We start from the raw sequence: 57671 nt of genomic DNA, 5'->3' as shown, positions 1-57671 counted from the left end.
GCGCAGCGCGCGAAGAAGTCACCGCGTACGGCGATCACCACCGCAGCCGACCCCGACAGCTCGGCCAGCGCCGCCACGAACCGCCGCCGCGCCGTCTCGTCCCCGCAGGCGGTGAACACCTCCTCGAACTGGTCCACCACCACCAGCGTCGGCCCGGGCAGCCCGCGCCGGGCCGCGCCGGGGTCGGACTCGATGATCGCCCGCAGGCGTACGGGATCGGCCCCGCCGAGCGCGGCCAGCTCACGGGCCAGCGCCGCCGTCGGCTCTGAGCCGGGGGTCAGCACCACGCACCGGCCCACCTCGTCCTTGAGCGCGGGCAGCAGCCCGGCCCGCAGCAGCGACGTCTTCCCGCAGCCCGACGGCCCGGTGACGAGCAGCGGCCCGCCGGTCTCGAACGCCTGCCCCCCGAGCACCATCGGCGGCCGCGCCGCCCTGAGCGCCTGCCGGACCCGCGCGGCCAGCGACCGCGTCGCGTCCTCGCGCCCGGCGAACACCCCCGCCTGCTCCGGCCCGTACGCCACCAGCCCCCGGTAGGGGCTGTCGGGGTCGCCCGGCGCGCCCACCGGACGCTGCCGCACCCGGGGCGCCGCGTGGGCCGGGTTCGCGGCCAGCGGCGGCAGCTCACGCAGCTCGCCCGCCTCCCGCCGGGGGCGCGGGAACCCTGCGGCGGGCAGTGAGCGGGCCAGGCGGTGGTGGACGTGGTCGAGCGTGAACGCGGCCGGCCCCTCGGGGTCGCCCTCGTGCAGCAGCCGCAGCAGCCCGCCGCTGAGCGCGGTGTGCCGGACGCCGGGCAGCGCCCACGAGTTGGGATCGCGGCTCGACGAGGCCAGCACGTAGGCGCCGGGCCAGGCCAGCGGCTGATCCATCGCCTTGGCGGGCACCGGCCGCCCGCCGCCGCTGAAGCAGCAGTCGAGCACCACCACGGCCAGCTCGGCCCGCGACCCGGCGAGGATGCGCCGCACCAGCGCGTACGGCAGCGCCTGATAGCCCGCGGTGCCCTCGAAGAGGTCGACGGTCGCCCCGGTGGCGAGATAGAGCTCGTCACCGGGCCCGAACAGGGCATGCCCCACGAAGTGGAACATCAGCACATTCGTCGCCTCGCGCGCCGCCCGCTCCAGCGCCTCGCCCAGGTCGCCGGGCGTGGGCGGGTCGAGCAGCACGTCGAGCCGGTCGGGCGCCAGGCGCGCCCGCTCGACCAGGCAGCGGGCGACGTCGGTGAGGGTGGCGGCCACGGCGGGCGCCTGCGGCAGCCGGGACGCGGGCCGATGCGTGCCCGTGCCGGCCAGCAGCACCCGGGCCCCCGCGTCGGCCAGCAGCAACGGTGGACCGTTCCAACGGGAGTCGCGCACGAGCCGCGTCTTCTCGATCGTGGCTGCTGATTCGTCCTCGGTCATCCGGCGTTCCACCGCGCAAAGGCTCGTCGGGTTCGGCGTTCGTAGGATGCCAATGTACGCACGTCCGGGGCGGCCGTCGAGGGGCACGAACGGCCGCTCAGCCGCCGCTATCGCCGCATATTCGGGCAGATCATGGCGGCAATCGGGGTCACCAGTTGGCGGGCAGCCCAGGAGTCGTGGCGGGCAGCCGGCGGCCCTGCGGATGGATCACGTACGCGACGCCGCCGCTGCTCGAACTCCGCAGCCACACGTTCTCGAACGCGGCCCGCGGATAGACCCGCCGCACGGCCGCGTTGCTCGGCGAGGCCGGGTCGTTGGCGATCACGTCGCCGGTCTCCGTGAAGCCGACGACGACCATGAGGTGGCCGTCGGTGCCGTAGCCGGCGCCCGGCAGTTCCTCCTTGTTGAACGACTGCGAGGTGATCACCGGAACGCCGGCGCTGATCAGCAGCTCCAGCTCCGTCAGCGAGCGCAGCCGGGTGATGAACCCGTCGAGGCCGTAGCGGCCGGCGTAGGCGGTGTTGAACGGCCAGTTGCCGGTGCCCCTGTAGGCGTGGTCGTAGGTGAAGCGGGCGGCGTGGTCGACCTCGGGGTTCGGGTCGGAGTCCTTGACCCAGGCGGTGTCCTGCTCACTGGGCCAGGTGTCCCAGTAGCCCATGACCATCGTGGTCGAGGTCGGGCTGCACCACGCCTCGCCGCCGCCGTTCCACTCGGGGTAGTGGCCCTGGTGGATGTTCTGGGAGCGGCGCGGCACGGCCAGTTCCTCGCCCCACGCGCCGCCGCCTGGACTGACCGGCACGCTCGCGCGGAGCGGCACGTTGGAGCTCATCACGCCGGACGTCCGCACCCGCGGCGTCACGGAAGACCCCGGCCGCCGGTAGAGGGTCAGCCGGAGCTGGTAGGCGCTGAGCGGCTTGCCGGCCGCCGCGACCAGCGTGTCGACCGCCACCTTCCCGTCGGCGTCGGACTGGCCGGACACCGAGGTGCGCAGCACGTCGCCCTCCGCGTACGACCAGCGGCCCAGGGAGTACCACCGGGTCAGCCCCTCGGCGTTCCTGCCCCTCGCCTCGACCTGCAGCCAGCTTCCCGGTGGCACGTCGGCCGTCCACGACGCGATCAGCTCGGTGGCGGGGAAGCCGATGACCTGCTCGGGCCCGGTCCAGCGGGCGTACTCCCACGTCTTCGTGCCCAGCGCGTCGGTGTGGGAGACGGTGCCCACCGCCTCCCCGAACGCGAGCCCGCCCGCCGCCGTGGTGCCCTCGGCGGTGCCGGTGGTGAAGTCGGCCCGCTGGAACACCACGTCGGGCACCGTCGCGGCCGGTTTCGCCCCGGCCGGGGCGGCACAGGTCGTGACCAGGGCGAGAGTGGACAGGAACACGGTCAGCGCACGCATGGACCCACCTTGCTCTGAAGGCGCTCGGTGGGGCCGACAGTATGCGCAGCGGGTGTGCCGAGCATCGGCAGATCTACGTATCAGGCGAGAGTCTGGGTCAATTCGTTCCGGTCCGCGGTGCACACCAGGCGGCCGCGGGCGCCGTTCACGATCGGCATGTACGGCGGCACGTGCCCGCACTCGACCTCGGCCACGATCGGCACGCCGAGCCCGCCCAGCGCGTCCAGCACGGCCTCCTCCTGGCTCAGCGAGGGAAGGCCGGGCGCCGAGGTGCGGCCCACGATGACGGCGTTCGCGCCGGTGAAGAAGCCGGCCAGGCGCATGCCGTGCAGGTGGCGGCAGATCTCGCCCGCGTCGTGCTCGCACGCCTCGACGTAGACCAGCAGGCCCTCGTCACCGGCCGCCGCCGCGAAGGCGGGCACGTCGGCGTAGGGGGTGCCGGCGACGTCGGCGAGCGTCTCGATGCAGCCGCCGATCAGCCGGCCGGTCACCTCGAGGTCGCCGTCGCCGTCGAGCCGCCGCCACCGTCCTGGGGTGTCCAGCGTGAACGTGTCCACCTCGGGCGTCTCGACGTAGTCGTCGCGGCCGTGCGCGCGGTGGCGGCCGGGCGGGAGCTGGGTGAACGTCGTGCCAGGCGTCATCGTGACGATGTCGAGCCAGGTCAGCAGGCCCTCGGGGGCGCGGTAGGGGGTGTCCATCAGGTTGTTGCCGTGGACCGTGGCCACGCCGGTGAGAAGCGTCAGCGGGGTGATGATCGTGGACATGTCCGAATAGCCCACCACCCAGGTCGGCTCGGCGGCGCGCAGCGCGTCCCAGTCGAGCAGCGGCAGCAGGTCGATCGCGGTCTGGCCGCCCCACGGCGGCACCACGGCCCTGATCGTGGGGTCGGTGAGCAGGGTCATCAGCTCGCGGGCCCGGTCTTCCGCCGGGGCGCTGACGTGGCCTTGGTCGTACAGGCAGGAGCCCGTCACCACCTCGAACCCGCGCGACTCCACCGTGCGGATCGCCGCTTCGAGCCGGGCGCGCAGCACGTCGGGCACGCCGGAGGAGGGGGCGGTGACGGCGACGCGGTCGCCGGGACGCAGCGGGGCGGGGTAACGCGGATCCATGGCGGAGATCCTCGCACGATCGCCGCCCGGGTTCGTACCCCTTTTCGCGCATGATCCCCGGTGGGATCGTGACGAGACCTACGACAGGACGGGAGCGGCTCGATATGCGGAAATATGTGATCATGGGCGTGCAGGGCAGCGGAAAGGGCACCCAGAGCGCGATGCTCGCCGCCGACCTCGACCTCGTCCACATCAGCGTCGGTGACATCTTCCGCTGGCACGTCAAGCACCACACCAAGCTCGGCGCCCAGGTACGCCGCCTCGTCGCGGCGGGCGAGCTGGTCGGTGACGACCTGGTGGCGGACGTCGTCAAGGACCGCCTCGAACTCCACGACTGGAACTACGGCTTCATCGTGGACGGCTTCCCGCGCAACCGGCGGCAGGCCGAGTTCTTCCTGGAGAGCTACGACCTCGACGGCGTCATCCACCTCGACCTGCCCGACGACGAGGTGCGCAGGCGGGTGCTGGCCCGGCGGCTGTGCGCGCGGTGCGGCATGGACTACAACCTGATCGCCCACCGGCCCGAGGAGGAGGGGCGCTGCGACGTGTGCGGCGGCGAGCTGGTGACCAGGGCGGACGACACCCCCGATGCGCTCGCCAGGCGGCTCGCCGACTACCACGACAAGACGGGGCCGGTGCTTGAGCTGTTCCGCCGCAAGGAGTACGTGCTGACCATCGACGCCCGCGCCGACAAGCTCGCCGTCCAGCGGACCATCCGCACCCGCTTCAATCTGCCGCCCTACCAGGGCTGACCCCGTGAGGCAAAGAGTCGGTCACGGCGGCTCATCGTTGCGGTCGGACCGCCCCCGGGACCCGGCCGCCCCGGAGGAGGATCGCCACCGGGTCGAGACAGGCACGTCACGCGGGGGTACGACATGGGCAGGCCCGGGATCGCGGCGATCATCGCGCTCGCCGCGCTGGGCACCGCCGCCTGGGCGGCGACCATTCCACCCGCCGTCGAGACGCTTCCGGCGGCCGGCCCACCCGCCACCGAGACACTTTCCGCCGCCGGCCCACCCGCCATCCCGCGCTCTTCGCCCGGCGCGCCGCCGCTCACCGGCGGCCGGCCTCCCGCGGACCTCGGCGCGGACGCGGGTCTCGGGGCCGGCGCGGGGGCGTGGTTCGCGCCCGGCGGCGCCGCGCGCGGTCCAGGGTCCGGGCCGGCGCCGGGCAGCGCCGCCAAGAGCGCGATGGGGCCGTCCTGGCTCGTGGGGGCGCCGACGTACGGGCCGGAAGGGGACCCGGGCGGCCGGCGGGGCGGGCCGGAAGGGGAGCCGGGCGGCCGGCGGGGCGGGCCGGAAGGGGAGCCGGGCGGCCGGCGGGGCGGGCCGGCGGCGCCCAGGCCGAGCGGGACGGGGACGCCGCGCGTCCCCACGAACCTGCACGTCACCCAGGACCTCGCGCCTGACCCCGTGATCATCGGCGGCGAGGCGGTCTACCTCATGACCGTCACGAACGCCGGCGCGACGGACGCCGCCGACGTCATCGCCACCGCCGTGCTCGACCGCGACCTCACCCCCGGCCGCCTCCCGGACGGCTGCTCGCTCACCGGACGCACGGTCACCTGCGCCATGACGCTTCCTGCAGGGGAGAGCGTCGCGTTCGAGCTGCCGGTCAGCACCGATCCCGCCCTCCAGGACGGCACGAACCTGGTCAACCGCGCCCACGTCACCGCACCGGACGCGATCGCCGGCGAGGACGAGCTGACGACGCGCGCGCGGGCGGTCGCCGAGGTCGAGGTACGCCAGGAGGGCGCCCCGCGGGAGGTGGGCCACGGCGAGCGGATCCCGTACCGGCTGACGGTGACCAACCACGGCCCCTCACGGGCCGCGAACGTCTCCCTGCACAACCCGGCCGACGGCGACCGCGCGACGATCGCCGAGCGCCCGGCCGAGTGTCCGCCCAGCGGCTCCGCGTCCACCTGCCCGCTCGGCCCGCTCTCGCCGGGGGAGAGCAGGACGTACGCGTTCAGCCTGACCCCGCACGTGGCGGGCCCGCTGACGATCTGCGCGTCCGTCACGACGGGCGGCGGCGAGGAGAACACCGAGGACAACCACGCCTGCGCCGACACGGTCGTGACGGCGGCGGAACCGGCCCAGGCGAGCGTCGAGGAGCCGGAGGAGACCCCCGAGCCCACCCCCAGCGCCTCCCCGGACAAGGAGCGCAAGAACACCGGGCACGAGCCGGGCGAGCCCCGCCGCGAGCGCGTCCCCGAGCCACCGGCCGCCGCCGGAGACGTGCCGCCGCCCGCGCACCACGGCGATGAGACCCTGCCGCTGACCGGCGCGTCGATGTGGATGCTCGGCCTCGGCGTGGCGGTGCTGCTCGCGATCGGCCTGCTCGTCCGCTTCTTCTCCCACCAGGACAGGCGAACCCCCTGACCTGCACCTGCCCGGCCTCAGTCCAGGACGTCGCGGGTCCACGACCCGAGCACGAGCAGGGTCTTGGTGCCCGTGACGTTCCCGGCCCTGCGCAGCCGGTCGATGACCTGCTGGAGGTGGCCGAGGTCGCGCACCCGTACGTGGATCAGCGCGTCCGGGTCGCCCGCGATCGTGAACACGGCCTGCACCTCGGGCACGTCGGTGGCGGTGCGGATGATCTCGGCGACCGGGGTGGTGCCGGGGTAGCGCAGCTCGGTGAAGGCCTCGATGCCCCAGCCGAGCTTGGCGTAGTCGATCTGCACGGCGAAACCGGTGATCACGCCCAGCTCCTTGAGCCGGTCCACCCGCCGCTTGACCGCCGCCACCGACAGCCCGATACGCTCGGCCATCTCGGAGAACGTCCTGCGCCCGTCCTCGCGCAGCAGTCGCAGCACCTGGTGATCGATGTCGTCCACGTCAGGCACGGAGTACGCCCCCTTCATGCGCAAAGAACGCCGGCTGGCACGTCCATGAACTCATATTGTTTGCGTCTTCGGCCCGGTTTCTCGTCTAATACTTGCGCATATCATGCCCTGGTTGCTGTGCTGAGAAGCACGGCGCCCACGAGGCGAGCACGTAAGAAAGCCAGGAGGTTCGCATGAGCGTGAGCGAGACTCCCGCCCCCGTGTCGCTCGACGACAAGTACGCGGCGCAGGACGGCCGTGTGCTCATCTCGGGCATCCAGGCCCTGGTCCGCTTGACGCTGGAGCAGCGCCGCCTGGACGACGAGCGCGGGCTGGACACCCGGGCGTTCGTCAGCGGCTACCCGGGTTCGCCGCTGGCGGGCGTGGACCTGGAGATGGGCAGGGCGGCGACGTTCCTGGAGCCCGCCGGCGTGGTGGTCAAACCCGGGCTGAACGAGGAGCTGGCGGCCACGGCGGTGGCCGGCACGCAGCTGCTCGACCAGGTGCCGGGCCGCCGCCACGAGGGCGTGACGGGCTTCTGGTACGGCAAGAACCCCGGCCTCGACCGGGCCGCCGACGCCCTCAGGCACGCCAACGTGGCGGGCACGGCCCCGCTGGGCGGCGCGGTGGCCTGGATCGGCGACGACCCCGGCTGCAAGTCGTCCACGCTGCCCAGCTCGTGCGAGCCGATGTGCCAGAGCCTGTCGATGCCGCTGCTGGCGCCGGGCTCGGTGGCCGAGATCATCGAGTTCGGGCTGCACGCGGTGGCCATGTCGCGGGCGACGGGCCTGTGGGTCGGCCTGAAGATCGTCGCCGACATCGCCGACGCCTCCGCCACCGTCGACCTCGGTCCGCTGCGCGCCGGCATCCCCGAGCCGGGGCGCGCCTCCCGGGGGCCCGCGCCCATCCTGCTCGGCCCCGCCGCGCTCGACGCCGAGCACGACATGCTCACCCGCCGCCTCGACCTGGCCCGCGCCTACGCCCGCGAGCACGGGCTCAACCGGGTGACGGCCGGCGCCGGCAACACCACCCTGGGGGTGCTCGCGTCCGGCGCCACGTACGCGGTGGTCGAACGCGCCCTCGCCGACCTCGGCATCGACGAGGCCGCGATGGACGCGCACGGCCTGCGGCTGATCAGGATCGCGATGCCGTTCCCGCTCGACCCCGCCGAGCTGGCCGAGCTGACCTCGGGCCTCGGCCGGGTGCTGGTGGTCGAGGACAAGGTGCCGTTCCTGGAGGGCCACCTCAAGCAGGCCCTGTACGGCGGCGCGCACGTTCCCGAGATCGCCGGCCGCGACCTGCTCACCGCCAGGGGCACGCTGGGCGCCGACGACGTGGCCAAGGCGATCGCCACCTGCCTCGGCATCGAGCCGCCGCGCCGCGAGCGCCGCCGTGGGCTGCTGCCGGTGGTGGCGGCGCGCACGCCGTACTTCTGCTCGGGCTGCCCGCACAACACCTCCACCCGCACCGCCGACGGCACGCTGGTCGGCGTGGGCATCGGCTGCCACGCGATGATCGCGCTCGACGGTCACGGGCGCGGCACCCAGGTCGGCATCACGCAGATGGGCGGTGAGGGCGCGCAGTGGATCGGGCTGTCGCCGTTCACCGACGACCGGCACTTCGTGCAGAACCTCGGCGACGGCACCTACCACCACTCCGGGTCGCTGGCCATCAGGGCGGCGGTCGCGGCGGGGGTGCCGATGACGTACAAGCTGCTCTACAACGACGCGGTCGCCATGACCGGCGGGCAGCGGCCCGAGGGGCGGCTGGACGTGCCCGCGCTGACGCGGGAGCTGGCCCTTGAGGGTGTGCGGCGGGTGGTGATCACCACGCCGGAGCCCGAGACATACCGGGGGGTGCAGCTCGCGCCGATCGCCTCCGTACGGCACCGCGACGACCTGCCCGAGGTCGAGAAGGAACTGGCCGCGATCGGCGGGGTGACCGTGCTCATCCACGACGACCGCTGCGCCGCCGAGGAACGACGGCTGCGCAAGCGCGGCAAGCTACCCACGCCCGCCCAGAAGGTGCACATCAACGAGCGGGTCTGCGAGGGCTGCGGCGACTGCGGCGACGTCTCCACGTGCCTGTCCGTGCAGCCGGTCGAGACCGAGTACGGCCGCAAGACCCGCATCCACCAGGCGTCCTGCAACACCGACCTGAGCTGCCTCAAGGGCGACTGCCCTTCGTTCCTGCTGGTCGAGCCGGGCACCAAGGAGCCGAGGAAGGCGCCCGCGCCGCCCGTCACCCCGCCAGAGCCGGTCACCTCCCACGGCGACGAGACGCTCATCAGGATGCCCGGCATCGGCGGCACCGGCGTGGTCACCGTCTCGCAGATCCTGCAGATGGCCGCCCACCTCGACGGGCTGCACGCCACCGGCCTTGAGCAGACCGGGCTCGCGCAGAAGGGCGGGCCCGTGGTCAGCGACGTGCGCATCGGCAAGCGGCCGCCGGCCGGGCACGTCCGCGCCTCACGGGGCAGCGCCGACGTGCTCATCGGGTTCGACGTGCTGGGGGCGGCGGCCGACGCCACGCTGTCCGTGGCGGCGCCCGGGCGTACCGTCGCCGTGCTGAACACCTCCGTCGTACCCACCGCCGCCATGGTGACCGGCCGCGTCCCCGTCCCCGGCCACGCCGACGCGGTCGCCCGCGTCGCCTCCGCCACCCGCGCCCAGCACTGCGTGGACGCGCACGCGCTGTCGGAGGAGCTGTTCGGCGACCACATGCCGGCCAACCTGCTGCTGCTCGGCGCCGCGTACCAGCACGGCTGCCTGCCCGTCGGCGCCGAAGCGATCGAGCGGGCCATCACGCTCAACCGGGCCTCCGTCGAGCAGAACCTGGCCGCGTTCCGGTGGGGGCGGGCCGTCGCGCACGACCCCGACGCCGTACGCGGGGCCGTGCTGCCCGCGCCTCCCGAGCCGCCGACGTTCGAGGAGGTCGTGGCCGACCGCGTCGCCGACCTCACCGGCTACCAGAACGCCACCTACGCCCGTACGTACGCCGACGACGTCCGCAGCGTCGCCGCCCACGCTCTGGAGCGGGCCGGTGAGGAGGCCGGCGCCGCCATCGCCCTCGCCTACGCGCGCGGCCTGCACAAGCTGATGGCCTACAAGGACGAGTACGAGGTCGCCCGCCTCCATCTCGACCCGGCCGAGCAGGCGCGGCGCGAGCGCGAGTTCGGCACCGGCGCGAAGGTGTCGGTGCTCCTCCACCCGCCCGTCCTCCGCGCGATGGGCATGAAGCGCAAGATCAAGGTGGGGCGCTCCGCCGGGGTGCTCTTCCGCGGCCTGCGCGCCGCCAAGGTGCTGCGGGGGACCGCGTTCGACGTGTTCGGCAAGGCCGAGGTGCGGCGGGTGGAGCGGGCGCTGATCGACGAGTACCGCGGCCTCGTCCGCACCGCGCTCGACCGCCTCACCCCGGACAACGCCGCCGTCGTCGAGGAGCTGGCGGGCCTGCCCGACCTGATCCGCGGGTACGAGGACATCAAGCTCGCCCGGGTCGCCGAGTTCCGCGAACGCGCGCAGAAAGCGTTGGAGAACCTCTGAATCCTCAGGAGTCATCGTGACCGTCGAACGCCTGCTGCCGGACCAGGACGCCAGAGACCTCATCGAGCTGACCCGCGACATCGCCGACAAGGAGCTGGCCCGCCGGGTCGACGAGCACGAACGCTCCGAGACCTACCCCGAGGGCCTGTTCGCCACCTTGGGCGCGGCCGGGCTGCTCGGCCTGCCCTACCCGGAGGAGTACGGCGGGGGCGGGCAGCCGTACGAGGTGTATCTGCAGGTCATCGAGGAGCTGGCGATGCGCTGGGCGGCCGTCGCCGTCGCCACCAGCGTGCACACGCTGGCCTGCTACACCGTCTCCACCCACGGCACCCCCGAGCAGCGCGATCGGTGGCTGCCCCGCATGCTGGCGGGCGAGCTCGTCGGCGGCTACAGCCTGTCCGAGCCGCAGGCCGGCTCCGACGCCGGGGCGCTGACCTGCCGCGCCGAACGCGTCGCCGACGGCTACCGCATCACCGGCAACAAGGCGTGGATCACGCACGGGGGCATCGCCGACTTCTACGCCCTCTTCGCCCGTACCGGGTCCGGCTCGCGCGGCGTCTCCTGCTTCCTCGCCCCCGGCGCCGCCGACGGCCTCACCTTCGGCCGCCCGGAGGAGAAAATGGGGCTGCACGCCGTACCGACGACCAGCGCCCACTGGGACGGGGTGCTCGTGGACGCCGACCGCCTCATCGGCGAGGAGGGCCAGGGCCTCCAGATCGCCTTCAGCGCCCTCGACTCCGGCCGCCTGGGCATCGCCGCCTGCGCCACGGGCCTCGCCCAGGCCGCCCTGGACGAGGCGGTGGCGTACGCCAAGGAACGCCAGACCTTCGGCAAACGCATCATCGACCACCAGGGCCTCGGCTTCCTGCTGGCCGACATGGCCGCCGCCGTCGACACCGCCCGCGCCACGTACCTGGACGCCGCCCGCCGCCGCGACGCCGGCATGCCGTACAGCCGCCACGCCTCGATCGCCAAACTGGCCGCCACGGACGCCGCCATGAAGGTCACCACCGACGCCGTCCAGGTTTTCGGGGGGTACGGGTACACGCGGGAGTTCCGGGTGGAGAGATACATGCGCGAAGCGAAGATCATGCAGATCTTCGAAGGCACCAACCAGATCCAGAGATTGGTGATCAGCCGCTCGCTGGCCAAGTAGCATCTGACCTGAGAAAATCCCGCTTCCTTGTGCTGGGAGGCGGGGTTCTTGGTCATCGAACCCGGCGTGGCCGATCAGGCGTCTGTCAGCCGTCGCCGTTTGCCGTGCCGCAGCTGCTCACCCAGTAGTCTCAGCCACACTGCTCCTCCTGCTCCTTTGCAACCTCAGCAAGGGTGCCCTCCCAGTAGCTTGGTCCAAGCCGGAATGGACCTGAAGGCGATTGAGGACTTTCTCGCGTCGCTGGGGCTGAGGCTGCACCCGGACAAGACGAAGATCGTTGACCTCAGAGAGGGCCGGGAAGGACTCGACTTCCTCGGCTGCCACTTCCGCGCCCGTTTTTCTGGCCGGTCGTGGGTGAAGTACGGCACCGTCCGCTTTTACCTGCACCGCTGGCCGAGTCGGACGGCGATGAAGAGACTCGGGTCCAAGGTCCGGGAGCGGACCGACCGCCGCCGGTCGGGAACGGGACGTAACCTGCGAGCTGCTCAGACGGCGCAATGGACTGAGGAGTGGTTCAACGGGCACGGCCTGCGTCGCCTGCGGGGCACGATCCGCTATCCGAAGGCAGCGTAACCATTTCAAAAAGATCATCGATAAGCCGTATGCAGGAAAACCGAAGTACGGAATTGAAAGGGGATGGGGGGCCGGGCCTTCACGGCACCGCGCCGCTGACTACCCATGGAACCCATGGAGATCCGAATCGTGATGCCGTTCGACCCCGCCTTCCACGACCCGAACAGCGTCGCGGCCACCGAGCGATGCTGCAGTCAGCACGGCAAGGACTATTGCGACGAGCCGCCGGTCGCCAGCGTCTACTACCCACCGAACGGCAGAGTCTCGGCCTGCGCCAGAGCCCTGCACGGCATCATCGACGACGCGTTGAGCAAGTTGCCTCAATCGCGGTAGGTGGAGATAGCGTCACTGTTGCCCCACCCAAGCAGCGGCGTGCCTGCTTGCTCGGGCAGTCAGTGCTGGGTGGATTCAGCCGGCCATCCGTTCTTGTCAGGCGCCTTCGAGCGGCGGACAGTGTCCAGATGTGGCGCTATCAGATAATCTGATTTGATGAAGGTGATGACTGCCACCGAAGCGTCTCGCAGCTTCGCTACCGTTCTTGACGAGGCTGAGCGCGGGGAGACGATCGTGGTGACCCGTGGCGGTAAGCAGATAGCCGTGATCGGCCCCGCACCCACCGCTCCAGGGCGTATGGTCAAGGCGTTTCTGGCCAGAAACGTGGGGAGACTGGACCCGGACTTCGAGGCCGATGTCTCCGCGGCCCGAGAGGTGATCGACGACGAGATGAGAAGCACGTGGCCCGACGCCTGATCCTGGACACGGGCGTGCTCATTGCCGCTGAGCGCGGCAAGGTCTCCGTTGACGCCGTGATCGACGACGCCGATGACATGGCCATCGCGGCGATCACCGTGGCCGAACTGCTCGTCGGGGTGGAGATGGCCGATGCGGCTCGGCGACCTGATCGGCAGGCCTTCGTGGATGAGGTCCTCGCACTGATTCCCGTCGAGGAGTACACGACGGACGTCGCCAGAGTCCATGCTCGTCTTATGGCGCATGTACGACGCGAAGGTAAGTCGCGAGGAGCGTACGATCTGCTGATCGCTGCGACGGCCGCCGCCACTGCGAGAACCCTGATCACCATGGACGCCTCGGCCGCCTTCCACGATCTCCCAGGTGTTCGCGCTCAGGTGGTTCCTCGCTGAACAAGTCATGCAGGGCCACACCGTTACCGGACAGATGCGACCTGCGCGAACCCGGCGCTCCTGAGCTGGGTGGCGGGGTTCTTCGGGTTTATTCGACGATCTCGTTGAGGGCGTCCTCGTAGGACCTGGCGTCGGAATGGGTCATACTCTTGTCCGCCCGTACTACGCCGTTTCCTTTGGCGTACGTGTACTCAGCGAGCATGGGACTCTTGCCTAACGCCTGGATCGCCGGTGCGTACCCGCCCCCTCTTGACCGGTCCGTGTTCTTCCTCCAGTCAGTTCACCAGTTCCAGCAGCCGGTTTCTGTCCACTGCTTTCAGCCTCTCCGCCGAATTGGTTGGCGGTCGGTATCGGTGTTCTGGGATGGTGCGGGGATGGAGAGTGTGGTGCGGGATGTGGGTCAGTTGGTTGAAGCTGTCGAGCGGGGGGAGCGGGTCAAGTACCTCATGTTCTGGGGGCATCGGGCGCCGCGGGACGGTGGGGTGGGGGCTGGGTGTCTGTCGCAGTGGTGGCCGGCCCGGTTCGTGGTGGATGGCGTGTTCTATTCGTCGGCTGAGCATTTCATGATGGCTGCCAAGGCGCGGCTGTTCGGGGATGAGGAGATGGCGGCGGCGATTGTGGGGGCTTCGCATCCCAAGCAGGCCAAGGATCTGGGGCGGCGGGTGCGGGGGTTCCGTGAGGAGGTGTGGGAGGCGGCTCGGTTCGAGCTTGTGGTGCAGGGGAATCTGGCGAAGTTCGGGCAGAACTCCGAGTTGCGCGACTACCTCCTGAAGACGGGGGAGCGGGTGCTTGTGGAGACCAGTCCGGTTGATCGGGTTTGGGGGATTGGGCTGGCGGCTGATGATGAGCGGGCTGAGCGGCCCCAAGCTTGGCGGGGACTCAATGTGCTGGGGTTCGCTCTTATGGAGGTTCGGGAGGTTCTGCGGCGGATGTAGGCGATTGAGTACGTGGTACTCATGTCGTACGAAGCCGCCGCCCGTACGTTCGCGACGTGTCCACCTCAGTCTTACGAGCAACACTCGCCCTCATCATGACCGTCGCGGGCCTGGTCCTCGTCGGTTCCCCCGCCCGCGCGGCGGACACCCAGCCGCTGAACGTGCGGATCCTTCTCGTGAACTGCGTGGCCGCCTGCGATGAGCGGGGGCTGGAAGCCGCCGGCGAGAAGACGCCGGACTTCTACGGGAAGATCACGTTCGCCGGCTTCGCCACTCACACCACCCCCAGAGCACCCGACGACCAGGTGCAGGTCGCCCCGTTCTGGACACACTCCCAGCAGATCCCCACGACGGTGGTCGAGCAGGAGATCTCGGTGCAGATCTGGGACCACGACAGCACCTCCGGCGACGACCTGGCCGACACCTCGCCGGTCGCCGGGCAGGCCGACACGCGGTTCAAGGTCAACATGATCCACGGCACGGTCTCCGGCGACCTGAACGACAGCACGGGGTGCGTGGCCGGGAACGGAGAGCCGGGCGGCGGCGTCTTCGGGCCGGATCCGAAACCGTCGGCGCAGGTCTGCATCGAGGTCACGCCGACCTCGGTCACCGACTCGGACCGGGACGGGTTCACCGACTACGAGGAGTACCGCGGGCTCGACTTCGACGACGACGACGTCGTGGACCTGACCCTGCCGGACGTGGATCCGGACCGCCGCGACCTGTACGTCGAGATCGACTGGATGAAGGACAGGAAGCCGCAGCCCGGCGTGCTGGAGAGGGTCGAGGAGGTGTTCGACGTAGCTCCGGTGACCAACGAGCAGACCGGCGGGAAGGGCCTGGCGCTGCACCTGCTGGCGGACGAGGAGGTGCCGTTCGCCGAGTCGATCGACTTCAGCGACGACCGGCAGCCCGGCGCGTACGACGACTTCGACGACATCAAGTCGGGAGCCCCCGGCTCCTGCGGCCCCGGCGACGGCGGGCACTTCGGCACGAAGGCCGACCGGGCGAGCCCTGTATGCGGGGAGATCGTGCAGTTCAAGCGCCGCCACTTCCGGTACGGGCTCTTCGTCAACGGCCTGACCGGCAGCGGCACCACGTCGGGCCGGGCGGAGCTGCACGACCGGGGCGGCGACGACTTCGTGGTGTCCCTGGGCCGCTGGACGGACGACATGCTCAAGGCGGGCGGCGGCCGGGTCGCCGTCGAGCAGGGGACGTTGCTGCACGAGCTGGGTCACACCTTCGGCCTCGGCCACGGCGGCCGCTACACCAACGGCGTGGTCGACTCGATCAACTGCAAGCCCAACTACCAGAGCGTGATGAACTACGCCTGGCAGACGCAGAACCTCGACTCCGGCCGCCCCCTCGACTACCAGCGCTTCGGCAAGCAGACGCTGCTGGAGAACGACCTCGACGAGACGCAGGAGCCGGGGCTGGCGGGCGCGCGCGATCCGGTGATCCACGGCAAGGACGGCGTGGTGGCCAGGTCCGACCCGGACGAGAAGATCGACTGGGACGGCGACGGCACGTTCACGACCGGCGCAGTCGCCGACATCAACCACATTCCGGACTTCGAGGAGGGCTGCACCAGCGACGACGCCAGTGAGCGGCTGGTCAGCAACCCCGACTGGAGCCAGCTGGTCCACGGCTTCACCGGCAGCCCGTACTGGGCCGACGGCGACCACGGCCCCATCGTGCCCGAGCTGACCGGCGACGCCGTGCTCAAGGTGACGGCGGTCGACCTGACCGCGGGCATGACCGTCGACAAGGCGGAGGCCGCGGGTGGGGACACGGTGACCGCGACTGTGACGATCGGGAACAAGGGGGCGAGCGCGTCCTCCGACACGTCGGTGACGTTCACACCGCCGGTCGGCGACCCGGTCACCCGCCCGCTGGACGACCTGGCGCCGGAGCGTACGGCGACCGAGACGTTCACGTACGAGATCCCCTGTACGGCCGCCGACGGCAGCACGCTCACCAGCACCGCCGAGGTGACGGGCGAGAACGCCGACGGCCTGCCCGAGCCGGAGTCGACGCTGGCCGACAACAAGGCCACGGCCGTCACCACGGTCAGCGCGCCGGTCATGGCGGTGACCGCCACGACGACGGCGTCGGTGCGCGCGGGCGAGGCGATCACGTACACGATCGGGCATCGCAACACCGGCCACGCGCCCGCGACGGGGGCGGAGCTGACGTACGTGCTGCCCGCCGACGTCTCTTACAGCGAGGCGCTGGACGCGGGCGCGGGCCCGCGTCCCGGCGAGGTCACCAGGAACGACGACGGTACGACGACGCTCACCTGGCCGCTCGGCGCGGTCGCGCCGGGCGCGTCCGGGGAGATCACCTTCACCGCGCGGCCCGGCCTGCTGTTCGAGGCGGGCGCCACGGTGACGGGACGGGCGAGCCTCGCCTACGGCGGCGCCAACGACTGCACGTTCGGCCCCGCCACGGCCACCGCGCAGACGGCGATCACCGAGGCCGCGCCCGGCAGGCACCCGCTGCTGTCCACGCTGTGGGCGCTGCGCACCGACCTGCGTACGGACGAGGTGCGGGCCCGCGTCCAGGCCACCGACACCCGCTTCGACGGCAACGGCGACGGGGCGCTGTCGCAGAAGGAGACGTCGGACGCGCTGCTCCTGCCCCTGCTCCAGCCCAAGGAGCTGCGGGCCGAGCTGCTGGCCACCACGCTCAACCTGGCCACCCGCCAGATCAACGCCGGCACGCACGTCCACACGGCGACCATCACCAGGCTCAAGCTCAGGACCGTCGGCGACGCCGTGCGGCACGCGCGGCAGGTCCTGGCCGACCCGCCGGCCGTGGGCAACCTCGTCGCCTACACGGACGCGACGCTGGTGCTCGTCCAGATCAACTCCGGAGTGGCGGAACGGTACTAGCAAGCACGGATGGCGGCCGCACGAATGCGGCCGCCATCCTCAGGGAAAGGTCAGGAGCTCGGGCAGGTGTGGCGGTACTCCTCGATCGCCAGCCCGCTCGGCGGCGGGCAGAGGAACTGCTCGTAGCGGGTGTCGTCGTCGACGAACCGCTTCAGCCAGGCGACCATCGACTTGGCCATCGTGGTGTTGGTGGTCTGCGGGAAGAAGTGGCTGGCGTTGTTCAGCTCCAGGTACGCCTTCTCCGACGACGCCGGGATGCTCTCGTAGAACGGCTCCGAGTGGCTGCGTACGGGGGCGATGCTGTCGCTCTCACCACCGATGATCATCGTCGGGACACGTACGCCCGACCACGACTTCTGCGTGTTCCACGGCGCGATCGGCACCGCCGCCTGCAACGAGGACCGGCTGCTCGCCGCCTCCAGCGTGCCGCCGCCGCCCATCGAGTGGCCCGCCACGGCCAGCCGCGAGGAGTCGATACGGCTGCGTACGGTCAGCGAACTGTCCTCGACCAGGTAGTCGAGGGCGGCGAGGAGCTGGCGGCCCCGGCTGTCCGGCTGGTCGTAGAGGGTGTTCGTCTCGATGCCGATCACCACGAAGCCGTGTGAGGCGATGCGCGGGCCCAGCCACGACAGGCTGGACCAGCGGGCGGTGTAGCCGGGCGAGATGGCGATCGCGCCGAACGTGCCCTGGCTGGTGTCGAGCGGATAGTAGATCGTGCCGCCGCCGAAGCCGCTCACCAGCGACGAGACGCTGGTCTGCCCGGTCGAGAACGGGCCTCTGGAGGCTTCGAGCAAGGCGTCGGTCGGGGCGGGGCCGCGCTCGTACGGGCTCGCCGCCTGGGCGGGGGAGGCGGCCGCGAGGGCGCCGGCGATCAATGAGACGGTGAGGGCGAGTGTGGTGAACGTTCGCGCGCCGAATCGGGGGGCTAAGAGCTGCACGTCGTCATACTCCCTGCTCATCGGGGGTGCTTCGGGTGGTGACAGCTGTCTTTCGCCATTGTTCGGAGCGGAGGTCAACCGTGCATCGGTGAAATCACCGGTCCTGGGATCAGGACATGAGCCTTACCAGTTCGACGCGGGAGCGGACGCCGAGCCGGCTGAAGATGTTGCGCAGGTGGTGCTCGACCGTGCGCCGGCTGAGGAACAGCTGCTCGGCCACCTCCTTGTTGGTGGCGCCCTCGGCCACCATGCGGGCGATGCGCAGCTGCTGCGGGGTGAGCTGGCTCGTGGCCGCCGCCGGTACGGGGCCGACCGGTTCGCCCGATGCGCGCAGCTCCGTCCGCGCCTGCTCGGTCCACAGGCGGGCCCCGTACCGTTCGAACGTCTCCAGCGCCGCGTGCAGGTGCGTCCTGGCCGCGCCGGGGCGGCGGTCGCGGCGCAGCGCGCTGCCGTACAGCAGCCGCGTCCGCGCCGCCTCGAACTCGTGGCCGCCCTGCCCGTGCAGCTCCAGCGCCTCCCTGAACAGCTCGTCCGCCCCGCCTGGGCCCGCCAGCAGCGCCCGGCAGCGGGCGACGAGCGCCCGCAGGTCAGGGCTGCGGGTGCTGCCCACCCAGCCCTCCAGCACCTTCAGCGCCGCCTCGGCGCCCTCATGATCTCCGGTACGCGCGCACGCCTCGATCAGGTGCGGCGTCGCCATCACCCTGATCACCACATGCCGGCTGGTACGCCGCTCCGCCCGCAACCGCCCCGCCGCGTCCGCGGGCCGCCCTGCCGCCAGGTCGAGGCAGGCCAGCGCCCACGTGCCGATCGCACCGGCGATGCCCAGGTCGTGCGCGCCGGCCAGGCCGATGGCCGCGTCCGCGCGGATCCTGCACGTCTCCTGGTCGCCCTCCACGGCCGCCGTCATCGCCAGCCAGGCCAGGTGCTGGGCGGCCGTGTTGCGCTGGCCCGCCTCCCTGGCCAGGTGGAGGCCGCGCGCCGCGGTGTCGGCGACCGAGGTGTAGCGGCCCGACCATACCTCCGGGTAGATCGCGTACTCCAGGAGCTGCGGCACCGCCGAGGCCGCCCCGCGCGCGCCGGCCGCCTCCAGCGCGCGGGCCGACAGGCGGTGGGCGGTGGCGTCCTCGCCCAGCAGCATGCTCGCCACACCCGCCCAGGCCAGCACGGAGGGGTCGTCCACTGTGCCATTCACTGTGCCGACCAACGGGTCGGCCAGCTCCACCACCCGGCGCAGCGGGGCCGCCGCCTCCCGGTGCGCGCCGCTGAACGTCGCCGCCATCCCCTCCAGGTACTCGAACATCAGCTGCGCAGGCACCTGCTCGTCCGGGCGGCGCAGGGCGGCGGCCTGCCTGGCGATCGCGATGAACGCCCGGTTGTCGCCCGCCCGGTAGCTGGCGTCCGCCGCGCGTACCAGGGCCCTGACGCCCAGCATGCGGTGGCTCTCCAGCAGCCAGGTCGCGGCGCCCAGCAGCTCCTCCCTGGCGCTGCCCGTCTCGCCGCCGAGCAGCTCCAGGCTGCCGCGCAGCAGACGTACGTGGGCGCGCACCTCGTTCGGGGCCCTCGCCAGGTCGTGCAGGCGGGCCAGGAGGGCGCGGGCCACCTGCGGGCGGCCCGCGATCCAGGCGTGCCTGGCCGCCGCGGCCAGCCGTTCCGCCTTCTCGGGGCGGTGCCCGCCGGTCAGCTCTGCCGCCCGCTCCAGCGCCAGGTACGGCTCGGGGTGGCCGCCCGGCATGCGCTCCTTGAGCGCCGCCGTGGCCAGGTCGTCGGCCAGCCGGTCCGGGTCGGCGTCCATGGCCCATGCGCGGTGCCAGGCGCTCTTGAGCTCCGTGCCTGCTCCGGCGAGGAGGTGGTGGGCGCTGCGGCGGCTCAGGAGGGTGGCGCCGTGGTAGGCGACGCCGCGCAGAGCCGGGTCGTGGAAGGCGTACCGGTCGCCGGTGGCGTACAGGATGCCGGCCCGCTCGGCCGGCTCCAGGGCGGTGAGCGCGCAGGCGGGGCGGGCCGCCGCGATCAGGGTGGGCACGTCGATCTCGGGGTCGGCGGCGATCAGCACCAGCAGCCGCCGGGTCTCCTCCGGCAGCGCGGCCAGCCGGGTTGCGTGCTCCCGCCACAACCGGCCGTCCCTGGGCAGGGTCTCGGGCGGGGCGGCGACGCCGGCGAGCTGCTCGCGGCCGAGCGACCCGATCAGCTCGGTCAGCGCCAGCGGGTTGCCCCGGGCGACCTGGTCGAGCGCCGCCAGCAACTCCTCGCTGACCTCGCCGGGCGCGAGATCGTCGGCGAGTTCCCGTACGGCCGCCCGCTCCAGTCCGCCGAGCACCCGCACCGGCAGCCCGGCCGCCCAGCCCTCGTCCGCACGCGCGCTGAACACCACCGCCACCCGCTCGCCTCCCACCCGCCTGGCCACGAACGCCAGCACCTCGCGACTGGCGTCGTCAAACAGGTGAACGTCATCCACGCAGACGAGCACCGGCCGCTCACCGGCGGCCTCCGCCAGCAGCGCGAGCACGGCCGCCGGCAACGCCAGCCCGCTCTCGGCTTTCCCGGGCGCGAGGACGGGAGCCAGCGCGCGAACCTGCGCGGCCGGTAATCGGGCAGCGGCTCCGGCGACGGGCCGCAACACCTGGTGCAACCCGGCGTACGGCAACCGCGTCTCGGCCTCGACCCCCGACGCCCGGAGCGCCAGGAACGCCTCCCCGGCCAGCCCGGCGGCGAGATCGAGGAGGGTGCTCCTGCCCATGCCCGGCTCACCGACCAGCACCAGCGCCCCGCCGTCCCCTCCCCGAGCACCGTCGAGCAGCCGCCGCAGCACCCGCTCCTCCGCACCACGACCACGCACCACCGGAACCCGCGCGACAGGGGACACGTCGTCCAGTGTTACGCGCGGATGTCAAACGTGAAAGGCCACATTCCCGATCATCGGGCGCGGCGCTCGCGGGGGCGTTTTCTGGAGAGGCGGTCGGTGAGGGTGGGGAGGAGGCCCTGGGGGAGGAAGAGGACGACGACGATGAGGACGAGGGCGTACACCGCGTACGACAGGACGCTCGGCGCGTACGACGGCATCCACGGCAGGGTGGCGAGGCTGTCGAGGCCCTGGACCAGCAGGGTGATGGCGGTGGCGCCCACCACGGCGCCCCACAGGGTGCCGAGGCCGCCGACCACGGCCATGACGATGTACTGGATGGAGATCAGCACGGGGAAGGAGCCGGGGGCGACGTAGCCGGTGTAGAAGCAGTAGATGCCGCCGGCCAGGCCGGCGAAGGCGGCCGACAGGGCGAAGACGACGAGCTTGTAGCGGCCGACGGGGATGCCCGACGAGGCGGCGGCGGTCTCGCTGGTGGCCAGGGCGCGCAGGGCGCGGCCGGGGCGTGAGGTGCTCACGTTGTGGGTGACCAGCAGGACGAGGGCGAGGCCGCCCCAGGTCAGGTACGCGTACGCGGCGGCGCTCTCGGCCTGGAAGGAGCCGATGGAGAACTGCGGGATGGCCTGCAGCCCGATGTCGCCGCCGGTGAACTCGAGCTGCCCGGCCAGCGACAGCAGGATGAGCTGCATGGCGAGGGTGGCGAAGGCGAGGTGGTGGCCGCGCAGCCGCAGCAGGGGAGTGCCGATGACGAGGGCGGACAGGGCGGCGACGACGGGCGCGGCGATCAGGCCGGCGACCGGGGGCACGCCGCCGAGTGCGAGCAGCGCGGCGGTGTAGGCGCCGATGGCGTAGAAGGCGCCCTGGCCGAGCGAGACCTGCCCGGCGTAGCCCATGAGCAGCGACACCCCGACGGTGACGATGGCGGCGAGGCCGAGCAGGATGTAGACGGCGAGCGCGCTGTCGTCGAGCACGGCGGGCAGGGCGAGTGTGACGGCGGCGGCGAGGAGCCCGGCGGCGAGCCTGATCATACGGACTCCTGGGAGAGCGTGGTACGGCGGCTCGCCTGCACGATCATGACCACGATCATCAGCCCGAGCGCGACTTCTAGCTGGTGTGAGCCGTAGCCGTAGCCGGCGGCCATGGTCTCGGCGACGCCCAGCAGCAGCGCGCCGGCCAGCGCGATGACGGGCCTGGTGAGCGCGCCGAAGACGGCGGCGGCGAAGCCGTTGACGATGAGGGTGACGTCGGTGTCGAACGAGATCGGCCGCAGCGGCGTCACCAGCACTCCCGCGATGCCGCCGAGCAGCCCGCCGAGCGCGAACGCGAGCAGCCCCATCTTTCTGACGTCGATACCGACGACGCGGGCGGCGTACGGGTTGGACGCGCACGCGGTCAGCGCCTTGCCCAGGTAGGTGCGCCCGAAGAAGAGGGCGAGCAGCACGAACGTGGCCGCGGTGACCCCGATGACCAGCAGGTACTGGGTCTGGATGCGCGCACCGAGTATCTCCACGGAGCCGGCCAGCCCGGGCGCGGAGCGCGGCTGGTCGCCCCACAGCACGATCTCCACCGCGTACGCCAGCACGCCCACGCCGAGCGTGACGATCAGCGACGACAGCGGCGTGGTGCCGGGCCTGCCGATGGCGGCCAGGCCGGTGAGCAGCCCGGCCAGCGCGGCGGCGAGCACGGCGGCCACCTCGCTCACGCCGTGCGGGAGCCCGAGGCCGAGCAGCGACGACGTGCACAGTCCCGCGACGACGGCGAAGGTGCCCTGGGCGAAGTTCACCACGCCGGTGACGCGGTGGATGGTGACCAGCCCGCTCGCGATGAGCGCGATGGTGCAGCCGACGGCCAGGCCGTTCAGCAGGTACGTGAGGAACGCGCTCATGTGATCGCCCCGCCCAGGTAGGCGCTGGCCACCCGCGGGTCGTCGGCCAGCTCGTCGCACGGGCCCTCGGTCACCAGCCGCCCTGACTCCAGCACGTACGCCCGCGAGCACAGGTCGAACGCCAGCCGCGCGTTCTGCTCGATGAGCAGCACGGTCAGCCCGTGGGAGCGGTTCAGCTCGGCGAGGTGGGCGGCGAGGTCGGCGGTGACGTTGGGGGCGAGCCCGAGCGACAGCTCGTCCACCACGAGCGCGTCGGGCTCGGACATCAGCGCCCGCCCGAAGGCGACCATCTGCTGCTCGCCGCCGGACAGCACCCCGGCCCGCCGCCCGGCCAGCTCGGCCAGGCGGGGCAGCAGGTCGTAGACGAGGGCGGGGTCGCGCCGTCCTGAGCGCCAGCCGCCGAGCACCAGGTTGTCGGCCACGGACAGGTCGGGGAAGAGCTGACGGCCCTCGGGGATGAGCGCGAGCCGCCCGCCGATCCGCACGCTGCCCGAGGCGGGCCGCAGCAGCCCGGCGAGGGTGTTGGCGAGCGTGGACTTGCCGGCGCCGTTGGGGCCGAGCAGGGCGACCATCTCGCCCTTGGCGGCGGTGAGCGTGACGTGGTCGAGCGCGGTCGCGGTGCCGTACGAGACCACCAGGTCCTGGACGTCGATCATGACGCCTGCCCGAGGTAGGCGGCGAGCACCAGCGGGTCGGCCCTGACCTCGGCGGGCGGGCCGTCGGCGATGACCTGGCCGAGGTCGAGCACCACGACCCGGTCCACCAGCCGGGTCACGAACGCCACGTCGTGCTCGATGAGCAGGATCGTCAGACCGTCGGCGCGCAGTTCCTCCACGAGCGTGGCGAGCCGCTCGCGCTCCTCGCCGCGCAGGCCGGAGGCGGGCTCGTCGAGCAGCAGCAACCGGGGCCGCGCGCACAGGGCGCGGGCGAGCTGGAGCGCCCGCTGCTGGCCGATGGGCAGCCGGTCGGCGGGCCGGTCGGCCCACTCGGCCAGCCCGACGCGCTCCAGCGCGCGGTCGGCCGCCTCGCCGATCTCGCGCTCGTCGTGCCGGTGCCGCGGCAGCCGCAGCGCGGCGGAGACGAACCCGGCATCGGTACGCCCGTGCGCGCCGACCATGACGTTCTCCCTGACCGTCATGCCGCGGAAGACGCGGGCGGCCTGGAAGACGATCGACATGCCGAGCCTGGCCCGGCGGTGCGGCGGCAGCCGGTCCACCCGGCGGCCGAGGAAGGAGATCTGGCCGTGGTCGACGGCGAGGTGCCCGGTGATGAGGTTGAACAGGGTGGACTTGCCCGCTCCGTTCGGGCCGATGACGCCGCAGACCTCGCCGTCCGCGACGTTCAGCGACACGTCGCGGACGGCGTAGACGCCGCCGAAGGAGCGGGAGACGCCGGTGACCTCCAGCACGCCTACCCCAGCGCCGAGACGGTCTTGGCGAGCTGCTCCTTGGCCCACTCGGTCGGGACGAACTTGCCGTCCTTGACCGTGTTGACCGAGATGTACTCGGGGGACAGGCCGGAGTGGTCGGTGGCGGAGTACCGGAAGCGGCCGTTCGGCGTGATGAGGTCCATCGTCTCCAGGGCCTGCTGGATCTTGGCCTTGTCGGTGCTGTTCGCCTTCCTGATCGCCTCGAACAGCAGCAGCGAGGCGCTGTAGCCGTCCTGCGCGAACTGCGGCGGCGGGTAGCCGTGCTTCTCCTCGTACGGCTTGGCCATCTGCTCGATGACCTGCTTCTGCTTGCCGTCCGGCAGGTGCTCGCCCACGACGCCGATCGCGCTCTGCACGGTCATGCCCTCGGCGGCGGCGCCCATCGGCTCCAGCCACAGCTTGCTGGCCTGCGAGGCGGTCAGGAACAGCGGGGTCTTCAAACCGGAGGCGACGTACTGCTTGGCCGCGGTCACGCCGGGCGCGCCGGAGCCCCAGAACACCAGGGCCTCGGCCTGCGACTCGCGCACGTGGGTGAACATGGGGCTGAAGTCGGAGGTCGTGGTCTCGTACGGCTCGTCCACGGCGATCGTCACGCCGTACTTGGGCGCCAGCTCCACCATCGCCTCGTGGCCGGAGACCGAGTACGCGCTCTTGGAGTCCCAGCCGACCGCGATCGTCTTGATGCCCTCGGCCTGGATGTACTGCAGGAAGCGTTCGGCGTACATGCTGGACAGGGCGGGGGTGACGAAGATGTGCGACTTGATCGGCTCGACCTGCTCCTGGGCGGGGGCCAGCGACAGGTACGGCATCTTGTCGCGCTCCGCCAGCGGCTCCACGGCCAGCGCCGAGTTGGAGAACACCGGCCCGATCAGCGCGTCGATCTCGCCCTTGATCTGGTTGTAGGCCACGATGCCCTGGTCAGGGGCGGTCTTGTCGTCCCTGGTGACCAGCTCCACCTTGCGGCCGAGCAGCCCGCCCTGGGCGTTGACCTGCTCGACGGCCAGCTCGACCGCCTTCTTGTCCTCGCTGCCGAGCGGCGTGTAGTTGCCGGTGAGCGAGACGATCAGGCCGATCTTGATCGGGTCCTGACCGCCCGATCCGCCGCCTCCGCCGTCACCACTGCCCCCGCAAGCGGTGAGCGTGAGTAGGAGACAAGCCAGCGACGGTAGAAGCCTGCGCATCAGGACCTCCAGGACCGGGCGATGTGGCCCCGACAGTAGGCAGGTACATTACGGCTGTCAACAGATTGCCGAATATCGGGAGACACCCGCAATGAGGCCTCAATCCGTGATTCTGACCTTCCTCGGCGATTACGTATACGGCCACGGGATCTGCGTCTCCTCGGGAAGCTTCATCGAGGCGTTCGGCAAGGTCGGCATCTCGGAGGAGGCGACCCGTTCGACGCTGACCAGGATGGTCGGGCGCGGCCTGCTGCGCCGCCAGCGGTCGGGCCGGCGCATGTACTTCGGGCTCACCCCCACCAGCACCGAGGTGCTCAAGGACGGCGAGCGGCGCATCTGGCACAGCGGCGTGGTCAACGACAGCGGCGCCGACCAGTGGACGCTCATCGGCTTCTCGCTGCCCGAGTCGTGGCAGCGCCAGCGGCACGAGCTGCGCTCGCGGCTGGTCTGGGCGGGCTTCGGGCCGCTGCAGAACGGCCTGTGGATCGCGCCGGGCGAGGTGGACGCCGCCGGCGTCATCGAGGACCTGGACGCCAACGTCAAGGTGTTCGCCGCCGAGCCCCGGCAGCCGACCGACATGCAGGCCCTCGTCCGCGACGCCTACGACCTCGAAGGGCTCGGCGAGCGCTACCGGGAGTTCCTGCGCCGCTGGGACCAGGCCGACCCGGCCCCCGACGCCCCCGACGACCTGGCCCGCTCGCTCATGCTGCTGACCGGCTGGCTGCAGATCATCAGGACCGATCCGCGGCTGCCGCTGCGCTACCTGCCGCACGACTGGCCGGCCGAGAAGGCGCAGCGCGTCTGCCACTCGCTGCACGAGCGGTTCAGGCCGCAGGCGGCGCGGATCGTGGCCGATCTCCTGGACACCGTCCACGATGAAAGTTGGGCAGAACGGTGACAGCGATCGCATAGTGGCCTAACTTGAGGGCTTGAGCGTCAAGGAGTGCCGATGCGGAATCAGGGGATTGGCTCGTGGCCGGCGCGCAGGGCACGCATGACGCCCGACAGGGTGGCGGTGTCGTACCGCGGGCGCGAGCACACCTATCGTGAGCTGCTCGAACGCGTTCACCGGCTGGCCTCCGCGCTCGGCGTGCGGCGCGGCGACCGGGTCGCCTTCCTGGGCGCCAACCAGCCCGCGATGGTCGAGACGTTCTTCGCCGCCGGGCTGCTCGGCGCCGTGTTCGTGCCGCTCAACACCCGGCTGGCCGAGCCCGAGCTGCGCTTCATCCTCGACGACGCCGAGGCCGCCGTGCTGGTGCTGGGCGAGGAGCGCGACGGCGCCGGGCTGCCCGGCCGGCACGTGGGCGGCGCCGCGTACGAGGAGCTGGTCGCCTCCGGCTCGCCCGAGCCGATCGACGAGCCGGTGAGCCAGGACGACGTCTGCCTGATCATGTACACCTCGGGCACCACGGGACGCCCCAAGGGCGCCATGCTCACCCACGCCAACCTCACCTGGAACGCGGTCAACCTGCTCGTGGACGTGCCGCTGGCGCACGACGAGGTGGTGCTGATCAGCGCACCCATGTTCCACATCGCGGCGCTGGCGCAGACGCTCATCCCGTGCGTGCTCAAGGGCGGCAGGGCGGTGCTGGAGCCGTCGTTCGACGTGGAGCGCACGTACGACCTCATCGAGCGCGAGCGGGTCACGGTGATGTTCGGGGTGCCGTCGATGTTCGGCTTCCTCACCCGCTCGCCGCGCTGGCCCACCGCCGACCTGTCGAGCCTGCGGCACCTGCTGTGCGGCGGCGCGCCGGTGCCGGAGCCGCTGATCAGGACGTACCAGGAGCGGGGGCTGACGTTTCTGCAGGGATACGGCATGACGGAGACCGCGCCAGGGGCGCTCTTCCTCGGCGCCGAGCACTCCGTGGACAAGGCGGGCAGCGCCGGCGTGCCGTGCTTCTTCTCCGACGTCCGGCTGGTCGCCCCCGACGGCTCGCCCGCCGCACCGGGACAGCCGGGCGAGCTGTACGTCCAGGGCCCCAACGTGATGCGCGGCTACTGGCGGCGGCCGGAGGAGACCGCGAAGGTGCTGTCGGAGGACGGCTGGTTCCGCTCCGGCGACGTCGGCGTGGCCGACGAGGACGGCTACGTGCGCATCTCCGACCGCATCAACGACGTGATCATCTCCGGCGGCGAGAACATCTACCCGGCCGAGGTCGAGAGCGCCCTGTACGAGCATCCCGCCGTCGCCGAGTGCGCCGTGATCGGGGTGGCGGACGAGCGGTGGGGCGAGGTCGGCAAGGCCCTGGTCGTGCTCCGTGCCGGGGTCACGACGAGCCCCGACGACCTGCTCAAGCACCTGGACGGCCGCCTCGCCCGCTACAAGATCCCGAAATATCTCGAATTCGTGGCTGACCTGCCCAAGAACGCGGCGGGCAAGCTCCTCAAGGCCCCGCTGAGAAAGCTCTACGGAGGAGGATGATCCATATGCGTACCTCACCGCCCTTCCGCGCCGACCACGTCGGCAGCCTGTTGCGTCCACAGGAACTGCTGCGCGCCCGCGAGACCCTGAAAGGTGACGAACTGCGCGCCGCCGAGGACGCGGCCATCAGGGAGGTGGTGCGCAAACAACGTGACGCCGGCCTGCAGAGCGCCACCGACGGCGAGTTCCGCCGGGCCTCCTGGCACATGGACTTCATCTATCAGCTCGGCGGCATCGGCCAGGCCGCCGACGAGCAGATCACCGTGCGCTTCCACAACGAGCAGGGCGACATCGAGTTCACCCCCGCCGCGCTGCGCGTGCACGACCGGATCAAGCTCGACGCGCCGATCTTCGCCGACGACTTCGGATTCCTGCGCGACACCGTCGGCGAGGGCGTCACGCCCAAGCTGACCATCCCGTCGCCCAGCATGGTCCACTACCGGGGCGGGCCCGCCGCCATCGACCCCGAGGTCTATCCCGACGTCGAGGAGTTCTGGCGCGACCTCAGCGCCGCCTACGCCGAGCAGGTGCGCAGGATCGGCGCGCTCGGCTGCACGTACCTGCAGTTCGACGACACCAGCCTGGCCTATCTCAACGACCCCGCCCAGCGCGCCGAGCTGGCCGGGCGCGGCGACGACGCCGAGCACATGCACCTGCGCTACATCAAGCAGATCAACGCCGCGCTCGCCGCCAAGCCGGCCGGCATGACCATCACCACCCACATGTGCCGGGGCAACTTCCGCTCCTCCTGGGCGGCGTCCGGCGGCTACGACTTCGTGGCCGAGGCGCTGTTCAACGAGCTCAATGTGGACGGCTTCTTCATGGAGTTCGACGACGAGCGCTCCGGCGGCTTCGAGCCGCTGCGGTTCGTGCCGCCCGGCAAGATGGTGGTGCTCGGGCTGGTCACGACCAAGCGCGGCGAGCTGGAGTCGAAGGACACGCTCAAGCGGCGCATCGACGAGGCCGCCAAGTTCGTCGACCTCGACCAGCTCTGCCTGTCGCCGCAGTGCGGCTTCTCCTCCACCGTCGAGGGCAACGAACTGACCGAGGAGCAGCAGTTCGCCAAGCTGCGGCTCATCGTGGAGACCGCCCAGGAGGTCTGGGGCTGACATTCGGGGCTCCCCCTCCGGCGCGAGGGGGAGCCGGTCAGAGCGTGACGACCGTGCCGGTGAGCCTGGCCTGCTCGGCGGCCCAGACCACGCGGTGCGTCAGCAGGCTCTCGGCCGCGTCGGTGTGCAGCGGCGACGGGTCGCCCGACGCGACGGCGGCGAGGAAGGCGTCGGTGAGCCCCTCGTCGCCGCCCCCGTGCCCGTCGGCCGCCGAGGGCCCGACGGTCTCGTCCAGGCTCAGGGTCTCCTCCGTGCCGGTGCGGAAGTCGACCACGCGCAGGGTGGCGCCGTCGCCGTCCATGTAGCCGTGGGTGCCGAACAGGCGGGTGCGGCGATGCTCCATCGGGGTGAACGCGCTCATGGTGAACGAGCAGGTGCCGCCGTCGTCGAACTCCATCAGCACCTCCTGGTGGTCCACGACGTCGTTGTCGCAGGCGTAGACGCAGCGTCCGTACGGGCCGGTGCGCAGCGCGTCCAGCACGTCCTCCTCGGTACGGCCCGCCGTGACGGCGCCGAGCGGCCAGAACTCGCTGTCGGGGTCGCCGAGGCAGCCCAGGTAGAGGCGCTTGGCCGAGTACGGGCAGGTGGGCTCGATCGGGCAGTCCAGGCACCGGTCGGCGGCGCCCTCCGGCCGGTCCTCGGCGCGGAAGTGCGACAGCGAGCCGAACGACGACACCCGGGCCGGCGGCCGGCCGAACAGGTGCACCAGCCAGTCCACGTCGTGGCACGCCTTGGCGAGCAGCATCGGGGCCGAGGTGTCCTCGCGCCGCCAGTGTCCGCGCACGAACGAGTGCGCCTGGTGCCACCAGCCCACCGGCTCCAGGTGCTGCACGCTGATGAGCCGCCCGATGCGGCCCTCGTCCAGCAGCCGCTTCACCAGTCCTGTGTAGGGGGTGTAGCGCAGCACGTGGCAGACGGCCAGCATGATGCCGTTGCGCTCGGCGGCCTCGGTGATCATGGCGGCCTCGCGCTCCGTGGTGGCCATCGGCTTCTCCAGGAGAATGTGGTAACCGAGGTCCGCCAGCGTCACGGCAGGGTCGGTGTGCAGCCTGTCCTGGGTGGCGATCACCGCCGCGTCGGCCACCCGCCCGGCCGCCGCCAGCTCCTTCCAGCCCGGCAGCGCCAGCTCTGGAACGATCCCGAACTCCGCCGCGAACGCCGCCCTGCGCCCCGGATCCGGCTCGGCCACCGCCACCACGCGCCCGGCGCCCGTGGCGTGCGCGCGGCGCGCGTAGGTCAGCCCTCGCAGGCCGCCGCCGACGACGGCTAGAGTCACCTCAGTCATGGAACCTTCCCCGACTAAATATCATGGAGACCATCATTATTCGGCCTGGGAAAGCTGACAGCAAGGGGGGCGGATGGCCGCGGAGATGAGCGGCGGTGACCTGTCACGGCTCCGGCAGCTCAACGCGCTGGCCGTGATCAAGGCGTTGCAGGGCCAGGACTCGCTCACCCTCACCGAGGTCGCCAAACGCACGGGGCTGTCGCGGGCCTCGACCGAGGACGTCGTGCGCGAGCTGCTGCAGAAGGGCTGGGTGACCGAGGCGGGCGCCACCGCCGGCGGGGTCGGCCGCCCGGCCAGGCGCTACCGGTTCAGGGCCGAGGCTGGCCGGGTGCTCGGCGTCGACATCGGCGGTCACAAGATCCGCGCGGTGGTCGCCGACCTCGACGGCACCGTGCTGCAGAGCGCCAGGGTACCCGTCACGCCGGAGATGGGGCGGCTCGAACGCCTGGAGGCCGTGGACAGGGCCGTGACGGAGTGCCTGGAGGGCGCCGGGCTGACCGGCGGCGAGATCTGGGCCTCGGGCGTCGGCACGACGGGCCTGGTGGACGGCGCCGGGCGGGTGCTGCTGTCGGAGGCGCTGCCCGAGTGGACCGGCGTCGACCTGGCCGCCCACGTACGCCGCCTGGCCCCCGCCCCCGTGCTGGTGGAGAACGACAGCAAGCTCGCCGCCCTGGCCGAGTGCTGGCGCGGCGTGGCCCGCTACGCCAAGGACATGGTGTTCCTGCTGGCCGGCCTGCGCACCGGCGCCGGGCTGGTGATCGACGGCAAGCTGCACAGGGGCTTCGCCAACGCCTCAGGCGAGATCGGCGCGCTGCCGGTGCTCGGCTGGATCAGGGCCCAGGAGCACCTGAGCGCCGCCAACGGGGAGGCGGGCGACGTCTTCGCGGCGGCCCGCAACGGCGACAAGGCGGCGCTGGCCGCGGTCCGCCGCTACGTCAAGGACCTGGCGCTGGGCGCGTCGGCGCTGGTCCTGACCCTGGACCCGCAGATGGTGGTGGTCGGCGGCGGGTTCTCGCGCTCGGCGGACGTGCTGATCGAGCCGCTGAAGCGGGAGCTCGACCGCTGGTGCATCCGCACGCCCGAGGTGCGCATGTCGGCGCTGGGCGACGAGGCGGTGGTGCTCGGCGCCGTACGTCTCGCGCTCGACGACGTGGAGGACCGGGTGCTCGACGGCAGGAGCCCGCTCGTGAGCCATCTGTAACACGGCTTGCTCTTGAAAACAATTTCACTGGACTCCATGATTACTCCCACGTTCTAGGAGAGGACATGGGAGATGTGGAAGTCGGCACGGAGCGGTGCGGCCCTCCTCTGCGCGGCACTGCTCGCCTCCGCGTGCGGCGGCGGTGAGCAGGCCGGCGCGGGCGCGCAGTCGCAGGACAAGGTGACCCTCTCGTACGGCGTCTGGGACGCCACCCAGCAGGAGGTCATGAACGAACTGGCCGCGGAGTTCACCAAGACGCACCCGGACATCGCGGTCGACGTCCAGCTCACCCCCTGGGCCGACTACTGGACGAAGATGAAGGCCGCCGTCAGCGGCGGCGCCGCGCCCGACGTCTTCTGGATGAACGGCCCCAACTTCCAGCTCTACGCCTCCAACGGCGTCATCGCGCCCATCGAGGAGCAGGTCGACACCTCCGTCTACCCCAAGCCCCTGGTGGACCTCTACACCTACGAGGGCAAGCTGTACGGCCTGCCCAAGGACATGGACACCGTGGGCGTCTGGTACAACAAGACGCTCTTCGACGCCGCCAAGGTGAAGTATCCGGCCGACGACTGGACCTGGGACGACTTCAAGCAGGCCGCCGCCAAGCTGACCGACCCCGCCAAGGGCGTCTACGCGATCGGCGCCCAGCTCACCAGCTTCCAGGAGTACCAGTACCCGACGATCTACCAGGCCGGCGGCCACGTGATCTCCCCCGACGGCAAGAAGTCCGGCTACGACGACCCCAAGACGATCGCCGGCCTGAAGTTCTGGACCGACCTCATCGCCGACAAGCAGTCGCCCGACCTCAAGACCATGACCGACACGGGCCCGCTGCAGCTCTTCGAGGCCGGCAAGCTCGCGATGTACTGGGGCGGGTCGTGGAACGTGGCCGAGTTCAGTAAGAACGAGTACACCAAGGACAAGGTGGACGTCGCCCCGCTCCCCAAGGGCGAGCAGCAGGCTACGATCATCCACGGCGTCGCCAACGTGGTGTCGGCCAAGACCGAGCACCCCGAGCAGGCGTGGGAGTTCGTCAAGTTCCTCGGCTCCAAGCAGGCCGCCGACCTCCTCGGCAAGAAGGGCCCGATCCCGGCCTACAACGGCACCCAGGGCGACTGGGTCGCGGCGCACCCCGAGTGGAAGCTCCAGTCGTTCCTCGACGCGGTCTCCTACGCGGTGCCGTACCCCGTCTCCAAGAACACCGCCGCCTGGCAGGAGGCCGAGCTGACCCACCTGACCAAGGCGTGGACCGGTGAGGTGCCGGTCGACCAGGCCGCGAGAGAACTCGCGGCGGCGATGAACGACCTGCTGGCCAAGGAGTGACGTGACCACGACCGCCGAAACCCGGCGGCCCGCGCGGGCGGCACACGCGGCGAAGCGGCGCGGGCCCCGCGCCGAGGCCCTGTGGGGGTACGCGTTCATCGCCCCCACCGGGCTCGGCCTGGCGATCTTCTACCTGTGGCCCGTGCTGCAGACCGCCTACTTCTCCTTCACGGAGTGGGGCGCGTTCGGCGGGCACACGTGGACGGGGCTGGACAACTACACCCGCCTTTTCGCCGACCCCCAGGTGGGGCAGGCGGTGCTCAACACGCTCACCTACACCGTGCTCGGGCTGCTCGGGATCCCGCTCGCGATCGTGTTCGCCGCCCTGCTCAACCGGCCGGGCCTGCGCGGGGTCGCCCTCTACCGCACCGCGTTCTTCCTGCCCGTGGTGACCATGCCGGTCGCGGTCGCGATGCTCTGGCGCTGGCTCTACAACGGCGACTACGGCCTGGTGAACCAGGTGCTGGCGCTCGTCGGCATCGACGGGCCCAACTGGATCGCCGACCCCGCGACCGCGCTCTACGCGCTGGTCGTCGTGGGCGTGTGGAGCAGCGTCGGCTACAACCTCATCATCTTCCTGGCCGGCATGCAGGGCATCCCCAAGGAGCTGTACGAGGCCGCCTCGCTCGACGGCGCGGGCCCGGTGCGGCAGTTCTTCAGGATCACGCTGCCGATGTTGTCGCCGACCGCGTTCTTCATCTCCATCGTGTCGGTGATCGGCTCGCTCCAGCTCTTCGACCTGGTCTTCGTCATGACCGGGTCGGGACAGGCGGCGCGGGCCAACCCGGCGTACTCCCGGCTGCAGACCGTCGTCCAGCTCTTCTACGAGCGGGCCTTCGTCACCAACGACCGCGGCTACGCCGCCGCCATCGTGATCGCGCTGCTGGTGCTCATCGCGGCGCTGACGATCCTGCAGTTCAGGTTCCAGCGGAAGTGGGTGCACTATGTCTGAGCGGCGTCGCCCGCTGGGCCTGCACGCGGTGCTCATCGCCTCCTCGCTGGCGATGGTCGCGCCGTTCGTGTGGCAGGTCATCACCTCGCTCAAGACGCTGAGCAGCGCCACCGCCGTGCCGCCGACGTTCCTGCCCGAGGGCCGCTGGGACAACTACGCCAAGGTGTTCGACCTGCTGCCGTTCGGCGAGCAGTTCCTCAACACCGCCGTCATGGCGGCGGGGCGGGTCGCGGGGCAGGTGCTGTTCTGCTCGATGGCCGCCTACGCCTTCGCCCGGCTGCGCTTCCCCGGCAGGAACGTGCTGTTCGGGGTGTTCCTGTCGGTGCTCATGGTGCCGCCGCAGCTGTTCGTCATCCCGCAGTACCAGATCATGTCCTCGCTGGGCTGGCTGAACAGCCTCCAGGCGATCATCGTGCCCGGGCTGTTCAGCGCGTTCGGGGTGTTCCTGCTGCGGCAGTTCTTCCTCGCGCTGCCGCGCGAGATCGAGGAGGCGGCGCGGCTCGACGGCGCGGGGCCCGTCCGCATCTACTGGTCGGTCATGCTGCCGCTGGCCCGCCCAGGGCTCGTGGCGCTGGGCATCCTCACCCTGCTGTGGGCGTGGAACGACCTGTTCTGGCCCCTCGTCGTCAACACCGACCCCGAGAAGATGACGCTCTCGGCCGGGCTCGCCTCGCTCCAGGGGCAGTACCAGACCGACTACCCCGTCCTCATGGCCGGCTCGCTGCTCGCCTCGCTGCCGGTGATCGCGGTGTTCGTCTTCCTGCAACGCCAGTTCATCCAGGGCATCGCGCACACGGGCAGCAAGGGCTGACCCGCCGGCGCGCCAGGGGCCGGTCCTGCTCCCGCCTGCCCACCACCGCCCGCCGGGGTCCCCCCGGCGGGCGGGCGTCTTCCTGTGGTCAGCGGAGGACGATCGTGGTGAGGGCGCGCGGCGCGAGCGTCACTCCGTTCCCGTGCACGCTCACCGGGGTCATCGAGCGGGCCTCGTCCGTGACGTACGCGGCCGCCCGGCCCCGCACGCCCTTCCACGCGATCGGCGCGGTGCCCGTGTTGAGCGCGACGACCACCCGCGAGCCGTCGCGGTTGCGGAACGCTGAAACTTTCAGCGCCGGATCGGCCGCCCCGGCCTCCAGCCGGACCGCGCCGGGCCGGATGAACCGGCTGTAACCGGCCAGCGCCCACAGCCGCTTCGACACGTGGTACTCGCCGGCCGCGTCGTCGAGCTGCAGCAGCGCCCTGGTCGCGCCGCGCGAGCCGCCCAGCCAGTAGACGTACGCGCTGACGCCGCCCAGCGTGAGCGCGTCGTGCACGGCCTGGGCGATCGTGATGCCGTCATAGCCGCTGCCGTCGTCCCACGCCTCGTTCCAGGTGTCGCCGTTGGGGTTCCACTCCGACATCCACGTCTTTCTGGACGTCGGCAGCGGGCCGTCAACCGGGCTGGCGTAGGTGTGACCTGTGTGCGTCTTCACCCAGCGCCGCGCCTCGGGGTCGGCCTCGATGGCCGCCGTGTACGCCTTCGCCTCCCGCCAGCCGAACGAGTCGCAGCAGACCACGTTCGTGCCCCGGGCGATCGGCCCCAGCACCTTGACGAACGCGGCGGCCTGCTCGGGGGTGAAGCGCATGGACGCGTACGAGGCCGTGTAGTCGGGCTCGTTCGTGAAGCCCAGGTCGGTGATCCTGATGCCCTCCTTGGCGTAGAACTTCGTGTAGGCCGCCAGGTACTTCGCGTACGCCCGCTGCCACTCGGGCAGCAGCGTGCCGCCGTTCTTGTCGTCGCCGTTGTCCTTCATGTAGCCGGGGGCGCTCCAGGCGTCGGCGAAGAACCGCTCGACGCCGTACCGCTTGGCCTCCTTGGCCACCCAGACCTGGCTGTTGTCGTCGCCGTCCCACACATAGTCCGGCTTGGCGTCCGGGCCGCCCGGGTCCTCGGGCTGGATCGAGACCATGTGGTCGTACGGGCTGCCGGCGGGGGAGGAGCCGATGCCGAGCCGCAGGATGCTGAGGCCCGCGCCCTTGCTGCGGTGGAACCACAGGTCGAGCACCTCGCGCTGCTGGGCCGGCGAGAGGGCCTTGAGCAGCTCGTTGCGGCGGAACGCCTGGGAGATGCCGAAGCCGTCGATCTCCTGGTGCCGGACGCGTTCGTTCAGGGTGATCGCCGGTTGCGGGGCCGGCTGGCCGGGGTGGACTGCGGAGTGGACGGCGGAGTGGACGGCGGGGTGGACGGCGGGGAGGCCGAGCAGGCTGATCGCGATGATCCCTCGTAACATGGCGCCTCCGAAAATTTCGGAATCGTGACGATACATTTCGTCGATCGCCGAGAAACGTAAGCGTTCATGGCGGGCTCGTCAACCATGGGTCAACCCGCGCGCAAAAGCGCGGCGGCCGCCGGGGTCTCGCCGGGGGCCGCCGTGGCGCTCATCCGCCCACCGGAATTCGCGCGTGGAACGGTTTCTGGTAAGACGAAAAGACCGGTGATCAGATCTGGCGCGCTTTCCACACGGTCAGGCCGTACTTCTCCGCGACCGGCCGCCACGTCCGCACGAATCGCGTCTTCGCCTCGTGAGCCGCCTTCGACCAGTCCAGGCCGCGCCGGTAGTCGGGGTGGTCCCTGCCCACTCCGGGGCAGCCGTCCGCCGCCAGCTTCCTGGCCCAGCTCAGGAACGCCAGATCGGCCTGGTACGAGGCGTCCAGCGCGGTCACCAGGGCGTCCCGCAACTGCGCCCCGTCCGGCAGTGCCGACACCGTCAGCCTCCTGGCGGCGGTGAGCTGCCTGCGGCGGGCGTTCGTGATGTCCTTGATGGAGTCCGGGCCGGCGCGCTCGCACAGGACGGCTTCGTCGATGGCCTCGGTGAGGTCGGAGCGCGAGGAGTTGCTGCTGGACAGCAGCTTGTCCAGCTCCTGGGCCTGCCGCCCGGCCTCCTTGCCCGACCCGGCCCCCGCCTGCTCTTCCGCCTGGTCGTCACCAGGGTCTTCGGCCTGCTCTTCGGCCTGCTCTTCACCAGGGTCTTCGGCCTGCTCGTCGGTCTCGTCGTCCGTCTGGGCGCCGGCGTCCGCGGCGGCGTCGCCGGTCGCCAAGGCGGGGTCGGTGTCGTCGGCGGGGGTGCTCTCCCAGACGGGCGGGGCGACGTCGGCCTGGTTCGTGCCGGCGGGGCCGCCGGAGCCCCCCGCCGCGCCGCCCGCGTCGGTGCGGGCCACGACGAGCCACCCGGTCAGGGCGAGGACGAGCAGGGCCGCCATGACGCCGACCAGCACGGGCGCGCGCCGCCACGCCGGGGTCTCGGCGGGTAACCGCTCGGGCTCCCAGTCCAGGTACGGCGAGGGCTCGGGCCGGTCATCGGGCGCCACCTGCGGGGTCCGGCAGTGGGGGCATGAGGAGAGGGAGCCCACGTGCGCTCCGCAACGCCCGCACGGGCGGCCCGACCCTGATCCGTACGCCACAGCACCCTCCCGGCAGTATCACGAGAAAACGGGACAAAAAGGGGTGTGCTTGATTTGTCGGTGGTTCCGGCATTTCGTACTACGGACGAGAGACTATTTGATGACAACCCTCTTTCGCAGCATTCGCCGCCCACAAGATCTGCCGTCTTCGGGAAAGGCCGGCGCCGCACCACCCGCCATTTCCGACAGCGATTTCCGTTATCGCGGGAAGCGGAGGGTACGGCCGGCCGTGACGTGCGGCGGGTGCACCGGCGCGCCAGAGGGGGCGGGGCCGGGGCTGATGATGAACTCCTCGGGCAGAGCGTGAGCCGGATCTCCGGGCCAGAGGCGCTGACGGCGTCGTGCAGGTTGCCGCGTTCCATGCGCGGGATGGTCGGCGGAGCGCACCTTGTTCGGCAGGTCGTCCCAGAACCGCACGCCGGTGAAGCCGAGCAGCCGCAGCAGCTCGTCCCTGGCCGCGTCGGGAACCGTCGCCTGCGGAGCGTAACTCGCATAAGGGGCACGCCGCTAGCGGTAGACGGCGACGGCGGCCTCCGCGACCAGCGTGTCCACGATCTCCACCAGCTCGCCCACGGGAGACGCGGCGGAGGCGGCGATCTCGCGCAGCCTGGTGACCAGCCGGGCGGCCGGCTGGTCGAGGTAGAGCTCGCCCTCCAGCCGGAGCACCGCGACCAGCCCGCACAGCCCGGCGCAGCGCGCGTCCGGCGTCTTCCAGCCCTCGACCGCCGAGCGCACCCCGGAGGACGCGCGGACGACGGAGGCGATGTCGGCCAGTTCGTACCGGGTGTACGGCAGCATGCCGAGCCGCCGCCCGGTCACCCGCACGAGCACCCCGGAGCCCAGCAGCTCCTCCCTGGTGCGGTCGTAGATCCCGCCGGCCGCGGCCCCCTTGATGAGCGCGACGGGGCCGGGGTTGAGCAGCGGCCTGACCGGCCCGGTGAGCAGCCGGTCGAGCAGTGCGGCGCCGGCCAGCCCGAGCGCGAGCGACGCCGGATGGACGTACGGTTTACCGGTCTTGTCGTGGGCGATGAGATACAGGTCCTGGTGCAGCGGCAGCCGGTCCATGCGGGCCTCCTCAGCGGCGGTCGGATCCGGCGGGCACGCCGCGCAGCGTGGGGCGGCGGCCGAGCGCGTACAGGGTGATGAGCGCCAGTGCGCCGAGGCCGAGCCAGACCAGGCCGAGGAGCTGGGCCAGGAGGTTCGCGTTGATCACGACGAAGACCAGGATGCCCGCGCCGATCAGCGGCGAGATCAGGTGGGCCCAGAGCCGGTCGGAGCCGGAGCGCAGCGCGTGGTGCACGATGACCGACACGTGCAGGACGATGAACGCGACCATGGCGCCCATGTTGATCAGGCTGCTGAGCAGGGAGACCCCGTCGGAGCGGGTGGCCGCCCAGATGCCGACGCCGATCGACAGCAGGCAGCTCAGCAAAATCGCGTTGGACGGCACCGAGTGCCGTACCGACACCTTGGCGAGGAACGAGGGGAGCTGACGGTCGCGGGCCATCGCGTACAGCAGCCGCGAGACCGACACCTGGGCGACCATGGTGTTGACCAGGCCCCACGAGAGCGCGGTGGCGGCGGTGGTGACGTGCCTGAGCCACTCGCCGCCCGCGACGGCGGCGGCGTCGTAGAAGGCGGTGTCGCTGGGCCGGTCGAGCAGCCCCGCCGGGTCGGGCACGAGCAGCGCGGCCACCCAGACCTGCGTGATGAACAGCACGCCCGCCAGCAGCAGCGCGACCCGCATGGCCCGGCCGACCTGGGCGGAGCCGCCGGTCGACTCCTCCACCAGCATGGAGATGCCGTCGAAGCCGAGGAAGGACAGCACGGCCACCGACACCGCGGCGAACATCACCGGCCAGGCGAAGGTCTCGGCGTTGAACAGCGGCGTGAGGCTGAAGCCGCGGCCCGCGCCCCGCAGCAGCGCCCAGACGCCGACGAGCAGGAACAGGGCGAGCACGGCCAGCTCGATCGCGATGAGCACGCGGGTGAGCCGGACCGTCATCCTGATGCCGCGCAGGTTGATCGCCGTGTTGACGGCGACGAAGCCGATCAGCCAGGCCCAGACGGGGACGCCGGGCACGCTGTCGTTCATGGCGATCGAGGCCACCAGGTAGAGCAGGCAGGGCAGCAGGATGTAGTCGAGCAGGATCATCCAGCCGGTCATGAACCCGACGGGGGGAGCGATGCCGCGCCCGGCGTAGTTGTAGACCGAGCCGGACAGCGGGAACGCCTTCACCATCTGCGCGTACGAGGCGGCGGTGAACAGCAGCGCGATCATCCCCACGAGGTACGCCAGGACCGGCATACCACCGGATTCCGAATAAACACTCCCGAAAATCGCGAAAGGTGCGATCGGCACCATGTATGCCAAACCGTAGAAAATGAGGTCGGCGAGGCCGACCGTACGGTGTAACTCCTGGCGGTAGCCGAACTGCTCGATGTTCTGTTGTGCGCGCACGACAGGCGTCTCCAGTCGTCCTGCGAGGGGCTGGGGTCCGACTGGTGATCCTTTCGCAGCGCGGGTGCGCGTCGCAAGAGTGCGTGGAGTGAATCACGTTAATAGTGAAATGTCGCGCCTGTAGCACATTACTTGCGCGTAACCCCGACAAATGCCGCCTTAATGGCTCATGTGGCGATTTCGGGGCGGAGCCTGGCCGTACCCGAGGACGCCCATCATCCCCTGCTCCTGGTGGTAGAGATTGTGGCAGTGGAACATCCACTCACCCGGGTTGTCGCACTCCACGTCCACGCTCAGCCGCTCGCGCGGCTTGATGTTCACCGTGTCCTTGCGCACCCCGCGCCGCTCGCCCACCCGCAACTGGAAGGTGTGGCCGTGCAGGTGCATCGGATGCCACATGGGCGACTGGTTGTCCATGACGACCCTGATCGTCTCGCCCTTCTCCACCCGCACCCGCAGCGGGTCGGCGGCCAGCCGGTCGTTGAGCGTCCACTCGTTGCCCGACGGCCGCATGCCGAGCGTCACCGTGACGGTCCTGCCCGGGCGGGGCAGCGCGTCGGCCCTGCGCGGCCGCAGGTCGGCGTAGGCGAGCAGGCGCCGCTCCAGCTCCGGCACCTTGACGTCGCGCGGCGGCCGGCGCGCTCCCGGCGTCGTCCTGACGATCGCGAACGCCCGCGCCTGCTTCCCCTCGGCCAGCGCGACCAGCGGGAACGCGCCCGTGCCCAGCCGGGTGACGAAGTCGTAGCGCTCTCCCATGCCGATGAGGAACGTGTCCACGGTGGCGGGCGCGCACGGGAACCCGTCGGTGTGGGTGATCGTCATGCGGTGGCCGCCGAGCGCCACCCGGTACGCCGTGTCGGCCGCCGCGTTGATCACCCGGAACCGCACCGTCCGTCCCGGCCGGCTGGTGAACACCTCGGGCGCCTCCGCCATCCGGCCGTTGACCAGGTGGTACGGATGCCGCACCTCGCCGGTGACCCCGCCGAGCAGGTCGCTGCGCAGCGTGTCGTCGTGCTCGGTGCTGGCGCTGAGCCGCCTCAGCGCGTCGTCGGGCGTGCCGTCGATCCCGTCCAGCCAGTCGTCGAGCAGGACCACGAACTCCTCGTCGTAGCCGAGCGGCTCGCGCGGGTCGGCCACCACGAGCGGGCCGTAGAGGCCGCGGTCGTTCTGCATGCCGACGTGCGAGTGGTAGAAGTACGTGCCGGGATCGGGCACCCGGAAGACGTAGTCGAAGGTGCGGCCCGGCTTCGTGGGCGCCTGGGTGTAGCCGGGGGCGCCGTCCATCCTCGGGTCGATCCTGATGCCGTGCCAGTGCACGGTGGTCTCGGCGGGCAGGTCGTTGACGAGCCTGGCGCGTACCATGCCGCCCGCCGTCGCGCGGATGATCGGGCCCGGCACCGTGCCGCCGTACGTCCAGGTCGCGACCTTGCGCCCGCCCAGTGAGACGGTCGCCGGCCGCGCCCGCAGCACCGTGCCGCGCACCGGCCGCCGCCGGTCGGCCGTGGCGGCTCCGGTCAGCGCACTCGTCGCGACGGCGAACGTGCCGGTGAACAGCAGCCGCCGGGAAAGACCCCCGCCCGTACCCCTTGCCGAACCATTCACTACAGATCCCCCCATCCACCTCGCAAGGTAACGGAGAGTGATCGCGAAAGCCCGTACGCCACGCTGACCGGGAGCCCCTGGCCGCGTGCCCCCTTGTCGGAGCGGCACCCCCGGCCTATGGTGTTAATCGATTCACACCGGCCGAGCGCCGTACGGCGACCATCACCCCACCTCCGACCTGCTCGCCCAGATCCATCGCCACTAAATACCCCATAACCCCATAGGGAATGCTAGGTTATTCGACTAACATGAGACCCACAGCGCGACAAGTGGCCGAGCTGGCGAACGTGTCAGTGGCGACCGTCTCCTACGTGCTCAGCGGCCGCGACCGACCCGTGGCCGCCGAGACCAGGCAGCGGGTGCTCGACGCCGCCAGGCAGCTCGGCTACACCCCCAACCAGGCCGCGAGGAGCCTGCGCAGGCGCCGCACCCAGCGCGTCTGCCTGGTGCTGAGCACGTTCGGCGGCGTCCCGACCGACGAACGGCTGGCCACCGACCTGCACGAGATGGCCGACGCGCGCGGCTACTCCGTGGTCACGCTCGCCGTCTACTCCGAGGCGAGGGCGAAGGCCGCGATCGAGATGCTGCGCGGCGGCCTCGCCGACGGCGCCCTGATCAACGTGGTCGGCGACCACCTCGCCCACGACCTGCTCGCCGGGCTGGCCGCCACCGGGCTGCCGATGGTGGTGCTGAGCAACGAGAGCGGGCTCGAAGGCTGCGACGTCGTCCGCACCCCGGAGACCGAGGCCAGCGCCGAGGCCGTCGAGCACCTGCTGGCCACCGGCCGGCGGCGCGTCGCGTTCATGGGGCAGCGGCACGAGCTCTACCGCGACCGTCCCGCCGGGCGCCTGCTCGGCTACCTCACCGCCCTCGACCGGCACGGCGTCACCGACCGCGTCGTGACCGGGGGCGCCGACGACCGCGTGGCGGCGTACCAGGCGGCGACCGAGCTGCTCGGCTCGCCCGACCGGCCCGACGCGATCTTCGCCGCCGCCGACCGGGCGGCGATCAGCGCCATCGACGCCGCCAGGGACCTCGGGCTGAGCGTGCCGGGCGACGTCGCCATCGTCGGGGTCGGCAACATCGACGAGGGTCTCATCACCAATCCGCAGCTCAGCACCGTCGGCCCGCTGCGCCACGACTACACCGACGTCGTACGCCTGCTCTTCGACCGCCTCCAGGCCGATGAGCCGCCGCCCGCCCGCGAGATCGTCCGGTCGTGGACCTTCGTGCGGCGGGGCTCGTCCTAGAAGGGAAACCCCGATGCCCGCCCACCCCTCACGCCGTGACCTGATCCGGCTCCTCGGCGTGGCCGCCACCGCCGCAGCAGGCGTGCCGGCCCTGTCGTCGTGCGCGGGAGCGCCGGCTCCGCAGAGCGCCGCCCCCGGCACCTTCACCGTCTACTGGAACGCCGGCCACGACTACCAGGCCTACCGCAAGGTGATCGCCGAGTTCGAGCAGGCCCACAAGGTCACCGTCAACCTGCAGAAGTACCAGTGGCCCGACCTGCGCACCAGGCTGCTCGCCGACTTCGCCTCCGGCACCGTGCCCGACCTGGTGGAGGAGCCGGGCGGGTGGGTGCAGGAGTTCGCGCTGTCCGGCAACGCGCGCCCGCTGCAGGACTTCGCCGACCGCGACGGCGCGGCCATGGGCTTCCCCGCCGACTGGCAGCCGGTGACCGTCGAGCGCAACTCCTACCAGGGCAAGGTGTACGGCGTGCAGCTGCACCTGACCTGCAACACCCTGCTCTACAACGCGGGCATGCTGCGGGACGCCGGCGTCGAGGTGCCCAGCACCTGGGAGGAGTTCCTCGCCGCCGCGAAGAAGCTGACGAAGGACGGCGTGTACGGCGTCGCGCTCAACCAGGACTACACCTACATGTGGCCCTGGATGACGCAGGCCGGCGTCACCCCGTACGACCCGGAGACCGGCAAGGTCATGACCCCGCTCCCCGACGCGATCGAGGCCCTGCAGTTCCAGGCCGACCTCGTCCACAAGCACAAGGTCGCGCCCGTTCCCGTCGCGAGCACCGACTACTCCGGCCCGCAGAAGCTGTTCTCGGCCAAGCGCGCCGCGATGATCCTCACCGGCCCCTGGGACCTCGACCCGATCAGGAAGACCAGCCCCGACATCGACCTCGGCGTGGCGCCGCCGCTGGAGCACAAGGTACGGGCCACGCAGGCCGCCGGGGTCAGCATGTTCGTGCCGGCCAAGGCGAGCAGGCCCGAGCTGTCGTGGGACTTCATCAAGCGCATCACCGCCCTGGAGGTCGAGCAGGCCGCCACCAAGGAGACCGGCATGCTCATGCCTCGCGTGTCCTGGGCGAAGCTGCCCGAGGTGCAGGCCGACCCGGCGACCAAGGTGTTCGCCGACGCGCTGCCGCAGGCCGAGGACTCCTCCCAGGCGGTGCGGCTGACCGGGCAGTTCGGCAAGTGGGAGGAGCAGCTGAAGGTCATGTACCAGCAGGTGCTCATCCAGAACCGGCCCGCCGCCGACGTGCTGACGGAGTTCGCGAGGACGGCGGAGGGCTACCTGAAGTGAGGCCGCGCACGCTCTCCGGCCGGTACGCGAGGACCGCCTACCTCTTCCTGCTGCCGGCCATCCTGTTCTTCGCGGCCCTGTTCTACCTGCCGATCGGCAACGTGGTCGCCACCGGCTTCCGCACCGGGCCGATGGCCGACCAGTGGGCCGGGCTCGGCAACTACAGCCAGGCCCTCGCCGACCCCGCCGTGCGGCACTCGTTCCTCGTCACGGTGGTCTTCGCGGTGCTGGTCGTGGCCGGCTCGATCGTGCTCGGGCTGGCCCTGGCGCTGGCCATCGACCAGCCGCTCAAGGGCCGGGTGGCGTTCCGGGTGCTGCTGCTGGTGCCGTACCTGACGTCGGTGGCGATCGTCGGGCTGCTGTGGCGCAACATCCTCGACCCCGACCTGGGCGTGCTCAACCGGGTGCTGCTCGCGGCCGGGCTGCCCGGCCAGCAGTGGCTCAACACCGCGCCGCTGCTCACCATCGCCGCCGTGACACTGTGGCAGAGCGTCGGCTACACCATGGTGCTGTTCCTGGCCGGGCTGCAGGGCATCCCCGAGACCTACCACGAGGCCGCCAAGATCGACGGGGCGGACGCCTGGCGCCGGTTCTGGCGCATCACGCTGCCACTGCTCGCCCCGACCACGCTGTTCGTCTCGGTGATGGCGGTGATCTCGGGGCTGCAGGCGTTCGGGCAGGCGTACATCATCACCGGCGGCGGGCCCGGCGACGCCACCGACCTGTCGGTCTTCCACATCTTCAACGTGGCCTTCCGGACCAGGGACTTCGGTTACTCCTCCGCGCAGTCGGTGCTGCTGCTCCTCGTGATCGTGGCCTTCACCGTGATCCAGCTCAGGGCCGGGCGGCGAGGAGAGGTGACGTACTGATGAGCCGCAAGGTGCTGCTCTACACCGTGCTCACGCTGGCGAGCCTGGTGACGGTGCTGCCGCTGGCCTACATGGTCTCGCTGTCGCTGCAGACCGAGGCGGAGACGCTGGCGGCGAGTGCGGTGCTCTGGCCTGAGACGCCGCAGTGGGGCAACTACGCCGAGCTGTTCGCCCGCGCGCCGTTCGGGAACTTCATCGTCAACAGCCTCGTCGTGGCCGGCGCGATCACGCTGTCGCACCTGTTGTTCGACCCGCTCGTCGGGTACGTGTTCGCCAAGTTCCGCTTCCCGCTGCGCAACACGCTGTTCGTGGCGCTGCTGGCCACGCTCATGGTGCCGTTCTTCGTGCGGATGATCCCGCTGTACGTGCTCATGGCCAACCTCGGGTGGCTGAACACGTACCAGGGGCTCATCACCCCGTTCCTCATGGACGCGTTCGGGATCTTCCTGATGCGGCAGTTCATCCAGCCCATCCCGGACGACCTCATCAGCGCTGCCCGCATCGACGGGGCCTCCGAGCTGCGCATCTACCGCAGCGTCATCCTGCCGCAGACCAGGCCCGCGCTGGCCGTGCTCGCGCTGTTCACGTTCGTCTTCCAGTGGAACGAGTTCCTCTGGCCGCTGGTCGCCACCAGCACGCCCGAGATGCGCACCATCCCGGTCGGGCTCACCCTGTTCAACCAGGAGTACTTCACGCTGTGGCACCTCACGGCGGCCGGCTCGGTGATCCTCTTCGTGCCCACCGCCGTCCTGTTCGTCCTCACCCAGAGATATTTCGTGCGGGGCATCGCCCTCACCGGCCTTCGATAGGAGTCTCCCTTTTGCGCCCGAACGTGATCGTCGTCTTCACCGACCAGCAGCGGTGGGACACCGTCGGCCCGCTCACCCCCAACCTCGACCGCATGGCCAGGCACGGCACGCAGGCCACGGTCGCGCTCACGCCACAGCCGGTGTGCGCGCCGGCCCGCGCGGCGCTGCAGACGGGCCGCTACGCGACCACGACCGGCGTGCACCGCAACGGCCGCGTCCTGCCACCCGAGGAACGCACGCTCGCGCACCTCTTCGGCGCGGCCGGCTACGCCACCGGCTACATCGGCAAGTGGCACCTGGCCGGCTCGGAGCCGGTGCCCGAGCACCAGCGCGGCGGCTACCAGAGCTGGCTGGCCGCCAACGCGCTCGAGCACACCTCCGACGCCTACCGCACGATCGTCTACGACGAGGCGAACGAGCCCGTCATGCTGCCCGGCTACCGCTCCGACGCGCTCGTGGACGCGGCCGTGCGGTTCGTGGCCGACCACGCCGGCGAGCCGTTCTACCTGTTCCTGTCGTTCCTGGAGCCGCATCACCAGAACGAGGTGGACACCTATCCCGCGCCCGACGGCTACGAGGAGCGTTGCCAGGGCACCTGGATGCCGCCCGACCTCGCCGCGCTCGGCGGCACCGCGCACCAGCACATGGGCGGCTACCTCGGCCAGGTCAAGCGCCTCGACGAGGGGCTCGGGCGGCTGCTCGACGCGCTGCGCAGCATGGACCTGCTGGACGACACGATCGTGGCGTACACCTCCGACCACGGCAACCACTTCAAGACCCGCAACGGCGAGTACAAGCGGTCCTGCCACGACGCCTCGCTGCGGGTGCCGCTGGCGCTGCGCGGGCCCGGCTTCGACGGGGGCGGCGCCATCGCGCGGCCCGTCAGCACGCTCGACCTGCCGCCCACCCTGCTGGAGGCGGCCGGGCTGCCGGTGCCCGACGCGATGCAGGGGCGCTCGTTCCTGCCGCTGCTGCGCGACCCCCGGGCCGACTGGCCCGGCGAGGTGTTCTTCCAGGTGAGCGAGTCCGAGGTGGGGCGCGGGATCAGGACGTCGCGGTGGAAGTACTACGCCGTCGCCGAAGGCGCCGACCCCTGGGACGACCCCGCCGCCCCCCGCTATCGGGAGCAGGCCCTGTACGACGTCGTCAACGACCCGTACGAGCTGGTCAACCTGGCCGGCTACCCCTCGCATGAGGCGGTCGCGGCCGAACTGCGCGAACGCCTGATCCGCCGCATCGTCGCGGCCGGGGAAGTGGAGCCGATCGTGGACCCGGCCGAGCGCGTGCCCGGCCGCACCCAGGCAATGCCCGACCCCGCAGTCCGCTCAAAGTCCCCGAACCCCACCCGCTTCGGCCACCAGCCCCGCCCTTGAGGTCGGCTGAGCGTCCCGAGCCTTGCTGCGGGGCCGCACGGGCTGAGGTCCCTTTGATGGGAGGGGGTCACCGCGGACTGTGCGCGGGGGCTTGCGGCGAGGGCCTGTTGTTCGAGGGCGGGTCTTTTCGGGCCGAGTAGGTGGGCTCCGCTGCGGACGGGTGGGCGCCTCTCCACCCCCCTCCTTTGAGGGGTGGAGAGGCGCTTTCGAGGTCAGGCCGCCGCGTCGGCGGGCTTGTGGGTGTGCTTCTCCGCGGTGCGGGCGGCGCTTGCCGGGGCGGGGGGTGTGGTGCCTATCGTGCCGATGTCGAACGCGTACGTGCCGGCCAGGGTGGCGATGGCGTCGCTGTTCACGTCAAGCGCCTTGTCGTTGATGTTCTTGATCGTGTCGCAGACGCTGTGGTAGCACGGGTCGAGCGGGAGGCCGGCGGTGCCGCCGAAGATGGCCGCCTCCTCCTCGGTCTTGAGCTCCTCGGCGCCGGTGAACAGGCCGCCCGACGCGATGCCGACCGCGATGAACGGCCCGTAGTCGGAGCGTCCGGTGAACGCCGTGGCCGTGAACGGCAGCCGCCGCCCGGCGAAGAACTTCTCGAAGTCCTCCTCGATCTTGTCGGATCCGGGAGGCCCGGCGGTGCCGAACGCGTCGCCGTCACCGTCGTAGATGCCGAACGTGTAGTTGGGCGAGCCGATCATGTCGAAGTTCAGGTACAGCTTGATCTTGGCCCGCTCCTCCTCGCTCAGCGAGGCCACGTAGTGCTCGGAGCCGAGCAGCCCGAACTCCTCGGCGCCCCAGAAGGCGAAGCGCAGCTGGTTCTTGGGCTTGAGCTTGGCCGCCTGCAGCGCCACCTCCAGGACGCCCGCGCTGCCGGAGCCGTTGTCGTTGATGCCCGGCCCCTCCTGCACGCTGTCGAGGTGGGCGCCGAGCATGACGACCTTGTTCGGGTCGCCCTTCCTGCTCTGCGCGATCACGTTGTAGGTGGTCCTGGTCTCGACGATCGGGTCCCAGTTCATGGTGACCGTGGTGCCGGCCGCGGCCAGCTCCTCGCCGACCGAGAAGCGGGTGAAGAACGAGGGGATCGTCACGCCGGGCCCGCCGAGCACCGGGTTGAGGTCCACCTCCGTACGCCCCTCCTGGCCCTCGTTGAAGACGATGGCCCCGATAGCCCCGGCCGCCAGCGCGTTGTCCACCTTCACCCGGAAGTTGCAGGTGCCGCGCTGCATGAGCGCGATGTTGCCGGCGGTGAACCCGGCGAAGTCCTCCGGCTCGCACCCCGAGGTCGAGCTGTTCTCCGGCCCCGGCGGCAGCGTCAGGTCCACGGGCTGGACGGTGCCGGTGACCGACCCGGCGGGCGAGTCGCCCATCGCCACGTAGTCGCTGAAGAACCCGTACTGGTACGTCTTGGGCGTCCCACTGGTGGTCTGCAGCACCGGCGGGGTGACGTAGCCGTCGAAGACGAACTCGAAGGGCTGGATCGTCACCTGGTAGCCGGCCTTGCGCAGCTTGCCCGCCACGTAGTCGCGGGAGGCGTCGAAGCCGCGCGTACCGGAGACGCGGGTGCCGTTGCTGGCGTCGGCGATGGCCTGGAACGCCTTGAGGTGCTTCTTGACGTTCTTGCCCGAGACGGCCTTGACGAGCTTCTCGACTTCCTTCTTGTGCGGGTCCTTGGGCCCGTGCCCGTGCCCGTGCCCGTGCCCAGGCCCGTGCCCGCCGCCGTGCCCGCCCTGGGCGGCGGCGGTTCCGGTGAATGCGAGGGGTGACAAGGCCACGGCCACAGCGGTGATGGCGCCGAGCATGCCTTTACGTAAGCGGTAAGACATGGTGCTCCTCGTACGTGGAGGGGTGAACCGGGTCATTTTGCGCACGTGTTCCGAAACGTATTCATCGGGCGGGTGATAGGGAAGATTTGTCCGCGTATCCGTTGCATCACGGACTTGGAACGTCGCATCCGAGACGAGGAACTGTCATGTCCATATCGCTCCCATCCACCGGCTCTATCACCATCGGCGGCAAGACCGTGCACCGCCTGGGCTTCGGCGCCATGAGCCTGACCGGCCCAGGAGTCTGGGGACCGCCGTCCGACAGGGACGCGGCCGTCAAGGTTTTGCGCCGTGTCGTCGAGCTGGGGGTGAACCTCATCGACACGGCCGACTCCTACGGCCCGTACGTCAGCGAGGAGATCATCCGCGAGGCGCTGCACCCGTACCCCGAGGACCTGCTGATCGCCACCAAGGCCGGTTTCGTGCGCACCGGGCCCGGCCAGTGGCACGCCGTGGGCCGCCCCGAGTACCTCCGTCAGGAGGTCGAGATGAGCCTGCGCCGGCTCGGCCAGGACCGGCTCGACCTGCTCCAGCTGCACCGCATCGACCCGAAGGTGCCGCTTGAGGACCAGATCGGCGAGCTGAAGGCGCTCCAGGACGAGGGCAAGATCGCCGCCATCGGCCTGTCCGAGGTGAGCGTCGAGGAGCTGGAGCAGGCGCGGCGCATCGCCGGCATCGTCTCCGTCCAGAACCGCTACAACCTCACCAACCGTTTCTCCGAGTCCGTGCTCGACCACTGCACCGAGCAGGGCATCGTGTTCATCCCCTACAGCCCCATCGCCAAGGGCGCGCTGGCCGCGCCCGGCGGGCCGGTCGAGCACGTCGCCAAGCTGCTCGGCGCGACGCCCGCGCAGGTCAGCCTGGCCTGGCTGCTGGCCCGCTCACCGGTGGTCGCGCCGATCCCCGGCACGTCGTCGATCGCCCACCTGGAGGAGAACCTGGGCGCCTCCACGGTGACGCTGACGGCCGAGCAGGTCGCCGAGCTGAGCTGAACCGCGAGGGAGCCGGCCCTCCACACCCGCGTGGAGAGCCGGCTCGCCGCCGGTCAGCCCAGGCCGTTCTTCATGGCCGTGAGCAGCTCGGCGTTGGTCGTGTCGCCGCTGAGCTCCCAGAAGAACGCGCCGCCGAGGCCCTGGTCCTTCGAGTAGTTCATCTTGCCGCCGATGGTGGCCGGCGTGTCGTAGCTCCACCACTGGTTGCCGCAGTACGCGTACGCCGTGCCCGCGACCGTCCCGGTGGCCGGGCAGCGGGTCTTGAGCACCTTGTAGTCCTCGATGCCCTGCTCGTACGTGCCCGGCGCGGGCCCGGTGGCGGTGCCGCCCGGCGCCGACTGCGTGACCCCGGCCCAGCCGCGCCCGTAGAAGCCGATGCCGAGCAGCAGCTTGCTCGCCGGCACGCCCTTGCTCTTCAGCTTCTGGACGGCCGCGTCGGAGTGGAAGCCCGCCGTCGGGATGCCCGGGTAGGACGTGAGCGGCGAGTGCGGGGCCGTCGGGCCCTGCGCCGCGAAGGCGCCGAAGTAGTCGTAGGTCATGACGTTGTACCAGTCGAGGTACTGCGCGGCGCCGCCGTAGTCGGCCGCGTCGATCTTGCCGCCGTTGGTGCCGTCGGCCGTGATCGCGGCGGTGACCAGGTAGTTCTGGCCGAAGCGGTCGCGCAGCGCCTGCATGAGGTTCCTGAACGCGGCCGGGCCGCTGCTGTCGCAGGTCAGGCCGCAGGCGTTCGGGTACTCCCAGTCGATGTCGATTCCGTCGAAGACGTCGGCCCAGCGCGGGTCCTCGACCAGGCGGTAGCAGGACTCGGCGAACGCGGCCGGGTTCTGCGCGGCCTGCCCGAAGCCGCCGGACCAGGTCCAGCCGCCGAAGGAGAACAGCACCTTGATGTGCGGGTGCTTCTTCTTCAGCTTGCGCAGCTGGTTGAAGCTGCCGCGCAGCGCGCCCGGGTCCCAGGTGTCGGCGACGCCGTCCACGCTCTCGTTGGCCTGGTAGAAGCGGTCGTAGTCGGCGTGGCTGTCGCCGATCGCGCACTGGCCGTTCGTCACGTTGCCGAAGGCGTAGTTGATGTGCGTCAGCTTGGCCGCAGAGCCGCTGGTGTCGATGTTCTTGACGTGGTAGTTGCGGGTGTAGACGCCCCACTGCACGAAGTAGCCGAGGACCTTCTTGCCCCCGCCTCCGCCGCCGCCCGTGGTCGTCGCCGTGACGCTGTTGCTGTTGGCCGAGCGGTTTCCTGCGGCGTCGCGGGCGCGGACGGTGTAGCTGTAGGAGGTGTTGGCGTTCAGCCCGGTGTCGGTGTACGTCGTGCCGGTCACGGTCGCGACCAGGGTGCCGCCGCGATGGACCTCGTAGCCGGTGACGGCGACGTTGTCGGTGGAGGCGTTCCAGGCCAGCGCGACGGAGCTGCCGGTGACGCCGGTCGAGCGCAGGTTGCCCGGCACGCTCGGCGCGCTGGTGTCACCGCCCCCGCCGCCCGAGGTGGTGGCCGTGACGCTGTTGCTGGTGCCGGAGCGGTTTCCTGCGGCGTCGCGGGCGCGGACGGTGTAGCTGTAGGAGGTGTTCGCGGAGAGGCCGGTGTCGGTGTGGCCGGTGCCGGTGACGGTGGCGACGAGGGTGCCGCCGCGGTAGATCTCGTAGCCGGTGACGGCGACGTTGTCGGTGGAGGCGTTCCAGGCGAGGGTGACGCTCGTGTTCGTCACGCCGGTCGAGCGCAGGTTGCCGGGGACGCTCGGCGCGCTGGTGTCGCCGCCGCCGCCCGAGACGACCTTCCACAGGGCGGGCACGTTCGGCGGCTCCCAGCCGGGCTGGGAGGTGTGGCTCTGGACGCACTCGTACTGCACGCCGTTGTACGTCACGCGCGTGCCGGCCGTGTACGCCGTCCACGCCGTCCAGTCGGCCTGCAGGGCCTGTAAGGAGGACTGCCCGGCGGCGGCGGTGGCCGTGCCCGGCGCGGCGACGAGCGCGGTCAGCGGCAGCGCCAGGGCCGCCAGACCGGCGAGGACCTTGCTCAGGGTGGGGTTCTTCATCATGCTCCGACATCCGGTCGAGGGTGAACGGGGGGGTGGGATGCCTGATCAAACTATTAGGAAAGTTTCCTTTTAGTTATGCGCCGACAGTAACCCCAACCCGAGCAGGCGGTCAAGAGATCCGGTCTAGATCGTGAAATCGCGCAGCAGGCCCGTGTAGCGCTTGGGGAGCGGGCGGGCGTACTCGCCGCGCGTGCTCGTCCGCAGCCCCAGCGCCACCAGCGACTCGGCGAACCGGGTGGCCGCCGCCACCCCGTCGATCACCGGCACGCCCGTCGCCCGCGTCACCTCGGCGCAGAAGTCCGCCATGCCCGCGCAGCCCAGCACGATCACGTCGCTGCCGTCCCGTTCGGCCACCGACGCGCACAGCTCGGTCACCGCCGCGCGGGCCGGCGGCTGCTCCAGGTCCAGCACGGGGATCTCGCAGGCGTGCACGCCCCGGCAGGCGGCGGCGAAGCCGTACCGGTGGGCGAGCTCCCAGGCCCTGCCGGTGGTCCTGGCCAGCGTGGTCACCACGCTGAAGGTCCTGCCGACCATCGTGGCGGCGTGCATCGCGGCCTCCGCGATGCCCAGCACGGGACCCGCCGCCAGCTCGCGCGCCGCGTCCAGGCCGGGGTCGCCGAAACAGGCGATCACGTACGCGTCCACGCCCGCCCGCTCGCCCGCCGCGATCTCGGCAAGCAGCCCCGGGACCGCCAGCGCCTCGTCGTAGTGGCTCTCGATCGACTCCGGCCCCATGGCCGGGCTCACCGCCGTCACCTCGGTCGACGACGACGCCACCGCCCTGGCGCACCGACCGATGGACTCGGTCATCGCCAGGGCGGTGTTCGGATTGATCACCCGGATATGGGTCATGCCGGCATGATCCGCGGTACGCGCCGCTCCAGCAGCACCATCGCCACGAACCCGATCCCGCAGCCGATGAACCAGCTGAAGTCGGCCAGCCAGGCCAGCTCGACGACCGTGATCCACTTGGGCACCAGCACCGAGGCGATGGCCGGCACGCCCGCCGCCACCGTGGCCCAGACGGCGTTGGGGTTGTAGCCCTTGCTGAACCAGTAGCGCCCGCCCGGGTCCATCGTGAACAGCTCGTCCACCGAGACCCGCTGCCGCGCGCACACGTAGTAGCCCGCGATCAGGATGCCGAACAGCGGCCCGATCAGCGCGCCCAGCAGGCCCAGCGTGTAGTGGATGGCGTCGGGGTCGCCGTACCAGTTCCACGGGGTGAGCAGCACAGAGCCGACCGCCGCGATCATCCCGCCGGTACGCCAGCTGATGCGCTGCGGGCTGACGTTGGAGAAGTCGAAGGCCGGCGAGATGAAGTTCGCCACGATGTTGATGCCCACGGTCGCGATCACGAACGTCAGGCCGCCCAGCAGGATCGCGAACGGCGTGTCGATGCGCTGCACGGTGTGGATCGGGTCGGTGATCAGCTCGCCGAACACCGGCATCGTGGCCGACGCAGTGATGACCGTCAGCAGGGAGAAGAACAGGAAGTTGATCGGCAGGCCGAGGAGGTTGCCGCGCTTGACCGCGTCGAACGAGCGGCCGTAGCGGGAGAAGTCGCCGAAGTTCAGCATCGGCCCGGAGAAGTACGACACCACCAGCGCGATCGCGCTCAGCATCACCGGGATCGACTCGGCGAAGCCCAGGCTCTCGCCCTGCGACAGGTCCAGGCTGATGTTCTCCCAACCGGCCCTGCTCACCAGATAGCCGGCCAGGACCAGCATGACCACGTAGACGGCGGGCCCCGCCCAGTCCACGAAGCGGCGGATGGCGTCCATGCCGCGCCAGAACACCGCCGCCTGCGCCACCCACAGGATGGCGTAGCAGATGTAGCCGAGCACGGACAGACCGAGGAAGGTCGGCTCGTTGAGCGCGGCCGTGGCGGGCCAGAACTTCAGGAAGATGATGATGAGCGACTGCGAGGCCAGGTACGTCTGCACGCCGTACCACGCGATGGCGATCGAGCCCCGCACGATGGCCGGGATGTTCGCCCCCAGCACGCCGAAGACCACCCGGTTGATCACCGGGTACGGCACCCCGGTGACCTGGCTCGGCTTGGCGACCAGGTTGCAGAAGACGTTGACGATGACGATGCCGGCCAGCAGCGCGAACAGCACCTGCCAGCTCGCCAGGCCGAGCGCGAACAGGCTGCCCGCGGTCACGTAGCCGCCGACGCTGTGCACGTCGGACATCCAGAAGGCGAAGATGTTGTACGACGACCAGCTCTGCTTGCGCAGCGGGGCCAGGTCCTCATTGGTGAGCCGGGGGTCGTGGGGAGGGGCTTGGGCGACGGTCGGCTGTGTCATGTGCGGCATCCTTGGGGGGTAGGGTCGCCGGACGGTGTTAAGCCATCACTTAACACCCTGCGTGCGGCGGTCCCGATGTCGCAAGTGTTAAAGACGTGTGACGGAGGTCATGGAGGACCTGGAGGCGATCGGCGGCGAGCGGCTCGGGCGGCGGCTGCGCGAGCTGCGCACGGAGTCGGGCAAGTCGCTGCGGGCGGTGGCGAAGGAGCTCGGCATCTCGCCCAGCGCCGTGTCCCAGATCGAGCGCGGCACCATGCGGCCGTCGGTGAGCCGGTTGATCGCGTACGTGACGGCCATCGGGGCGCCGCTGGCGGCGGTCTTCGACTACGCGCCCGACCCGCCCGGGGCTCCCGGGCTCGCGGTGGGGCGGGCCGGTGAGGTGGCGCCGATCCGGCTGGGCGGCGGGGTGACGTTCCGCCGCTTGTCGCCGGGGCCGACCCCCGACGTCGAGTTCTTCGAGTCCACGTACCCGCCGCACGCGGTCTCCACCGCGCACGGCCGCTTCCTGCGCCACGAGGGGTACGAGGTCGGCACGGTCACGGCGGGGGAGCTCACGATCGAGTTCGAGTCGGAGACCGTCACGCTGGCGCAGGGCGACTCCATCACGTTCCCGTGCAGCAGGCCGCACATCATCGGCAACCGCTCGGCCACCGTCACCGCCGTCGCGACCTGGCTGATCGTGCACGGCCGCTGACCGGCAGGCGTGAGTCAGGGCGCGGCTGGGGAGGCTGTCCGATGGCAGCGAACCCGTCGTTCCCCCTGAGGAGGGTCGGATGGCCGTACTACTGCTGGGCACGCTCGACACCAAGGGCGCGGAGTACGCCTATGTCCGCGACCTCGTCACGGCCGCGGGACAGCAGGTCCTCCTGCTCGACGCAGGCGTCATGGGCGGCGGGACGCTCGCGCCCGACATCCCGGCGGCCGAGGTGGCCGAGGCGGGCGGGGCGAGCCTGGAGGAGCTCAGGAGCGCCGGTGACCGCGGCGCGGCCCTGAGCGCGATGGCCGCCGGAGCCGCGCGCGTCGCCCGCGACCTGTACGAGCGTGGCGGGCTGAGCGGCGTGCTGGCGCTGGGCGGCAGCGGCGGCTCCTCGATCGCGGCGGCCGCCATGGCGGCGCTGCCCGTGGGCCTGCCCAAGCTGCTCGTCTCGACCATGGCGTCCGGCGACGTGTCGGCGTACGTGGGGCAGAGCGACGTGACGCTCATGTACAGCGTCGTCGACGTGGCCGGGGTCAACTCGATCTCCCGGCAGATCCTCGGCAACGCCGCCGCCGCGATCGCCGCCATGGCCGCCGCGTACGACGCTCGCGCCGGCGGTCCGTCCGGCGAGGACCGGCCGCTGGTGGCGGCCACGATGTTCGGCGTCACCACGCCCGCCGTGGACGCCGCCCGTGCCCGCCTCGAGGAGCTGGGCTACGAGGTGATCGTCTTCCACGCCACCGGCTCGGGCGGCCGGGCCATGGAGGCGCTCACCGCGAGCGGCTACTTCGCCGGCGTCCTCGACCTCACCACCACCGAACTCGCGGACGACCTGGTCGGCGGCGTGCTGTCGGCCGGCCCCGACCGGCTGAGCGCCGCCGGCGCCGCCGGGGTTCCGCAGGTCGTCAGCCTGGGCGCGCTCGACATGGTCAACTTCGGGCCGATGGACACCGTGCCCGCCCGCTTCCGCGAGCGCAACCTGCTCGTGCACAACCCGACCGTGACGCTCATGCGCACCACCCCCGAGGAGAACGCCGAGCTGGGCCGGCGCATCGGCGCCAAGCTGGCCGCCGCCACCGGGCCCGTCGTGCTGTTCGTGCCGCGCGGCGGCGTCTCGGCCGTGGACGTGCCGGGCGGCCCGTTCCACGACCCGGCCGCCGACGCCGCCTGCTTCGACGCCGTGCTGGCCGCCGTGGCGGGCACCGACGTGCAGGTGGTGGAGAGCGCCGACGACATCAACCGGCCGGCGTTCGCGGTGGCCGCCGCGGACCGGCTGCACGAGCTCATCCAGAAGGGAACGGCATGAGGCGCGCCGGGCGCGTGGAAAGGGGACGGCATGAAGCGTGACGAGGCGCTCGGCAGGTTGCGGGCCGAGCGGAAGGCGGGGCGGCTCATCATCGGAGCCGGCGCGGGCACCGGCCTGTCGGCCAAGGCGGCCGAGGCCGGCGGCGTCGATCTGATCATCATCTACAACTCCGGCCGGTTCAGGATGGCCGGGCGCGGCTCGCTCGCGGGGCTGCTGCCGTACGGGGACGCCAACGCGATCGTGGTCGAGATGGCCGGCGAGGTGCTGCCGGTCGTCAAGGACACCCCCGTGCTGGCCGGGGTGTGCGGCACCGACCCGTTCCGGCTCATGCCGCAGTTCCTCGACCAGCTGAGCGCGATGGGCTTCACCGGCGTCCAGAACTTCCCCACCGTCGGCCTCATCGACGGCGTCTTCCGGGCGAACCTGGAGGAGACCGGCATGGGGTTCGACCTGGAGATCGAGATGATCCGGCTGGCCGCCGAGCGCGGCCTGCTCACCGCCCCCTACGTCTTCACCGCCGAGCAGGCCACCGCCATGGCCGAGGCGGGCGCCGACATCCTGGTGCCGCACATGGGCCTGACCACCAAGGGCAGCATCGGCGCCAAGACCGCGCTCAGCCTGGAGGAGTCGGCCGTACGCGTGCAGGAGATGCACGACGCCGCCGTGGCGGTCAACCCCGACGTCATCGTCCTGTGCCACGGCGGCCCGATCGCCGAGCCGGACGACGTCCGCTTCATCCAGGAACGCACCACCGGCGTGGCCGGCTTCTTCGGCGCCTCCTCGATGGAACGCCTGCCCGCCGAGCGCGCCATCGCCGACCAGCTCAGGGCCTTCAAGGCCCTCTGACGACCGAGGGAGTCCCTCCATGCACCGCAGGCCAGAAGACGTCCCGACCATGCTCTTCGACTGGGGCTCGATCAAGTGGCACGTCACCCCGGCCACCGTGCCGGGCGCGTCGTCCACGTTCGGCGAGGTCGTGATCAATCCCGACAGAGGGCACGACCGCCACCTGCACCCCGCCTCCGACGAGGTGCTCTACATCATCGAGGGGGAGGGGCGGCAGACGGTCGGCGACGAGCCCGAGTTCGCGGTGAAGGCGGGCGACGCCGTCTACATCCCCATGGGGACGTTGCACTCGACGTTCAACACCGGGTGGCGGCCGCTGCGGATCATCGCGACGTATACGCCTGGCGGGGAGGAGGAGGCGCTGCGCGAGCTGCCCGGCTTCGTCGAGCTGCCGCCGGGCGAGCATCCGAGCTGGGCGGTCAAGCTGGGGTGACCCGCACCACACGCCTTGCACTGGACCGTCGCTACCGGAATCGTCGGCTGTGCTCCGGCCTTCGGGCAGGGGGTGAAGCCGACCAGCCCGCGTAGCGGGGCGAGAACAGCCGTTTCGCCGCCGGGCGAGCATCCGGGCTGGGCGGGTTCTGCTGTTCGATGTACTGGCGCAGGACACTGATCGGAGCGCCCACCGACCCGGCGAAGTAGGAGCCCGACCACAGCTTGTTCGCCCGGTAGTAGTGGCGGGCCGGTTCGGGGAACTCCTGACGCATCCGGCGCGAGGACACGCCCTTGAGGCTGTTGACCAGCTTGGACAGGGCCACCTTGGGTGGGAAGTTGACCAGCTTGGGTGGGAAGTCGACCAGCGGGTGGACGTGGTTGTCCTCGCCGTTGAACTCGCGCAGCTCGGTTTCGAAGTCGGCGCACACGGATCTCATGATCTCTTGCAGCCGGGTCAGGTGCTCGCCGGTGAACATTCGATGCCGGAATTTCGTCACGAAAACCAAGTGTGCGTGCAGCACGAAAACGCAATGCCTGCCGGTCTGATATCGCTGTGATCGGCCATAGCCCAACCGTAAGATGATCGTGTGCAGTTGCGGTAC

General features: G+C 71.1%; 48 protein-coding genes and 1 pseudogene (1 of these 49 running past the window's edge). 27 read left to right on the top strand and 22 right to left on the bottom strand.

All coding sequences use genetic code 11. The features are described from left to right. The 3 genes from AB0K18_RS18810 to AB0K18_RS18800 form a co-directional block, all read right to left on the bottom strand. Window positions 1-1394, bottom strand: the beginning of a protein-coding gene (locus tag AB0K18_RS18810; protein WP_364915476.1) for a hypothetical protein. 3043 nt of this gene lie to the left of the window's left edge; 1394 of the gene's 4437 nt are visible here — the first part of the coding sequence; it begins with the start codon at window positions 1392-1394; the stop codon falls past the left edge of the window. Between the two features lie 148 nt (window positions 1395-1542). Beyond that, window positions 1543-2787 (bottom strand): C39 family peptidase, encoded by a 1245-nt coding sequence (locus tag AB0K18_RS18805; protein WP_364915474.1) that lies wholly within the window; start codon window positions 2785-2787, stop codon window positions 1543-1545. An 80-nt stretch (window positions 2788-2867) separates the two neighbouring features. Then, window positions 2868-3896 (bottom strand): S66 peptidase family protein, encoded by a 1029-nt coding sequence (locus AB0K18_RS18800; protein ID WP_364915472.1) that lies wholly within the window; start codon window positions 3894-3896, stop codon window positions 2868-2870. A 104-nt stretch (window positions 3897-4000) separates the two neighbouring features. On the opposite strand from AB0K18_RS18800, the gene AB0K18_RS18795 reads away from it, so the two are divergent. Together AB0K18_RS18795 and AB0K18_RS18790 are read left to right on the top strand one after the other, a co-directional pair. After that, window positions 4001-4648 carry a nucleoside monophosphate kinase gene (locus AB0K18_RS18795; protein WP_364558399.1) on the top strand — a complete coding sequence of 216 codons (648 nt, stop codon included), beginning with the start codon at window positions 4001-4003 and terminating at the stop codon, window positions 4646-4648. A 123-nt stretch (window positions 4649-4771) separates the two neighbouring features. Next, complete coding sequence (locus tag AB0K18_RS18790; RefSeq protein WP_364915470.1) at window positions 4772-6277, top strand: hypothetical protein; 1506 nt, start codon at window positions 4772-4774, stop codon at window positions 6275-6277. 17 nt (window positions 6278-6294) lie between these two features. On the opposite strand, the gene AB0K18_RS18785 is transcribed toward AB0K18_RS18790, so the two are convergent. Further along, window positions 6295-6741: an Lrp/AsnC family transcriptional regulator gene (locus tag AB0K18_RS18785; protein ID WP_364915468.1), complete on the bottom strand. Its 447-nt coding sequence runs from the start codon at window positions 6739-6741 to the stop codon at window positions 6295-6297. 173 nt (window positions 6742-6914) lie between these two features. Between AB0K18_RS18785 and AB0K18_RS18780 the strand changes: the two genes are divergently transcribed. The 8 genes from AB0K18_RS18780 to AB0K18_RS18745 all read left to right on the top strand — a co-directional run bounded on the left by AB0K18_RS18780 (window position 6915) and on the right by AB0K18_RS18745 (window position 16962). After that, complete coding sequence (locus AB0K18_RS18780) at window positions 6915-10262, top strand: indolepyruvate ferredoxin oxidoreductase family protein (RefSeq protein WP_364915466.1); 3348 nt, start codon at window positions 6915-6917, stop codon at window positions 10260-10262. 16 nt (window positions 10263-10278) lie between these two features. Continuing rightward, on the top strand, window positions 10279-11418 hold the full coding sequence (locus AB0K18_RS18775; RefSeq protein ID WP_364915464.1) for an acyl-CoA dehydrogenase family protein: 1140 nt from the start codon (window positions 10279-10281) through the stop codon (window positions 11416-11418). Window positions 11419-11622: 204 nt separating this feature from the next. After that, entirely contained in the window at window positions 11623-11991 is a 369-nt protein-coding gene (locus AB0K18_RS18770) for a hypothetical protein (RefSeq protein WP_364915462.1), read from the top strand. Window positions 11992-12105: 114 nt separating this feature from the next. Continuing rightward, window positions 12106-12324 (top strand): hypothetical protein, encoded by a 219-nt coding sequence (locus AB0K18_RS18765; RefSeq protein ID WP_364915460.1) that lies wholly within the window; start codon window positions 12106-12108, stop codon window positions 12322-12324. A gap of 156 nt (window positions 12325-12480) precedes the next feature. Next, window positions 12481-12741, top strand: a complete 261-nt coding sequence (locus tag AB0K18_RS18760; protein WP_364915458.1) for a type II toxin-antitoxin system prevent-host-death family antitoxin — start codon at window positions 12481-12483, stop codon at window positions 12739-12741. Continuing rightward, entirely contained in the window at window positions 12726-13133 is a 408-nt protein-coding gene (locus AB0K18_RS18755) for a PIN domain-containing protein (protein ID WP_364915456.1), read from the top strand. Before AB0K18_RS18760 ends, AB0K18_RS18755 begins: the two co-directional genes overlap by 16 nt. 374 nt (window positions 13134-13507) lie before the next feature. Next, the gene (locus tag AB0K18_RS18750) at window positions 13508-14068 is read left to right on the top strand and encodes an NADAR family protein (protein ID WP_364915454.1); all 561 of its coding nucleotides are present in this window, start codon (window positions 13508-13510) and stop codon (window positions 14066-14068) included. A 56-nt stretch (window positions 14069-14124) separates the two neighbouring features. Then, complete coding sequence (locus AB0K18_RS18745) at window positions 14125-16962, top strand: CARDB domain-containing protein (RefSeq protein WP_364915452.1); 2838 nt, start codon at window positions 14125-14127, stop codon at window positions 16960-16962. Between the two features lie 50 nt (window positions 16963-17012). Here the strand turns inward: AB0K18_RS18745 and AB0K18_RS18740 are convergent, their stop codons facing one another. The 7 genes from AB0K18_RS18740 to AB0K18_RS18710 form a co-directional block, all read right to left on the bottom strand. Continuing rightward, window positions 17013-17921 carry an alpha/beta hydrolase gene (locus tag AB0K18_RS18740; protein ID WP_364915450.1) on the bottom strand — a complete coding sequence of 303 codons (909 nt, stop codon included), beginning with the start codon at window positions 17919-17921 and terminating at the stop codon, window positions 17013-17015. Window positions 17922-18009: 88 nt separating this feature from the next. Next, a complete protein-coding gene (locus AB0K18_RS18735; protein WP_364915449.1) occupies window positions 18010-20760 on the bottom strand; it encodes a LuxR C-terminal-related transcriptional regulator in 2751 nt (916 codons plus the stop codon). A gap of 50 nt (window positions 20761-20810) precedes the next feature. After that, window positions 20811-21785 carry a branched-chain amino acid ABC transporter permease gene (locus tag AB0K18_RS18730; RefSeq protein WP_364915447.1) on the bottom strand — a complete coding sequence of 325 codons (975 nt, stop codon included), beginning with the start codon at window positions 21783-21785 and terminating at the stop codon, window positions 20811-20813. Further along, window positions 21782-22642: a branched-chain amino acid ABC transporter permease gene (locus AB0K18_RS18725; RefSeq protein WP_364915445.1), complete on the bottom strand. Its 861-nt coding sequence runs from the start codon at window positions 22640-22642 to the stop codon at window positions 21782-21784. Before AB0K18_RS18725 ends, AB0K18_RS18730 begins: the two co-directional genes overlap by 4 nt. Then, window positions 22639-23298: an ABC transporter ATP-binding protein gene (locus AB0K18_RS18720; RefSeq protein ID WP_364558436.1), complete on the bottom strand. Its 660-nt coding sequence runs from the start codon at window positions 23296-23298 to the stop codon at window positions 22639-22641. Before AB0K18_RS18720 ends, AB0K18_RS18725 begins: the two co-directional genes overlap by 4 nt. Continuing rightward, window positions 23295-24050, bottom strand: coding sequence for an ABC transporter ATP-binding protein (locus AB0K18_RS18715; RefSeq protein WP_355420268.1), 756 nt, complete (start codon window positions 24048-24050; stop codon window positions 23295-23297). The genes AB0K18_RS18720 and AB0K18_RS18715 overlap by 4 nt, the downstream gene beginning before the upstream one ends. A gap of 2 nt (window positions 24051-24052) precedes the next feature. Then, window positions 24053-25252 carry an ABC transporter substrate-binding protein gene (locus AB0K18_RS18710; RefSeq protein ID WP_364558442.1) on the bottom strand — a complete coding sequence of 400 codons (1200 nt, stop codon included), beginning with the start codon at window positions 25250-25252 and terminating at the stop codon, window positions 24053-24055. A gap of 106 nt (window positions 25253-25358) precedes the next feature. Between AB0K18_RS18710 and AB0K18_RS18705 the strand changes: the two genes are divergently transcribed. From AB0K18_RS18705 to AB0K18_RS18695, 3 genes are read left to right on the top strand one after another with little or no spacing between them, the layout of a single operon-like run. Further along, window positions 25359-26150 (top strand): PaaX family transcriptional regulator C-terminal domain-containing protein, encoded by a 792-nt coding sequence (locus tag AB0K18_RS18705; RefSeq protein WP_364915442.1) that lies wholly within the window; start codon window positions 25359-25361, stop codon window positions 26148-26150. Window positions 26151-26201: 51 nt separating this feature from the next. Then, window positions 26202-27674 carry a long-chain fatty acid--CoA ligase gene (locus AB0K18_RS18700; protein ID WP_364915440.1) on the top strand — a complete coding sequence of 491 codons (1473 nt, stop codon included), beginning with the start codon at window positions 26202-26204 and terminating at the stop codon, window positions 27672-27674. A 5-nt stretch (window positions 27675-27679) separates the two neighbouring features. Continuing rightward, entirely contained in the window at window positions 27680-28783 is a 1104-nt protein-coding gene (locus AB0K18_RS18695; protein WP_364915438.1) for a 5-methyltetrahydropteroyltriglutamate--homocysteine S-methyltransferase, read from the top strand. 37 nt (window positions 28784-28820) lie between these two features. Here the strand turns inward: AB0K18_RS18695 and AB0K18_RS18690 are convergent, their stop codons facing one another. Beyond that, window positions 28821-30068, bottom strand: coding sequence for a Gfo/Idh/MocA family oxidoreductase (locus tag AB0K18_RS18690; protein ID WP_364915436.1), 1248 nt, complete (start codon window positions 30066-30068; stop codon window positions 28821-28823). 73 nt (window positions 30069-30141) lie between these two features. On the opposite strand from AB0K18_RS18690, the gene AB0K18_RS18685 reads away from it, so the two are divergent. The 4 genes from AB0K18_RS18685 to AB0K18_RS18670 all read left to right on the top strand — a co-directional run bounded on the left by AB0K18_RS18685 (window position 30142) and on the right by AB0K18_RS18670 (window position 34358). Continuing rightward, window positions 30142-31269 carry an ROK family protein gene (locus AB0K18_RS18685; RefSeq protein ID WP_364915434.1) on the top strand — a complete coding sequence of 376 codons (1128 nt, stop codon included), beginning with the start codon at window positions 30142-30144 and terminating at the stop codon, window positions 31267-31269. Between the two features lie 72 nt (window positions 31270-31341). Beyond that, window positions 31342-32595, top strand: coding sequence for a sugar ABC transporter substrate-binding protein (locus tag AB0K18_RS18680; protein ID WP_364915432.1), 1254 nt, complete (start codon window positions 31342-31344; stop codon window positions 32593-32595). 1 nt (window position 32596) lies between these two features. Then, complete coding sequence (locus AB0K18_RS18675) at window positions 32597-33547, top strand: sugar ABC transporter permease (protein WP_364915430.1); 951 nt, start codon at window positions 32597-32599, stop codon at window positions 33545-33547. Next, window positions 33540-34358 carry a carbohydrate ABC transporter permease gene (locus AB0K18_RS18670; RefSeq protein WP_345399611.1) on the top strand — a complete coding sequence of 273 codons (819 nt, stop codon included), beginning with the start codon at window positions 33540-33542 and terminating at the stop codon, window positions 34356-34358. Before AB0K18_RS18675 ends, AB0K18_RS18670 begins: the two co-directional genes overlap by 8 nt. Window positions 34359-34446: 88 nt before the next feature. Here AB0K18_RS18670 and AB0K18_RS18665 read toward each other — a convergent pair whose 3' ends face one another. The 5 genes from AB0K18_RS18665 to AB0K18_RS18645 form a co-directional block, all read right to left on the bottom strand. After that, window positions 34447-35814 carry a glycoside hydrolase gene (locus AB0K18_RS18665; protein ID WP_364915428.1) on the bottom strand — a complete coding sequence of 456 codons (1368 nt, stop codon included), beginning with the start codon at window positions 35812-35814 and terminating at the stop codon, window positions 34447-34449. Between the two features lie 208 nt (window positions 35815-36022). Then, entirely contained in the window at window positions 36023-36892 is an 870-nt protein-coding gene (locus tag AB0K18_RS18660; RefSeq protein WP_364915426.1) for a hypothetical protein, read from the bottom strand. A gap of 600 nt (window positions 36893-37492) precedes the next feature. Next, a complete protein-coding gene (locus tag AB0K18_RS18655; RefSeq protein ID WP_364915424.1) occupies window positions 37493-38050 on the bottom strand; it encodes a GPP34 family phosphoprotein in 558 nt (185 codons plus the stop codon). A 10-nt stretch (window positions 38051-38060) separates the two neighbouring features. Continuing rightward, window positions 38061-39446, bottom strand: a complete 1386-nt coding sequence (locus AB0K18_RS18650) for an APC family permease (RefSeq protein ID WP_364915422.1) — start codon at window positions 39444-39446, stop codon at window positions 38061-38063. Window positions 39447-39605: 159 nt separating this feature from the next. Continuing rightward, a complete protein-coding gene (locus AB0K18_RS18645) occupies window positions 39606-41048 on the bottom strand; it encodes a multicopper oxidase family protein (protein ID WP_364915420.1) in 1443 nt (480 codons plus the stop codon). A gap of 248 nt (window positions 41049-41296) precedes the next feature. Between AB0K18_RS18645 and AB0K18_RS18640 the strand changes: the two genes are divergently transcribed. The 5 genes from AB0K18_RS18640 to AB0K18_RS18620 are packed head-to-tail and all read left to right on the top strand — an operon-like array spanning window position 41297 to window position 46640. Then, window positions 41297-42298 carry a LacI family DNA-binding transcriptional regulator gene (locus AB0K18_RS18640; protein ID WP_364915418.1) on the top strand — a complete coding sequence of 334 codons (1002 nt, stop codon included), beginning with the start codon at window positions 41297-41299 and terminating at the stop codon, window positions 42296-42298. A 13-nt stretch (window positions 42299-42311) separates the two neighbouring features. Next, a complete protein-coding gene (locus AB0K18_RS18635) occupies window positions 42312-43589 on the top strand; it encodes a sugar ABC transporter substrate-binding protein (protein ID WP_364915416.1) in 1278 nt (425 codons plus the stop codon). Then, a complete protein-coding gene (locus AB0K18_RS18630; protein ID WP_364369077.1) occupies window positions 43586-44458 on the top strand; it encodes a sugar ABC transporter permease in 873 nt (290 codons plus the stop codon). The genes AB0K18_RS18635 and AB0K18_RS18630 overlap by 4 nt, the downstream gene beginning before the upstream one ends. After that, complete coding sequence (locus AB0K18_RS18625; protein WP_364915414.1) at window positions 44458-45267, top strand: carbohydrate ABC transporter permease; 810 nt, start codon at window positions 44458-44460, stop codon at window positions 45265-45267. The genes AB0K18_RS18630 and AB0K18_RS18625 overlap by 1 nt, the downstream gene beginning before the upstream one ends. An 11-nt stretch (window positions 45268-45278) precedes the next feature. Continuing rightward, complete coding sequence (locus AB0K18_RS18620; protein WP_364915412.1) at window positions 45279-46640, top strand: sulfatase-like hydrolase/transferase; 1362 nt, start codon at window positions 45279-45281, stop codon at window positions 46638-46640. 212 nt (window positions 46641-46852) lie between these two features. Here the strand turns inward: AB0K18_RS18620 and AB0K18_RS18615 are convergent, their stop codons facing one another. After that, window positions 46853-48457 carry a M28 family metallopeptidase gene (locus AB0K18_RS18615; protein WP_364915410.1) on the bottom strand — a complete coding sequence of 535 codons (1605 nt, stop codon included), beginning with the start codon at window positions 48455-48457 and terminating at the stop codon, window positions 46853-46855. A 146-nt stretch (window positions 48458-48603) separates the two neighbouring features. Here AB0K18_RS18615 and AB0K18_RS18610 point away from each other — a divergent pair, with 146 nt between their 5' ends. Then, window positions 48604-49449: an aldo/keto reductase gene (locus AB0K18_RS18610; RefSeq protein ID WP_364369087.1), complete on the top strand. Its 846-nt coding sequence runs from the start codon at window positions 48604-48606 to the stop codon at window positions 49447-49449. Between the two features lie 53 nt (window positions 49450-49502). Here AB0K18_RS18610 and AB0K18_RS18605 read toward each other — a convergent pair whose 3' ends face one another. The 3 genes from AB0K18_RS18605 to AB0K18_RS18595 all read right to left on the bottom strand — a co-directional run bounded on the left by AB0K18_RS18605 (window position 49503) and on the right by AB0K18_RS18595 (window position 53785). Further along, on the bottom strand, window positions 49503-51476 hold the full coding sequence (locus AB0K18_RS18605; RefSeq protein ID WP_364915408.1) for a glycosyl hydrolase family 18 protein: 1974 nt from the start codon (window positions 51474-51476) through the stop codon (window positions 49503-49505). Window positions 51477-51599: 123 nt separating this feature from the next. Next, window positions 51600-52328, bottom strand: a complete 729-nt coding sequence (locus tag AB0K18_RS18600) for an aspartate/glutamate racemase family protein (RefSeq protein ID WP_364915406.1) — start codon at window positions 52326-52328, stop codon at window positions 51600-51602. Continuing rightward, window positions 52325-53785, bottom strand: a complete 1461-nt coding sequence (locus tag AB0K18_RS18595) for an NCS1 family nucleobase:cation symporter-1 (protein ID WP_364915404.1) — start codon at window positions 53783-53785, stop codon at window positions 52325-52327. Before AB0K18_RS18595 ends, AB0K18_RS18600 begins: the two co-directional genes overlap by 4 nt. Before the next feature lie 97 nt (window positions 53786-53882). Here AB0K18_RS18595 and AB0K18_RS18590 point away from each other — a divergent pair, with 97 nt between their 5' ends. The 4 genes from AB0K18_RS18590 to AB0K18_RS18575 all read left to right on the top strand — a co-directional run bounded on the left by AB0K18_RS18590 (window position 53883) and on the right by AB0K18_RS18575 (window position 57067). Then, entirely contained in the window at window positions 53883-54479 is a 597-nt protein-coding gene (locus tag AB0K18_RS18590; protein WP_364915402.1) for an XRE family transcriptional regulator, read from the top strand. A 79-nt stretch (window positions 54480-54558) separates the two neighbouring features. Further along, on the top strand, window positions 54559-55788 hold the full coding sequence (locus tag AB0K18_RS18585) for a Tm-1-like ATP-binding domain-containing protein (RefSeq protein WP_364915400.1): 1230 nt from the start codon (window positions 54559-54561) through the stop codon (window positions 55786-55788). Window positions 55789-55818: 30 nt separating this feature from the next. Further along, window positions 55819-56634, top strand: a complete 816-nt coding sequence (locus AB0K18_RS18580) for a phosphoenolpyruvate hydrolase family protein (RefSeq protein ID WP_364915398.1) — start codon at window positions 55819-55821, stop codon at window positions 56632-56634. A 19-nt stretch (window positions 56635-56653) separates the two neighbouring features. Further along, window positions 56654-57067, top strand: coding sequence for a cupin domain-containing protein (locus tag AB0K18_RS18575; RefSeq protein ID WP_364558504.1), 414 nt, complete (start codon window positions 56654-56656; stop codon window positions 57065-57067). A 148-nt stretch (window positions 57068-57215) separates the two neighbouring features. On the opposite strand, the pseudogene tnpA reads toward AB0K18_RS18575, so the two are convergent. After that, a pseudogene (gene tnpA / locus AB0K18_RS18570) lies at window positions 57216-57634 on the bottom strand (IS200/IS605 family transposase); the annotation flags it as partial. Window positions 57635-57671: the final 37 nt, after the last annotated feature.

Source organism: Nonomuraea sp. NPDC049421 (genome assembly GCF_040677005.1).
Lineage (GTDB): Bacteria > Actinomycetota > Actinomycetes > Streptosporangiales > Streptosporangiaceae > Nonomuraea > Nonomuraea salmonea.
The sequence above is the reverse complement of the archived record's forward strand: the minus strand, read 5'-3'. Positions and strand labels throughout refer to the sequence as shown.

Coding starts and splice junctions, on each gene's coding strand:
- AB0K18_RS18750 (WP_364915454.1), top strand. CDS start 13,508: ATGGAGAGTGTGGTGCGGGATGTGGGTCAGTTGGTTGAAGCTGTCGAG.
- AB0K18_RS18695 (WP_364915438.1), top strand. CDS start 27,680: ATGCGTACCTCACCGCCCTTCCGCGCCGACCACGTCGGCAGCCTGTTG.
- AB0K18_RS18635 (WP_364915416.1), top strand. CDS start 42,312: ATGCCCGCCCACCCCTCACGCCGTGACCTGATCCGGCTCCTCGGCGTG.
- AB0K18_RS18580 (WP_364915398.1), top strand. CDS start 55,819: ATGAAGCGTGACGAGGCGCTCGGCAGGTTGCGGGCCGAGCGGAAGGCG.
- AB0K18_RS18770 (WP_364915462.1), top strand. CDS start 11,623: ATGGACCTGAAGGCGATTGAGGACTTTCTCGCGTCGCTGGGGCTGAGG.
- AB0K18_RS18665 (WP_364915428.1), bottom strand. CDS start 35,814: ATGTTACGAGGGATCATCGCGATCAGCCTGCTCGGCCTCCCCGCCGTC.
- AB0K18_RS18685 (WP_364915434.1), top strand. CDS start 30,142: ATGGCCGCGGAGATGAGCGGCGGTGACCTGTCACGGCTCCGGCAGCTC.
- AB0K18_RS18670 (WP_345399611.1), top strand. CDS start 33,540: ATGTCTGAGCGGCGTCGCCCGCTGGGCCTGCACGCGGTGCTCATCGCC.
- AB0K18_RS18805 (WP_364915474.1), bottom strand. CDS start 2,787: ATGCGTGCGCTGACCGTGTTCCTGTCCACTCTCGCCCTGGTCACGACC.
- AB0K18_RS18760 (WP_364915458.1), top strand. CDS start 12,481: ATGAAGGTGATGACTGCCACCGAAGCGTCTCGCAGCTTCGCTACCGTT.
- AB0K18_RS18585 (WP_364915400.1), top strand. CDS start 54,559: ATGGCCGTACTACTGCTGGGCACGCTCGACACCAAGGGCGCGGAGTAC.
- AB0K18_RS18615 (WP_364915410.1), bottom strand. CDS start 48,457: ATGTCTTACCGCTTACGTAAAGGCATGCTCGGCGCCATCACCGCTGTG.
- AB0K18_RS18640 (WP_364915418.1), top strand. CDS start 41,297: ATGAGACCCACAGCGCGACAAGTGGCCGAGCTGGCGAACGTGTCAGTG.
- AB0K18_RS18655 (WP_364915424.1), bottom strand. CDS start 38,050: ATGGACCGGCTGCCGCTGCACCAGGACCTGTATCTCATCGCCCACGAC.
- AB0K18_RS18790 (WP_364915470.1), top strand. CDS start 4,772: ATGGGCAGGCCCGGGATCGCGGCGATCATCGCGCTCGCCGCGCTGGGC.
- AB0K18_RS18725 (WP_364915445.1), bottom strand. CDS start 22,642: ATGAGCGCGTTCCTCACGTACCTGCTGAACGGCCTGGCCGTCGGCTGC.
- AB0K18_RS18780 (WP_364915466.1), top strand. CDS start 6,915: ATGAGCGTGAGCGAGACTCCCGCCCCCGTGTCGCTCGACGACAAGTAC.
- AB0K18_RS18740 (WP_364915450.1), bottom strand. CDS start 17,921: ATGAGCAGGGAGTATGACGACGTGCAGCTCTTAGCCCCCCGATTCGGC.
- AB0K18_RS18610 (WP_364369087.1), top strand. CDS start 48,604: ATGTCCATATCGCTCCCATCCACCGGCTCTATCACCATCGGCGGCAAG.
- AB0K18_RS18795 (WP_364558399.1), top strand. CDS start 4,001: ATGCGGAAATATGTGATCATGGGCGTGCAGGGCAGCGGAAAGGGCACC.
- AB0K18_RS18625 (WP_364915414.1), top strand. CDS start 44,458: ATGAGCCGCAAGGTGCTGCTCTACACCGTGCTCACGCTGGCGAGCCTG.
- AB0K18_RS18595 (WP_364915404.1), bottom strand. CDS start 53,785: ATGACACAGCCGACCGTCGCCCAAGCCCCTCCCCACGACCCCCGGCTC.
- AB0K18_RS18800 (WP_364915472.1), bottom strand. CDS start 3,896: ATGGATCCGCGTTACCCCGCCCCGCTGCGTCCCGGCGACCGCGTCGCC.
- AB0K18_RS18730 (WP_364915447.1), bottom strand. CDS start 21,785: ATGATCAGGCTCGCCGCCGGGCTCCTCGCCGCCGCCGTCACACTCGCC.
- AB0K18_RS18575 (WP_364558504.1), top strand. CDS start 56,654: ATGCACCGCAGGCCAGAAGACGTCCCGACCATGCTCTTCGACTGGGGC.
- AB0K18_RS18605 (WP_364915408.1), bottom strand. CDS start 51,476: ATGATGAAGAACCCCACCCTGAGCAAGGTCCTCGCCGGTCTGGCGGCC.
- AB0K18_RS18720 (WP_364558436.1), bottom strand. CDS start 23,298: ATGATCGACGTCCAGGACCTGGTGGTCTCGTACGGCACCGCGACCGCG.
- AB0K18_RS18690 (WP_364915436.1), bottom strand. CDS start 30,068: ATGACTGAGGTGACTCTAGCCGTCGTCGGCGGCGGCCTGCGAGGGCTG.
- AB0K18_RS18680 (WP_364915432.1), top strand. CDS start 31,342: ATGTGGAAGTCGGCACGGAGCGGTGCGGCCCTCCTCTGCGCGGCACTG.
- AB0K18_RS18700 (WP_364915440.1), top strand. CDS start 26,202: ATGCGGAATCAGGGGATTGGCTCGTGGCCGGCGCGCAGGGCACGCATG.
- AB0K18_RS18600 (WP_364915406.1), bottom strand. CDS start 52,328: ATGACCCATATCCGGGTGATCAATCCGAACACCGCCCTGGCGATGACC.
- AB0K18_RS18765 (WP_364915460.1), top strand. CDS start 12,106: ATGGAGATCCGAATCGTGATGCCGTTCGACCCCGCCTTCCACGACCCG.
- AB0K18_RS18710 (WP_364558442.1), bottom strand. CDS start 25,252: ATGCGCAGGCTTCTACCGTCGCTGGCTTGTCTCCTACTCACGCTCACC.